The 57,671-nt window shown below is 41.9% G+C and carries 53 protein-coding genes and 2 pseudogenes; 30 read left to right on the top strand and 25 right to left on the bottom strand.

The genetic code is table 11. The features are described 5' to 3' along the window. The first annotated feature begins 30 nt into the window (after positions 1-30). From N179_RS14540 to N179_RS14490, 11 genes are all read left to right on the top strand, one after another. A complete protein-coding gene (locus N179_RS14540) occupies positions 31-1,122 on the top strand; it encodes a hypothetical protein (protein ID WP_053451925.1) in 1,092 nt (363 codons plus the stop codon). 181 nt (positions 1,123-1,303) lie between these two features. Then, the gene (locus tag N179_RS14535; RefSeq protein ID WP_075643096.1) at positions 1,304-3,517 is read left to right on the top strand and encodes a VirD4-like conjugal transfer protein, CD1115 family; all 2,214 of its coding nucleotides are present in this window, start codon (positions 1,304-1,306) and stop codon (positions 3,515-3,517) included. 12 nt (positions 3,518-3,529) lie between these two features. After that, on the top strand, positions 3,530-3,778 hold the full coding sequence (locus N179_RS14530; RefSeq protein WP_075643095.1) for a hypothetical protein: 249 nt from the start codon (positions 3,530-3,532) through the stop codon (positions 3,776-3,778). Positions 3,779-3,797: 19 nt separating this feature from the next. Then, positions 3,798-4,070 (top strand): hypothetical protein, encoded by a 273-nt coding sequence (locus tag N179_RS14525; protein ID WP_075643094.1) that lies wholly within the window; start codon positions 3,798-3,800, stop codon positions 4,068-4,070. A gap of 179 nt (positions 4,071-4,249) precedes the next feature. Beyond that, positions 4,250-6,157: a pLS20_p028 family conjugation system transmembrane protein gene (locus tag N179_RS14520; protein WP_423752127.1), complete on the top strand. Its 1,908-nt coding sequence runs from the start codon at positions 4,250-4,252 to the stop codon at positions 6,155-6,157. A gap of 4 nt (positions 6,158-6,161) precedes the next feature. After that, entirely contained in the window at positions 6,162-6,473 is a 312-nt protein-coding gene (locus N179_RS14515) for a DUF5592 family protein (protein ID WP_075643092.1), read from the top strand. 4 nt (positions 6,474-6,477) lie between these two features. Next, a complete protein-coding gene (locus N179_RS14510) occupies positions 6,478-7,113 on the top strand; it encodes a hypothetical protein (RefSeq protein ID WP_075643091.1) in 636 nt (211 codons plus the stop codon). Between the two features lie 7 nt (positions 7,114-7,120). Continuing rightward, positions 7,121-9,064, top strand: a complete 1,944-nt coding sequence (locus tag N179_RS14505) for a VirB4 family type IV secretion system protein (RefSeq protein WP_075643090.1) — start codon at positions 7,121-7,123, stop codon at positions 9,062-9,064. 62 nt (positions 9,065-9,126) lie between these two features. Further along, entirely contained in the window at positions 9,127-10,170 is a 1,044-nt protein-coding gene (locus N179_RS14500) for a lysozyme family protein (protein ID WP_158024770.1), read from the top strand. Positions 10,171-10,183: 13 nt separating this feature from the next. Next, a complete protein-coding gene (locus tag N179_RS14495) occupies positions 10,184-10,741 on the top strand; it encodes a hypothetical protein (protein WP_075643088.1) in 558 nt (185 codons plus the stop codon). After that, positions 10,742-11,581, top strand: coding sequence for a hypothetical protein (locus N179_RS14490; RefSeq protein WP_075643087.1), 840 nt, complete (start codon positions 10,742-10,744; stop codon positions 11,579-11,581). Between the two features lie 422 nt (positions 11,582-12,003). Here the strand turns inward: N179_RS14490 and N179_RS16980 are convergent, their stop codons facing one another. Then, positions 12,004-12,171: a hypothetical protein gene (locus N179_RS16980; RefSeq protein ID WP_158024769.1), complete on the bottom strand. Its 168-nt coding sequence runs from the start codon at positions 12,169-12,171 to the stop codon at positions 12,004-12,006. A 136-nt stretch (positions 12,172-12,307) separates the two neighbouring features. On the opposite strand from N179_RS16980, the gene N179_RS14485 reads away from it, so the two are divergent. From N179_RS14485 to N179_RS16975, 6 genes are all read left to right on the top strand, one after another. Next, on the top strand, positions 12,308-12,559 hold the full coding sequence (locus N179_RS14485; RefSeq protein ID WP_075643086.1) for a hypothetical protein: 252 nt from the start codon (positions 12,308-12,310) through the stop codon (positions 12,557-12,559). Next, a complete protein-coding gene (gene mobP2, locus N179_RS14480) occupies positions 12,552-13,712 on the top strand; it encodes a MobP2 family relaxase (protein WP_075643085.1) in 1,161 nt (386 codons plus the stop codon). Before N179_RS14485 ends, mobP2 begins: the two co-directional genes overlap by 8 nt. Positions 13,713-13,723: 11 nt before the next feature. Further along, complete coding sequence (locus N179_RS14475; RefSeq protein ID WP_075643084.1) at positions 13,724-14,179, top strand: hypothetical protein; 456 nt, start codon at positions 13,724-13,726, stop codon at positions 14,177-14,179. Continuing rightward, entirely contained in the window at positions 14,176-14,454 is a 279-nt protein-coding gene (locus N179_RS14470; protein ID WP_075643083.1) for a hypothetical protein, read from the top strand. Before N179_RS14475 ends, N179_RS14470 begins: the two co-directional genes overlap by 4 nt. Before the next feature lie 5 nt (positions 14,455-14,459). After that, entirely contained in the window at positions 14,460-15,920 is a 1,461-nt protein-coding gene (locus tag N179_RS14465; RefSeq protein ID WP_075643082.1) for an ArdC-like ssDNA-binding domain-containing protein, read from the top strand. 84 nt (positions 15,921-16,004) lie between these two features. Then, positions 16,005-16,166: a hypothetical protein gene (locus tag N179_RS16975; RefSeq protein WP_156357171.1), complete on the top strand. Its 162-nt coding sequence runs from the start codon at positions 16,005-16,007 to the stop codon at positions 16,164-16,166. Between the two features lie 100 nt (positions 16,167-16,266). On the opposite strand, the gene N179_RS14460 is transcribed toward N179_RS16975, so the two are convergent. The 7 genes from N179_RS14460 to N179_RS14430 form a co-directional block, all read right to left on the bottom strand. Next, positions 16,267-17,142 carry a hypothetical protein gene (locus tag N179_RS14460; protein ID WP_055966475.1) on the bottom strand — a complete coding sequence of 292 codons (876 nt, stop codon included), beginning with the start codon at positions 17,140-17,142 and terminating at the stop codon, positions 16,267-16,269. Positions 17,143-17,268: 126 nt separating this feature from the next. Further along, positions 17,269-17,721 (bottom strand): hypothetical protein, encoded by a 453-nt coding sequence (locus tag N179_RS14455; RefSeq protein WP_055966477.1) that lies wholly within the window; start codon positions 17,719-17,721, stop codon positions 17,269-17,271. A gap of 60 nt (positions 17,722-17,781) precedes the next feature. Then, positions 17,782-18,342 carry a DUF5067 domain-containing protein gene (locus tag N179_RS14450; protein ID WP_055966479.1) on the bottom strand — a complete coding sequence of 187 codons (561 nt, stop codon included), beginning with the start codon at positions 18,340-18,342 and terminating at the stop codon, positions 17,782-17,784. 21 nt (positions 18,343-18,363) lie between these two features. After that, positions 18,364-18,588 (bottom strand): DUF3006 domain-containing protein, encoded by a 225-nt coding sequence (locus N179_RS14445; protein ID WP_075643081.1) that lies wholly within the window; start codon positions 18,586-18,588, stop codon positions 18,364-18,366. Beyond that, positions 18,585-19,418: a ComEC/Rec2 family competence protein gene (locus N179_RS14440; RefSeq protein WP_143404487.1), complete on the bottom strand. Its 834-nt coding sequence runs from the start codon at positions 19,416-19,418 to the stop codon at positions 18,585-18,587. Before N179_RS14440 ends, N179_RS14445 begins: the two co-directional genes overlap by 4 nt. Positions 19,419-19,570: 152 nt before the next feature. After that, on the bottom strand, positions 19,571-19,765 hold the full coding sequence (locus tag N179_RS14435; protein WP_055966488.1) for a hypothetical protein: 195 nt from the start codon (positions 19,763-19,765) through the stop codon (positions 19,571-19,573). A 212-nt stretch (positions 19,766-19,977) separates the two neighbouring features. Continuing rightward, positions 19,978-20,181, bottom strand: coding sequence for a hypothetical protein (locus tag N179_RS14430; RefSeq protein WP_055966490.1), 204 nt, complete (start codon positions 20,179-20,181; stop codon positions 19,978-19,980). A 515-nt stretch (positions 20,182-20,696) separates the two neighbouring features. Here N179_RS14430 and N179_RS14425 point away from each other — a divergent pair. From N179_RS14425 to N179_RS14395, 7 genes are all read left to right on the top strand, one after another. Next, positions 20,697-20,903, top strand: coding sequence for a hypothetical protein (locus tag N179_RS14425; protein ID WP_053451903.1), 207 nt, complete (start codon positions 20,697-20,699; stop codon positions 20,901-20,903). A 76-nt stretch (positions 20,904-20,979) separates the two neighbouring features. Continuing rightward, entirely contained in the window at positions 20,980-21,417 is a 438-nt protein-coding gene (locus tag N179_RS14420) for a hypothetical protein (protein WP_055966492.1), read from the top strand. A gap of 789 nt (positions 21,418-22,206) precedes the next feature. Further along, positions 22,207-23,199 (top strand): DNA/RNA non-specific endonuclease, encoded by a 993-nt coding sequence (locus N179_RS14415; RefSeq protein WP_055966498.1) that lies wholly within the window; start codon positions 22,207-22,209, stop codon positions 23,197-23,199. A gap of 399 nt (positions 23,200-23,598) precedes the next feature. Continuing rightward, positions 23,599-25,449 carry a type I restriction-modification system subunit M/S gene (locus N179_RS14410; RefSeq protein WP_244150246.1) on the top strand — a complete coding sequence of 617 codons (1,851 nt, stop codon included), beginning with the start codon at positions 23,599-23,601 and terminating at the stop codon, positions 25,447-25,449. 279 nt (positions 25,450-25,728) lie between these two features. After that, on the top strand, positions 25,729-28,293 hold the full coding sequence (locus N179_RS14405) for a type I restriction-modification system subunit M (protein ID WP_055966504.1): 2,565 nt from the start codon (positions 25,729-25,731) through the stop codon (positions 28,291-28,293). Next, the gene (locus N179_RS14400; RefSeq protein WP_055966506.1) at positions 28,290-29,531 is read left to right on the top strand and encodes a restriction endonuclease subunit S; all 1,242 of its coding nucleotides are present in this window, start codon (positions 28,290-28,292) and stop codon (positions 29,529-29,531) included. Before N179_RS14405 ends, N179_RS14400 begins: the two co-directional genes overlap by 4 nt. Positions 29,532-29,546: 15 nt before the next feature. Beyond that, a complete protein-coding gene (locus N179_RS14395; RefSeq protein ID WP_055966509.1) occupies positions 29,547-32,630 on the top strand; it encodes a type I restriction endonuclease subunit R in 3,084 nt (1,027 codons plus the stop codon). An 889-nt stretch (positions 32,631-33,519) separates the two neighbouring features. On the opposite strand, the gene N179_RS14390 is transcribed toward N179_RS14395, so the two are convergent. The 5 genes from N179_RS14390 to N179_RS16820 form a co-directional block, all read right to left on the bottom strand. Beyond that, on the bottom strand, positions 33,520-33,813 hold the full coding sequence (locus N179_RS14390; RefSeq protein ID WP_053451888.1) for a type II toxin-antitoxin system RelE family toxin: 294 nt from the start codon (positions 33,811-33,813) through the stop codon (positions 33,520-33,522). A 3-nt stretch (positions 33,814-33,816) separates the two neighbouring features. Beyond that, complete coding sequence (locus N179_RS14385) at positions 33,817-34,140, bottom strand: hypothetical protein (RefSeq protein WP_235504808.1); 324 nt, start codon at positions 34,138-34,140, stop codon at positions 33,817-33,819. Positions 34,141-34,438: 298 nt separating this feature from the next. Next, positions 34,439-34,987, bottom strand: a complete 549-nt coding sequence (locus N179_RS16825; protein ID WP_053451886.1) for a hypothetical protein — start codon at positions 34,985-34,987, stop codon at positions 34,439-34,441. 677 nt (positions 34,988-35,664) lie between these two features. Further along, positions 35,665-36,117 (bottom strand): JAB domain-containing protein, encoded by a 453-nt coding sequence (locus N179_RS14375; RefSeq protein ID WP_075643079.1) that lies wholly within the window; start codon positions 36,115-36,117, stop codon positions 35,665-35,667. 495 nt (positions 36,118-36,612) lie between these two features. Continuing rightward, on the bottom strand, positions 36,613-37,215 hold the full coding sequence (locus N179_RS16820) for a phospholipase A2 family protein (RefSeq protein WP_053451885.1): 603 nt from the start codon (positions 37,213-37,215) through the stop codon (positions 36,613-36,615). A gap of 105 nt (positions 37,216-37,320) precedes the next feature. Between N179_RS16820 and N179_RS14365 the strand changes: the two genes are divergently transcribed. Together N179_RS14365 and N179_RS14360 are read left to right on the top strand one after the other, a co-directional pair. Next, complete coding sequence (locus N179_RS14365; RefSeq protein WP_053451884.1) at positions 37,321-37,536, top strand: hypothetical protein; 216 nt, start codon at positions 37,321-37,323, stop codon at positions 37,534-37,536. Between the two features lie 237 nt (positions 37,537-37,773). Then, entirely contained in the window at positions 37,774-38,754 is a 981-nt protein-coding gene (locus N179_RS14360; protein WP_055966511.1) for a DNA/RNA non-specific endonuclease, read from the top strand. Positions 38,755-38,972: 218 nt separating this feature from the next. Here the strand turns inward: N179_RS14360 and N179_RS14355 are convergent, their stop codons facing one another. The 3 genes from N179_RS14355 to N179_RS17180 are packed head-to-tail and all read right to left on the bottom strand — an operon-like array spanning position 38,973 to position 40,798. Then, positions 38,973-39,665: a S8 family peptidase gene (locus N179_RS14355; protein ID WP_053451882.1), complete on the bottom strand. Its 693-nt coding sequence runs from the start codon at positions 39,663-39,665 to the stop codon at positions 38,973-38,975. 2 nt (positions 39,666-39,667) lie between these two features. After that, positions 39,668-40,291, bottom strand: coding sequence for a DUF3885 domain-containing protein (locus tag N179_RS14350; protein WP_053451881.1), 624 nt, complete (start codon positions 40,289-40,291; stop codon positions 39,668-39,670). Between the two features lie 21 nt (positions 40,292-40,312). Next, entirely contained in the window at positions 40,313-40,798 is a 486-nt protein-coding gene (locus N179_RS17180; protein ID WP_268761033.1) for an SAR2788 family putative toxin, read from the bottom strand. A gap of 200 nt (positions 40,799-40,998) precedes the next feature. On the opposite strand from N179_RS17180, the gene N179_RS16815 reads away from it, so the two are divergent. Both N179_RS16815 and N179_RS14330 read left to right on the top strand, forming a co-directional pair. Then, positions 40,999-42,326, top strand: a protein-coding gene (locus N179_RS16815; RefSeq protein ID WP_423752126.1) for an IS3 family transposase whose coding sequence is annotated in 2 segments (ribosomal slippage) — positions 40,999-41,377 and positions 41,377-42,326 — 1,329 coding nt in all. Because the reading frame shifts where the segments join, the coding sequence is not laid out codon by codon here. Positions 42,327-42,869: 543 nt separating this feature from the next. Then, positions 42,870-43,316 carry a DUF2975 domain-containing protein gene (locus tag N179_RS14330; protein WP_055966524.1) on the top strand — a complete coding sequence of 149 codons (447 nt, stop codon included), beginning with the start codon at positions 42,870-42,872 and terminating at the stop codon, positions 43,314-43,316. 254 nt (positions 43,317-43,570) lie between these two features. On the opposite strand, the gene N179_RS14325 is transcribed toward N179_RS14330, so the two are convergent. The 3 genes and pseudogenes from N179_RS14325 to N179_RS16810 all read right to left on the bottom strand — a co-directional run. Next, positions 43,571-45,139 (bottom strand): sensor domain-containing diguanylate cyclase, encoded by a 1,569-nt coding sequence (locus tag N179_RS14325; RefSeq protein ID WP_055966528.1) that lies wholly within the window; start codon positions 45,137-45,139, stop codon positions 43,571-43,573. A 1,142-nt stretch (positions 45,140-46,281) separates the two neighbouring features. Continuing rightward, a complete protein-coding gene (locus tag N179_RS14320; RefSeq protein ID WP_075643078.1) occupies positions 46,282-46,599 on the bottom strand; it encodes a putative quinol monooxygenase in 318 nt (105 codons plus the stop codon). Positions 46,600-47,102: 503 nt separating this feature from the next. After that, a pseudogene (locus N179_RS16810) lies at positions 47,103-47,727 on the bottom strand (beta-ketoacyl-[acyl-carrier-protein] synthase family protein); the annotation flags it as partial. Positions 47,728-48,271: 544 nt separating this feature from the next. On the opposite strand from N179_RS16810, the gene N179_RS14305 reads away from it, so the two are divergent. Further along, complete coding sequence (locus N179_RS14305; protein WP_075643107.1) at positions 48,272-49,255, top strand: ketoacyl-ACP synthase III; 984 nt, start codon at positions 48,272-48,274, stop codon at positions 49,253-49,255. Between the two features lie 141 nt (positions 49,256-49,396). Further along, a pseudogene (locus tag N179_RS14300) lies at positions 49,397-50,551 on the top strand (IS3 family transposase). 59 nt (positions 50,552-50,610) lie between these two features. Here N179_RS14300 and N179_RS14295 read toward each other — a convergent pair. The 6 genes from N179_RS14295 to N179_RS14265 all read right to left on the bottom strand — a co-directional run bounded on the left by N179_RS14295 (position 50,611) and on the right by N179_RS14265 (position 57,575). After that, on the bottom strand, positions 50,611-51,903 hold the full coding sequence (locus N179_RS14295; protein ID WP_055966529.1) for a globin-coupled sensor protein: 1,293 nt from the start codon (positions 51,901-51,903) through the stop codon (positions 50,611-50,613). Positions 51,904-52,154: 251 nt separating this feature from the next. Next, a complete protein-coding gene (locus N179_RS14285; protein ID WP_075643077.1) occupies positions 52,155-53,390 on the bottom strand; it encodes an MDR family MFS transporter in 1,236 nt (411 codons plus the stop codon). Positions 53,391-53,839: 449 nt separating this feature from the next. Beyond that, positions 53,840-54,277: an RrF2 family transcriptional regulator gene (locus N179_RS14280; protein WP_055966533.1), complete on the bottom strand. Its 438-nt coding sequence runs from the start codon at positions 54,275-54,277 to the stop codon at positions 53,840-53,842. 272 nt (positions 54,278-54,549) lie between these two features. Beyond that, a complete protein-coding gene (locus tag N179_RS14275; RefSeq protein WP_053451870.1) occupies positions 54,550-54,927 on the bottom strand; it encodes a GtrA family protein in 378 nt (125 codons plus the stop codon). After that, the gene (locus N179_RS14270; protein WP_235504807.1) at positions 54,924-55,880 is read right to left on the bottom strand and encodes a glycosyltransferase family 2 protein; all 957 of its coding nucleotides are present in this window, start codon (positions 55,878-55,880) and stop codon (positions 54,924-54,926) included. The genes N179_RS14275 and N179_RS14270 overlap by 4 nt, the downstream gene beginning before the upstream one ends. Before the next feature lie 24 nt (positions 55,881-55,904). Next, the gene (locus N179_RS14265; protein ID WP_055966535.1) at positions 55,905-57,575 is read right to left on the bottom strand and encodes a DUF6044 family protein; all 1,671 of its coding nucleotides are present in this window, start codon (positions 57,573-57,575) and stop codon (positions 55,905-55,907) included. Positions 57,576-57,671: the final 96 nt, after the last annotated feature.

Below are 57,671 nucleotides of genomic sequence, written 5' to 3'. Positions count from 1 at the left end.
ACGATGTCTCGCTTCAAAGGAGGAGAATCTATGCTCTTCATCCGTTTCACGGATATACCGAAAGATACCTTTCCGAATTATGAGCGTCTACCATACGAGGAGGCGCTTTTATTATCGACACAAGTTCATCAGGAAGCCCAGCAAGCGAACGAACGCTTCTCGAGTGAGTTCCGGATTTTTGATGATGCTAACCAACTCGTCTACAAAGGAATTTTCCAGTTTGGTGATCCGACCTATCCGAATCTTTATTTACAACTGAAAGACCGGATCCCGCGTATTCGGATCCGAAAGGAGGATGCGACGAAGAAGATCCTATTACTCGAGAACCTAGAACGTTTGACGCCGGAATCCTACAAGGCGATGACGATGTCAGTGGTTCAGCAACAGCCGAATGCGACACACGTCTCCCGCTTACGTCGCGGTCAACGTCGTCTCGTCTACGGCGTAAGTGGTGTCAGCCTCTTGCTCCTTGGTGCGTTGTCCGTTGTCCAACTCGTTCAGCCGGATCCACCAAGCGGCGTCCAAGCGGAAACATCAGATTGGCAACCACTTTATGAAGCAGCGTTGACGGGAGAGACGGATCTACTCGTCGAACGACTCGAAAAACGAAAGTCGCTGAACGATGAACAACAGCAATTCCTGATTACACAGTATGTCGAAGAACAGGACTACGACCAAGCGGTTGCTGTGACGAACGATCCGATCGACGTTGAGACGATCATCATGCAGTCGAAGCAATTCGCGACGAACCGTCAAGAGATGTTACAAGCCTTCCAAGCCGTTTATCCGACGGACGAAGGAACGTTCGATCTTGCTATCTTGCAGAAAGACTATAAGCGTGCCGTCTCACTTCCGGATGTCGAGATGACGACTGCCCGTCAGGAAGCTAAAACACGGGCCTACATCGTATTGAGAGATGTGAAGAAGGCACAAGAGAGCATCAAGACGGTTCAAGACGAGAAATTGAAGGAGCAAGTGGCAAGACTCATCCAGCTCGATGATGAAATTCAAGCGCTCGAGGGTCAAAAGCGACAGTTATCGGAGAAGAAAGATAAAAAAGAGTTAAAGAAGCTAAATGAGTCGCTCGAAGCGAAGCTAAGACAAATCAATAAGATTATTTAATGAAAGTATGGTGATTGAAATAATGAATAAATCACAGTCATCACAATCTATTCTTTCATCTACCTGGTTTTGGCGCTGTTTTATCTTCTTGATTGCTTTACCTATTCTCTTGTTCCTAATACTCAATGTGGCATCTCAATTCCTACAAGCGATATTTCAAAATCTCTTCCAGGACGGGAAGATGACGACCGGCTCTCCGCTTCAGTACGAATCGAATTGGTGGACGACGCTTGCTTGGTCTTCTTCCTTCGCATTCACGATCTTTGGTGCCTGCTTCCTGCTTAGTAGCTTTCTCTTATTGAAGTATTGGCTCAACTTCCGCGACCTCAAGGCAGCACAAAAAGGAAGTGCCCGCTTCACAACGTTCCAAGAGCTGAAACAGCAGTATCGCGATGTGCCGGACCGTAAGCAGACCTATAGCGGATCCGGTGGTGTCCCAGTCGGCCGTTACCGCGATCGTCTCTACATCGATGATAGTGCCGTTAATAACCTTGTCATCGGGACGACCCGTTCCGGGAAGGGTGAGACGTTCGTCTTTTCGACGATTGATCTCTACAGTCGTGCCGAACGCCAAGCGAGCCTGATCATCAATGATCCGAAGGGTGAACTATTCGCCGCTTCCAAAGAGACACTCGAAGCACGCGGGTATCAGGTCGAAGTCCTGAACCTGATGAACCCGTCGCAATCAATGTCCTACAATCTGTTACAGCTAACAATCGACGCGTATTTGGACGAAAACTACTCTCTTGCCCAACAGTATGCCCGTTCAGTCGCCTACATGCTGTATCATGACCCGAAGGCGAAGGATCCATTCTGGAGCAACTCTTCGACGGACCTTTGCACCGCTCTGATTCTCGGGTTATGCGAACAAGCAAAACATGAACCGGAGAAGATCACGATGTATAACGTCGCTTTGATGTTATCCGATCTCGGATCACGGACGGTCACGGATGACATGGGACAGGAACAATCGGCACTCGACGCCTTCTTCGCATCGTTTCCGGAGAATCATCCGGCACGTATGCAGTACGCGACGCTTCATTTCTCCGGTGGGCAGACGCGCGCGAGCATCCTCGCTAATACCAACGCCAAGCTCGGGATCTTTACGCTTGATGCGACGGCACGTTTGACGGCGCAGAACTCCCTTGATATGAAACTGATCGGCTTCAACCGTTGGATTCGCGGACGTGCCCTTCCCTTGTCACGGTTGACGTTCTACTTTCCAAGCGGGAAACAACTCGCCTTGACGACGGACGACGACGGGAGTTTTGTACTCCATCACGAAGAAAACCTCGAAGTGGATACTGATATCACCGTAGAAAGTGAAGGACAGCAGTACACCGTGTCACTCTCGGGTCGGAAAGACGAGACGGACGGTCTCTTCGACTGGACGACGGATGCACCAATCGATATCCGGGAGATTCGTCAGCATCCGCGCCCAGTCGCCGTGTTCCTGATCGTTCCGGATTACGATCCGACACTGAATGTCATCGCCTCACTGTACGTCAAACAAGTCTATACCTCCCTCGCTCGCGTCGCCTCGCAAGCGACGAGCGGACGTTGTGAACGCCAGGTTATCTTCCTGCTCGACGAATTTGGGAATATGCCAGCGATTGAAGGGATGGCGAACATCATCACCGTCTGTCTCGGTCGGAACATCCGCTTCAACCTCGTCATCCAGTCCTACGCCCAACTCGAGAACCTCTACGGGGAGGATTGGAAGACGATCGACGGGAACTGTGGAAACACGCACTACCTACTGACAGCAGATGAGTCGACGGCAGAATTGATTTCGAAGAAGCTCGGGGAGCAGACAATCGTCACGAAGTCGCGTTCCGGACAGACGTTCTCTCTCTCGAAGTCGAAGACGGAGAGTGTCGATGGTCGGCGCTTGTTGACGGCAACCGAGGTGATGGGACTGAAGGAAGGCGAGATGTTGATCATCCGTGTCATCAAGCGGCAAGACAAACAACAGAAACGGATTCAGTCCTATCCCCTCTTCCTGACCGGACGGACGGCGCTGAAATATCGCTATGAATATTTGGCGGATGACTTTAACACGGACCGTTCCATCAACGATCTCGTCATTCCCTGCGCCCATGCCCATCTTGACTTGAATACGCTTCGTGTCCCGTTCCATCTCGGCGCCTCAGTTACAACCAAGATTAATGAGACAGGTGAGGAGACAACGGATGCAACAGAATGGCGTGTCTGTGATGTCCTGCAGCCTAAAATCCTACGCTCAATCTTCGAGACGACAGAATACGATACGTTACCGATTGATATGTTCGAACAAGGCATCCTAGATAAGACAATTCCTGTGACCGACAATCAGCGTCACTTTTTGAAGACGATCATCAGCAAACGACTCGAAAAACTCCGTCATGGCGTCTAAGGAGGGCATCATATGACAGAACTGACACGCACGGAACGCGTCCAGCGTGAACTCCGCGTCATCGCGACCATCAAGGAGAATAAGAAGCGTCTCCGCCGTGGTGAAGTATTGAATATCCAGACCCGGGACGGATTCCTCGTCGTATTTGAGGAAGAAGACCCAGACTCAGGCGACCGAAAAACTGTTACGCTTATAGACACATTCGATTTCCGGGTTCACGTCAGTAATGGCGATCTGACGGATCCGGAACAGGTGTCATAAACGGAAAAGGGGTGGAGGCATGCAAGCGAAACGAGTATTCTCCGGACTATTGATTTCCTCTGCGTTACTTTTGGTCGGTTGTAACGAAACTAAAGACTCTAGTCAGGCGAATCAAGTAAAGTTATCCAAGGTAGAAAATCTAATGGATGGAAAACAGGAAGGATTCCTACTAATTTTAAAAGAGGAAGACGGAGATATTGGCTCATATCAAAATAAACTCGATTCCATAGCAAAAAAAACGAAGTACCTATCAACATCTATAATATTTTTCAACCTGATGCTAAAAAAATAGTGGATAGAGCAAACTTTGAATACACATCTACGCTACAAGGTGAACGTTTATATTACGTGTCGAAAGGAAAAATCAAAGATAAATTAAATATTAATCGCCTTACTGATGAGACTTTTACTAATACAGTCAATGAGTTTGTAACTAATAATAAATAGAATGAAACGGAGGTCTGGATAGATATGTCTGATGCTCAGGTTATCCAGAAACTTACCGAATTCGAACGTCTTTTCAATTTAAGTAATCTAGTTAACGACGCTTTACGAACTGTAGGGTGGATTTTTGTCAGAGGGCTTTCTTTATTGATTGATTCTCTCGAAAGTCTTACAGATGATATTTTGATGATCAAAACATTCTTTAATAATCCTCAAGTGGTTGAATTCGTTCAGACGATTCAACCTTTTTTGTATGTACTATTAGCCAGCAGCTTTGTTTTTACAGGCTATCTCATCATTTTTCAAAAGAAATTCGATCGTGAAGGGCTTCTTATCAATATTTTCATTTCATTGATGATTTTAGGACTTCTCTCACCTACGATGAAACAACTAAATGAATTCACAGATCAGGCAGTCAATCAAGTCAAGAGTAGTAGTATATATGGTTCTGAAAAGGAAACTATATCTGAAACAATACTCAAAGAAAATTTAAATGATTTAGTAGCATATGATAAAAATGGTTTTGAAAACTATACAGAAAACGTCGTAAAAAATAATGTTCCGACCAAATTAATCAAAGGATTACAGATAAATGAGGTGTTCGATAGCAATAAACTAGACATCTCCACTACTGGATCAAAACTTTCAAAATCATTTATTCTTTGGGACGGTAGTGAGGAAGTACTAGGCGAACTCGATCAAAGCGGACTTGATTGGAATAACCAGTACTACTATCGGTATCATCCGAACTGGTTGACGATTCTTGTCACCCTTGGCGTGATGGGCTTCACCCTCTTCTCGATTGCCTACAAGCTGGCTCGACTTTCGTTCGAGTTGGCTTTTAATTATGTTCTAGCGATTTTAGTCGCTCCCGCCGATCTACACAGCGGACAAAAGACGAAGAAAGTCATTCAAAGCATCCTGAATACATTCCTCGTCATCATCTTGATTTTCGTCTCGATTAAGCTCTACACGATTGGGACGGCTTATCTGGCTGATACACTCGACGGTCTCGCCTACTTGATCGCGTTGATTGCTTTCTCCGCTGCCTTGATTGATGGACCGAACATGGTCGAACGCCTCTTCGGGATTGATGCAGGTCTGAAACGTGGGTGGGGTGTCGCGCTTGGGGCGTATGCTGTCGGGAAAGGTACTGCGAAAGTCGGAGCTCGCGTCGCTGGGCAGACGATAAAGAGGACATCGCGCCCTACTACTCCATCCGCCTCAGAAGCTGCCAGTACAAAGTTACCACCGAACCCACCACCTAATGGTGGCACACCGACGGGTCGTCCGGATCGTTCGTCTGACAGTGTGCCAGTTCGCTCACGAGCACAAGAGCGCACTTCACGATCAACCGGACAAGAGAACCAGCGCATTGAATCAACTGATTTATCGACGCACGACACGAATTCGGAGAGTCCGACTGCAACAACATCAAAAGAGTCCATGCCACGCCGTTCGGACTCCGTCTCACCACAATCACCTGCGACTACTCCGTCATCATCGCAAACATCTGTTTCACGACCGAAGATGCCCGATGAATCGATGAAGGAACGACCGATTACTTCACCTGATGCGTTCAATACCTCTGAAACAACTGTCGCATCGCAACCTACTTCACCGTCGGAACAATCCATTGGAACACGTGCACCTAATCCATCTTCTATTCACTCAGGATCAACACCTGACACGACACCTAAAGAGATAGCACATACTCTTCCCTCTTCAGGCGCGAGCAATTCTTCACCTTCTATCAATGAGTCGCAAGAGACGTCATCGGGAACACAACGGCAACGAAAGTCGATCTATCAGACACTTGAGACGACGACACAAAAAGAACTCAAGCATGTCGAACAAACGCAGACACGTGTGAAGTCAGAATCGTCACGGATGTACTCGACCGATGTACCGCGTCTAGACCCGAAAAAGGAGTGAGAACATGCAACAGCGCCAGTATCGGATTCCGAACGAAGTCACGACCGAGCTGAAAATCAATAAGATGCTCTATCTCTATGATTTACTCTTTCTCGTCGCTTTGATCATCGTCCGGTTGATTGCCCTGCCGTTCATACCGGACGCCTTGCATCTTCCGTTCACGTTCTTCCTTGTCGCGTTCGGACTTTTCCTCGTCATCCGACCGACGACGAATCCAGAGAAACGGATGATTCACGTGCTCTATTACGCGCTGATGAAGAAGAAAGACACTTATATCGCATTGACAGACAGTAAGGACGGATCGAAAGGAGCGTGATGGCATGAGTTTATCGGAAGAGAAACGATCTAAAACAATTCCGACGACAGACATTACTTGGCTCGATGAGATGCAATTGACGACACCTTCAACACGAAAGGAAAAACGCGTCCGGATCCCATCATCCGTCGCCTCGCTATTACCGATTGTCGATTCGACAGCATTCGACATGTTCGAGATGCAGGACGGGACGTTCTGTGACATCATCCAGCTGACTTCAAAGGATATCTACGGGTTGTCCGAAACGGAGAAAGATCATGACATCTTCTCCCTCGCCTATCTGTTACAGGCGTACATTCATCCTTTGAAGGTGATTCCGCTCAACACACCGCTTAATTTGGAGAAACAGAAACAACGGATTGAACGACAGCTACGGCAAAATCAAAACGCCGCCTATCATCCGTTCCTGCAAAAGAAGAAACAAGAACTGATTTATCTTGAGGAACATCGCACCAATCGCGATTATCTCCTCTTTTTTTATGCACTGGACGAGGCGATGCTGCGGGAACGGAAGCACCAATTGACAAAACTGCTTCGACGCAGCAATCCGATGATTGAACTGACGCTCGAGCAGAAAATCCATGTATTGTTCCAACTACACAACCCGAATACGAAACCGACTCAGGACGGAAAGGAGTGATGATGGCATGTGGCGTACGCGTTTTCTAAGGAAGCAGGACCCCGAAACAATCAAACGACAGAATGGCTACAATCCGACATTCGTCCAAACCATCCAACCACAAGGCGGACTCCGCTTCGAACCGAACTATGTCCGGACCGGTGACGGTTATCTTGCCTGCCTCCATGTCTACAAATATCAATCGACCGTCTACGACTTCTGGCTCGAACCGATTCTCAATCTCCCCGGCGTCCTGACGACGCTCGACATCGGGACGGCGGACAAACGGGAAATGATCCGAACGATTAACAAGTCGATGGCCGAGCAGAATACGCGCTTCGAGAATGCGAAGGATAACGTCGACCGGATTGATGCACGCGAGACCTACAAGGAACTGAATGAACTCTACGAACAGATCACGCAGGGCGAGACGATGAAGTATCTGCATCTCCGTCTCTACGTTAAAGCGAAGACACTAGACGTACTCGAACGCCAGGTACAGGACGTGATGGAAGAACTCGAAGCACGGAACTTCCGCGCAACCGTCTTCCTGAACGAACAGGAATGGGAATGGGAGAGCCTGTTCCTCAGCTACGAGCAACAGCAAAAACTACCGAACCGACGTCGCGGGAAAGAGATTCCGTCGCTCTCAATCGCAGGGGGTTATCCGTTCCATTTCACGTCGCTACAGGATCCGACCGGGACCTATTACGGGACGACCGATACGAACGGGAGCGTCATCTTCGACTTGTTCCATAAGGACAAGCAAAGGAAATTTTACAACGCCTTGATGATCGGCAAGATGGGCTCCGGGAAATCGACCTTGCTCAAGAAGACGGTCCTCGATCAAGCCATCAAAGGCAATCACGTCCGCATCTTAGACGTGACGGGTGAGTTCTCCGACCTCGTCCGACAACTGGGCGGGAAGGAGATTGCGCTCGATGGTTCCGCTGGTCGGATCAATCCGCTCCATGTCTATAAGACGGTGACGCATGCCGACGGCTCGGCGGACGAAGCCCTCTCGTTCATGCAACATCTATCGAAGATTGCGGTCTTCTATCACTACATCAATCCAGCAGCTACACAAGAAGAAGCGAACGAGTTCGAAATCCTGCTCCGGCAACTCTACCTCGAGAAAGGGCTCTGGAATGAGGACGGTGACGCGCCAATCACGACGCACCCTGCAAATACCTATCCCATCTTCTCCGACTTCTTAGCGCTCGTCCGCTCTGAATTGTATGCGGACGTTACGCGGACGACGATCCGCGAGACAATCAGTATGAACCGTATCCGTCGTCTTGAGAACATCGAGCTCGCGATCACGAACCTCGTCCACAACTACGGCAATATCTTCGACGGGCACTCTTCAATCGAACGATTCGATGAAGAAGCGATCGTCTCATTCCCGCTACGCAACCTGACCAATCTGAAAGATGAAATCTTTCAGGCACAGGTCTTCAACCTGATGAACATGCTGTGGGACGGGATGATTCTGAATGGTGCCGGACAACTCCGCAGCTACAACCAGGGCGAGTTATTAATCGAAGATGCCTTCAAATATCTGATTGTCATCGATGAGGCACATCACCTGATCAATACGCGCGATATCGCCCAACCTGCGATTCTATATCTGCAACAGTTCATGCGCGAAGCACGGAAATACTTCGGTGGTATCTTCTTCGCTTCCCATTTGATTACGGACTTTGTTCCGACCGGTTCGAAGTCGGAGAATGCGGAGAACGTCAAAACCTTGTTCCAGCTGACGCAATATAAGTTTATCGGTGAACAGGATGCCGAAAGCATCCCGACGATCCAGACCGTCTTCGACGGACAATTGACGGAGAGTGAGACACGGTTGATCCCGTCGCTCGAGACAGGACGGATCGTCCTCAGTATCTCCGGTGTGAAGACGCTGATCTTTGATGTTGATGTCTCACCCGAGGAGCTGACCTTATTCGGAGGTGGTGCCTGATGTGGAGTACGGTCCGGCAGTCGGCACGTGTCGCCGTCCGGATGAAATAGCGACTCCTGACCTTGAAGTATCGTCTGATTGCTCTCGGAATCGCGCTTCTGCTTCTCCTACTGATCATCATCGTCGCAGGGATTCTCGATACATTGACCGGGATCGAGAATGAACAGGCGACAGAGACCCCGATCGCTTACTCGGATGCGAGTCTACAAGTCAGTGATGATGTTCTACAATACCGGGAAGCAATTACGCGTGAATTGAAGAAAGAACAGCTCGAAGGACAGACGAACGTCGTCCTTGCGTTGATGATGCAGGAAAGTGGCGGACGCGGAAACGATCCGATGCAAGCGAGTGAATCGAAGTGTGGACGGATCGGTTGTATCACCTCACCCGATGAGAGCATTCGTTACGGCGTGAAACACTTCGCATCTGTCTTCCGACAAGCGAACAAGGACGTCAAGCTGACGCTCCAGAGTTACAACTTCGGGGGTGGCTTCATTGATTACGTCCAAAAAAACGGGGGACGCTATACGAAACAACTCGCGATCTCCTTTTCCCAGATGATGTACCAGCGCGTAAAGAAGAGTGGTATCTATCAATGCCATCGTCCGAGTGCGATCGAGCATCAAGCCTGTTATGGTGACATCGAATATGTCGATGCCGTCCTTCGTTATCTGACGCCGACGGTACTGGCAGAAGGCAAGACAGGACCAATCAAAGGGAAACTCCATGCTCCGCTCGACATCCCGCTGCAGATGACGTCGGGGTTCGGATCACGGATTGTTTTCGGAAAGACGGACGTCCATACGGGCATCGATTTTAGTTGTCACGATACGGATACCGTCCACGCCGTCCGCTCCGGTACCGTCACCTATAGCGGCTTACGCGGACCCTATGGACAGCTGATTCAGATCAAACAAGGCGACTGGATCACCGCTTACGCCCACCTTTCTGCACGCCAGGTTAAGGCGGGGCAAAAGATTGAAGCCGGACAAGCGATCGGAATGTGTGGATCGACCGGACGTTCGACCGGGAATCATCTACACATCGAATTTAAGACGAGTGATTGGTCCGGTCACATTGATCCGGCACCACTGTTTTCGCTATAAGGAGGGATGAACCATGGCATTGACGAGTCGTCATCTCCTGTGGCTCGTGTCGTTATGTTTGCTATTGTCGATCAGTGCCAATGTCTATCAATATCGCTCCATGGCAGCAGATGAATCGCATCGAATCGTCGAGAAAGACGAAAAGCATGTGTTACCACAAACGACGGTGTCGGATCCGCCTATCCCGACTAACGAACAAGAGCAAGAAAAAAATCCAATCATTTCGAAGAACGCGGAACGCTTTATCACGTTCGCCTTCACATGGGAGGACGAGACCTATCCGACACGCAAACGACAAGCCGATCAGTATATGTCAGAGTCACTCAAACGAACGTTGTTCGCGAATAGCGGAAGCGATGATAAGTTTTCCGCTACCGTCTCTGGGATTGAAGTCTTTCTTCGTCACGACGATCCAGAACATTGTCTCGTCCGCTTCCAACGGACGTTGACGATTGATGCCAATGGTTACGAGGAGACATCTGAAGAATTAGTTGAACTGACCTTTACGTATCAAGGTGGACGTTACATCGTTGATCAGATGAAGAGTCTTCAAACGTCAGGAGGTGTCTAAATGCAGAAAGGAAAACGAAAGACGCTGACCCATGACTGGTCGCGACTGTACCTCGGAACAGGTCTGTTCTTCTTGATTGGCTTTCTGTTTTTCGGTTTCTCCTCCCTCTTCTTTGCTGAGGAACAACCGATCAATGCGACACCCATCGGCGAAGAACAACGGTTGACGAATGGACAGACCGTCACGCTTCTCGATTGGTCCCATGATGTGCAGCGGAAACAAATGCGCGTCCGTCTCCAGTTCAATCAACCTCAAGACTACGCGTCAAAGCTTGTGGCACGAATCGCATATAAGGAACGACCAACAGGTGAACAGCGCGTCCGTGTCGTCTATCAGCAGGACGAGCACTACGTCTTCGAAATCGAAGATGTACCGCGCGACTTTGACCAACTAGCCCTCCGCTTGTATGTCATGAAGCCTGAACAGTCACTCGAGAAGCTGCGTGCTACGAAGCGAGAAGACGCGCTCGTCGAATCACTCTATATGGATCAGCGACGCGTCTTAAAGACATCACTTTCTGTTCAACAAGCGGACGATTATGCACAACTTTTTCTCGCTGACGAGCACCTGCAAAGTCAAAAACGGATCAAGAACATGAAGCGTGAACAGACAGAACACGCTTCCCTCATCCAACAAATCGAACAGGACATCGAGACGAAACAAGCCACTTTGCCCGACCTGACACTCGATGAACAAGTCGAACGTGAGGATGAAATCTTCAATCTGAAACAAGACAAAGAAGACGCACGATTAAGACAAATAGAATTGAAAAAACAACTCACGCAAGAAGAAAAAAGACAGGATCAGCTACTTGTTAAAGCACGTGAACTGAAATGGTAATGTGGCAAACACCGTGCCAAAATATCGTTTTTAGTGGCACGCAGTGTGACCTTTTGACGATTTTGATGATATCAGGGAAACACTAGGCTCCGCCTAGGCTAGCACGCTCCGTGATAGCAGTTTCCCCTTATGCTCTTTTTTCACGATTTTAGATCCATTTTGCTTTTTACGGCTTCTGATTTTTGGCCGGAAAACTTGGTCGTCCTTCTATCGAGTCCAATAAAAAAACGAGCATCTCGGCTCGTTGAATGTGTTCTAGGATTATCTTTTTAACGACTCAAATACTTTCAACATGACATAAAACGAACCAAAACTAAAAGCTAATCCGAACAACGCGAGCACCCAAACCGACATCTTCCATCCCCCCTCTCATCCTTATACAGCATTTGGAAGTGTGAGGTTTCAGCAAATGGAAAAATTTATTAATTGATACCGATTGATTCTTTCTTTGCACTAGAAGCGTCACTCATATCAACTGAGACAGATTCACGTGTGCGTGTCTTCGCATACAGGGCTTTTAAAAGTTCCACGATCAAGGAGACGCTCACGGCTTCTCCAAGTGCGTAACCGTGTTCGATGATGGATTGCATATGTTTCCTCCGTTCTTCGTCTAAGTAGGATTATCTCTCTCACTTCTAATGACAGGAGGAACGAGTGAATTGTTCGGAAAACTTTTCATTTTTTAAATCATTAAGACTCACTTTCCTGATGGAAGGAGGAATACGAATGGATCTCTTGATTCGTGACATCGATCCCGTCCTCGTCAAACAACTCGACGACCAGGCGGAGAAACAGATGTGCTCCCGGCAAGAGTTATTAAAAGGATTGTTGACGACCTGGTGCGCAGACGGCGTCCAGTCGACACAGATCGCACGCCTCGAACGACAGCTCGAAGCGAATACCTTACATCTGAAGCGGAGTGCAACCGAACTCGAACTCTTGACTACACTCTTCCGTGAGGTGATGCAGGATGAGTAACATTCCCGGCGTCATCATCAAGTCGAAGTTCAAGTTGCCGCAAGCAACTCGACGTGCGCGTCGTTATACGACGTACCTCAGCTACATCGATCGTCCGGAGACGAAAGCGCGGTCGCATCAATTCGAGAACTACCACGACTATATGGAAGATGAACTGAAATCAAGCGGTCTCTTCACGTCGACACAAGACCGATTGAATGCGAGGGAACGAGAACAGTTACGCGATATCTTCCGTCGGGCACAGGAGAACGGTAGCATCCTCTGGCAAGATGTCATCTCGTTCGATGAAGCCTGGTTACAGGAAGTCGGCGTTAAAGAAAATCGTTTTATCGATGAACAACGATTGATGCAAGCGACACGGAACGCGATCTCGTTGATGATTGAAAAGGAACAGATGCTGCATGCAACATGGACCGCTGCGATCCATTACAACACGGACAACATCCACGTCCATGTCGCGACCGTTGAGACGATGCATCCCCGCGAACGCGGTAAGCGTAAACCGAAAACAATTGAGAAGATGAAGGCTCAAGTCGTTCGTACGCTTGCCGACCGGGCACGGGAGCAAGAGAAATTGAATACCTTCATCCGTGATGAAGTCCTCGCGCACAAACGAAATCATGCAACACTGTCCGTTTCGAATCGCGTGCTACATCCAGCACTTGTACGCCAGTACAAAGCGATTCAAAAACAACTACCGGACGATAAACGACAGTGGTACTACAACATGAACGGCGTGCAAGAACTGCGTCCTTCACTCAATCAATTCACTGACACATACCTTGCGACACACTTCGAGAAAGAACACACCGCGTTCAAGCAACGACTTGATACGGAGGTCGCATTCTACGAACGAAGTTACGGATCGGCATCTCAAGCATCGACTTATCGGAAGACGAAAGAACAGGATCTCTACACGCGGATGGGAAACGCTATCCTGTCCGAGATGCGTGAATCAGATAAGTCGTCCCCGAAGCTTACGAAGGAGGATACATCCTCACCGAAACAAAAAATCCGATCAGCGTTTCGACGTGAACGGATCATGCAAGAGACACTCTATCGAATCGGACGACACATGAATGATGAATGGGAGCATATCAAGAATCAGCGTGCGTTTGAACAACTTGAACAGGAAGTCCAACACGAAAGGTAAGGTGACGGGCAGTGGAGGAAACAAAACAAGTCCGGATCAAGATGAGTGCCGTGACCGCTGAATTTTTAGAGGAATACCGGGAGAGAGAACGGTTGTCCGGGATCGGTCCAGCCATCGATCACATCATTCGCGACTATCAAGAGATGATCAAAAAGCAATGGGACTTGAACTATGTCAGTCGTTCCGTCTCGAAACAAATTGAGCAAGAGTTGACACCGTTTTGGGAAGAACAGATCACGAAAAGTCTTTCTCCGTTACGAAAGAGCGTCCAACAAACAGACCTTCAAACACAGGTATTGATCGAACTGGTACAAGCCTTGATGCAGACGGAGAGCATCGAGGACATCATCCCGACGACCGAATACCGTCCCTCGTTTCTTGAGACGGCAGAGACGGCTGTCAAACAGCGAATCGACCAGCGCAAGCAATATAAACATTCGGATGAAGAAAGGATGATCCACAAATGAAACGACTCGAAGCCTTCACACTCGCAACATTTCTCGAATTGCATCCGACCCACGTCACTGTCATGATTCATCAAACGCGCTATGACATTCCCCTTTCACAGGAGGAACACGTACTACTGCAACTCTTGCAGGAAGAACCCTTGGTATTACTTCCGGTATCACGTAATCACCGTCAGTTATTACTCAATCGACTGGCTACCGACCCGATGGTATTAGAAGAGTTGAACGATTTTGAAGGTGCTGCTGATTCATCCGTTTCGTCGGAAGGGGCGTGAGTGGTATGGCATACAAGAAGACGCGTGAGGATTACCAGAAGGAAGTCCAAGCGTTGACCGATAAGATGGAGACACAGCTCGCCTCCCATTTCGTCAGTCAGGAGAGCATCAAGGAACACCTCGACTTCATGAGCCGGTTCCATCGCTACTCGACGCGGAACATGCTGTTGATCGAGGAACAGTTCCAAGGTGCCCGTGCCGTTGGTTCCTATGCGTACTGGGAGAAGCAAGGTGTCCAGGTCCAAAAGGGTGAGAAAGGGATTAAGATCTTCGTTCCCTCCCCCGTTACGTTCATTAAACGAGAGACGGAGTGGGTGGCGTGGAAAGACGCCACGAAGACGGAGCAAAAACGTGCCAAGGAAGGTTCTCTTCCGACGCGGAAAGCGATGTACTACAAGATTGGTCATGTCTTCGAGTACACACAGACCGATGCTCGGGAGAAAGGACTCGAAGTTTCCGAACTCTTCGCTTCCTATCATCGAAATGGATCGCTTCGTGAGGCGGAATCGTTTCGCCGCGCGTTGAACGGGATTGCTGAGACACAAGACGTAAAAATACTCGATCAGCCACTCAGCGAGCTTGGTACGGCGAAAGGATGCTTCTATCCGGAACTGAACGCGATCGCCCTCAATCCGCGAAATTCGGATATTGAGAACGTAACCATCCTGATTCATGAACTCGCGCATGCCAATCTGCATAACATGGAGCGAAATGAAGAACGCGGAATTGAGTTGAATCCGCATGAGAAGGAATTCCAAGCGGAGATGGTCGCTTACACGGTCGCAGCACACTTTGGTTTTCCGACGGACGAGTTTTCATTGTCGTATCTCGCCAACTGGACGCAAGGCAGAGACTTGCGCGATAGGGAAGACTTGTTGCACGAAGTCCATCAGACATCCGGTCATTTCATCCGTGAGATCCATACTGCGCTCGAGCAGGAGCAAGTCTTGGAACGCGAAGCATCACCTATTAAAATAATTGAGTACATCGAACAGAAAGCACAGATCACCGAGCACGGATTACCGTTAACCGAACGATTGGAGCAAATCATGCAACATTCATCGGAGGACGTCGGTGCTTACCTGACGAGCATCGCTAAGCAGGACACGCAGCAAGATCTATCGTCTTTTGACGAACCGATGATGCTCGTCCATGGAGCGACAGATTTTTTCGAGCCGTTCGCAAAAGCCAACGATCGGGACTTCGACGAACATGAGACCGTCGCCTATACACTCGTCATCCCGGGCGAAGAACCGATCAGCCAACACTTCCGCGTCCTCGATGATGCGATGGGACCGTACCATCACATCCTGAACACAGAAGTCGTCAGTAAGGAGACCGAACAAGTACTTGAAAAGGCATGGTACGACGAGATGATTTCGACGGAAGATCGTGATTTAGAAAAGGTCCGACAAATCGTGACGCGTCAATTCAATGTACCAGAGCAAGATTTCCGTAGCCGTTAAAAACATGTCCTCTCCTCTTTTAAAATCAAGTACTATAAAAAAGTAGGATAAAACTGACAATACAGACAAGACGGAGGATTGACCATGACTAACAATCAAGCAATTGCTTATGCTGTTATCGCAATGGAGCAACTCGGCTATACACGTGAACAAATCGAAAAGGTCCAAGCGAGTATGTTGTCTGAGATGGACTGGACAGATGAAAAAACAGCAGAAAAGAAAGCAAACGCAATCTTAAACGGATAAAGTTGAAGATGAAGAGCCACAGTGCCTAAACTTAGGAGTACTGTGGCTTAGTTTTATAGAGTTGTTTTTTTAGATATAGAGATTTCTAAAATTCAGCTTATCACTTCATAAAAGGAAGACTGTAAACTAATTCTGAAATACCAGTAACGATTGTTATAAAATCTGCATAGCCAGTTAATGTACTTGAAGCCTTTAAGGAAACTAGATAAGAACGTATTCTACCTTTTTTAGGCTCTGATTTCATCATTTCTTCACGAATTCCCTCTACTAGCTCTGAAACCTCTTGTTTTTCATTCCTCTGATCTTCACCATAAAACAGTTCTGTTTTCTGAAGTAATTCAGTTAACAAACAATCTAGTTGAATTGCTGATTCTTTTTCAATCGTTTTATTTACATTCATAATAAACTCATTATTGCTACCAAAGGCAGCTTGAATATGGTTATCAGATCCGTAAACTGTTATGTTCTGGTTCTGCTGATGTCGATCACTCATATAATCTTTCAACCTTTCTGCTGCATTTGAAGCATCCATTAAACTTACGAATACATCTCTTCCTTCATGATACAATCTTTCAATCATTAGAAAATTTGAATCTTGAAAGTTTGCGCCACTCCATCGATCAACAATGTCATGATATACCGTGCCAAATTGATGATTACTTAATATTGATATTCTACCGATATTGTTCAAAAGATTTACATCTCTTATAAAAATTGAATCAGCATTTATACTTTTTATAATTACGTTCAAATCACTTATAAACGTATTTAGTTTCCTTGTTGCTCTTTCGTACATTGCTCTGAGGTTGAATGGCACTGTTTGATAGTAATTATTTTGTTTTAGCTCACATATTGTCTTATCAAATAGACTTAATGTTTCCTCAGAAAAAACAACCCATTTTTCTAAATCTTCAATAATATCTGCTAAAGTTTGGTCACTGTATTCAGAAGATCCTCCAAAAATACTTTGCGCCATAAATGTACCTCTTTTTCCCTTATCTTTTTCTTCGTGTCTTAAAATTAATTTATCTACACGATCACCACATATATATCTATCATCGTCCCAGCCTTCGTATCTAACTCCTTACTAATTCTTATACGATCAACCATATACAACATATTCATATCTTCTTTTCCCGCCTAATCTCTCACACTTTAAGCCATGATTATATTCATATCCATTTATTAATAGAACATCTAAGCTATACGCTTTAATCTCTCTATATCGTCTCTCTCTCTTATAGAATGGAATACATTCAAGATGCTCCAGGTATTTATATTTTGCATACTCAACATCAAGCCCACGGTTAACTAACAAGATATATCCAGCACGTTTGCCACCTGACATGGCAATGTTGTAAGCTGCTTTAATCATTACATGATTCGTTTTAAGCCTTAGTTCATCTAACTTCTTGCTAACTGGTGGATACAATAACCTTGCGATCTCGTTTAACTCTTTCAATTGCTGGTCAGTCATTTCCTCATCACTATACATCTTGTATAGTCTTAGATACTCTAATTCGTATTCAGATAACCACCCGATGCGATCCGGCATAATAACACCTCCGATTTAAGAATCTATATTTAAAAGAAATTATGAACATCTTCAGAATCCTCATTCAAGTTCAATCTTCTTCTCCCCTAGATCTTTTCCTGATAATCCTTGAGTTGCTTTCAAGGTGACGACTGCCTTCGGGTCCTCGATATCGTAAGCCATAATCCCTTTTGCAGTACCACCTGGTTTGATATCATCCAGCTGATGCTCTAAATAAGAAGCATACTTCTCTTCTTGTGGCGTCATCCCTACCTCTAACTTATTGATTGTATCCGTTCCTTCCTGTGTCGCTTCGAAGCAAGCAATCCAGACATTCATCCCATTCAGTGGCTTCTTGCTGTCGTTCGTCGTCTCATATGTGAAAACGATTTGTGGTTTTTCGCGGAAATACTCTTTACTTGGCTCAAGTACTTCTGTCGAAAGAATCTTGACGGTCGCCATGTCGATCTTTAACGTGTCGTCTTTGAAATAGACATCTTCTTTTTTCGGTTCTGCCACCTCGACCTTTTCAGTCGGATTCGCTGCTTTTTTCGGTGGATCTTCTATTGTCTCTTGTGTGCCGCATCCAACGAGTGATAACCCTAACCCAACGATGACGACCGCTTGTCCTAACTTATTCATCTGCTTCAGCTCATTTCTTTTTTAATCTTCCCATAGTTCTTCCATCAGCTCATCGATTTCATTCGAGAGTCGCTGCCGTTCACGGTCGTCCTTCTCGATATGACCATACTCATCCATCCAGATGACACCACCGGACTCCACCGTCATCGGAAAGCGGGAAATCAGAATGTCGCGCATCCCATCGTCGAACTCGACGACGACCCACTTCCCTTCAATTCGATCGATAATCCCTTTTCGCTTACTCATTTCGACTTCTTGATCGTGTAGGACGATCCGTTCCCTTCAAAGACGATCGTGCCACTCTTATCCGTCCGCAGCATCGTCGCCTTCGCGCGCTTCAGGTTTGTCACGACTTCCTTCGTCGGATGACCATAGGCATTCTTCCCGACACTGATGACGGCGTACTTCGGTTTAACGTACTTGAGGAACGTCGCACTCGTCGATGTCTTCGCCCCATGATGCCCAACCTTGAGGACGTCTGCACGTAGCGTCTTCTTCTTCGCGATCATGTCTTGCTCCGACTTCAGTTCCGCGTCTCCCGTGAACAGGAACGTGTTCTTCTTATAGGCGACATGTAGGACAGCACTCCAGTTGTTCAAATCACTCTTCGCATACTCTTTAACCGGTCCGACGAATTGCGCCTTTACGCCTCCTTTGACCGGAAGCGAGACGCCAGCCTTTGCTGTCTTAATCGTCAACTTCTCGCGCTTAACCGCCAACAAGAAGTCCTTGTAGGCTTGCGTCGTGTGCTTGACCTTCGGTGCATAGACGCTCTTGACCTTGAATGAGTCGAGGACTTCATCGAGTCCCCCGATGTGATCGGCATCTGGATGCGTCGAGATCAACACCTCGATGTCACCGACCTTCTGTTTCTTCAGATAAGTGACGAGTGCATCGCCTTTCCCTTTATTGCCGCCATCGATGACGATATCTTCACCGCTCGGCATCTTGATGTAGATCGCATCGCCCTGACCGACATCGATATAGTGGACCTTGATTTTCGGTGTCGCTGCCTCTGCGCCTTGCAGTGGTCCAACGAGCAATCCAATACTTGCGAGCGCTAAGCTAGCCCCCATCCATTTTCGCTTCACCTTTCATCGCTCCATTCTCGATTTGTAAGTTATCTTCAGTATACAGTGAATACCAGGATAAAGTTGGTTATATTTCCCACCCACTTATTTTTATTGATAGGTTAGTTTATATGTAAGTCTATACAAAAAAACAGACCTTAATGGGTCTGCTTGTTAAAGTGTGTCTGCATGAAGTCTGTCAGTCGATCAACATCAATGAACCATGTCACATGCTCAACCGAACCATCCACTTCTCGTACGAATCGAAGCTGGGCATCAATCAATGTTACCTTATCTGGTACCTGTTTCTCCTTTGCTTGATCCATGACCTCAAACATCTCAATTATACTCATGTACTCCACCCCTAATCGTTTTGTTAAGCACAGCATAGAATGATTTTAGAGTCTGTACGAATTACCTTAGATAAGATAAGCGAAATGATATGTAAGATAACTGGGTCATTACGAAACAATGTACGATTAATTTTTCACACATAAAAAAAGAAACGACCTTTTGAAGATCGTTACTGTCATAAAAATGATTAGTGTTTCCTACGCACATCGAATCAATAGAGATAAATAAGTACACCTACGATCAAAATGAACGGAACCAATAATATCTTACCGGTCCGGCTCAAAAAGCTCTTCTTTTCTTTTGTAAACAAGAAGTCGATCAATAAGAAAATTCCAAATGCAATCGGTACGAGGTAGAGTAGAGGGGCATTTGTAAGTGCTGCACCTAATACATCAGTCGATCCGTCAAATTTCATATGTAGTTTCTCCTTTTTAGATATCCTCGCATACGACACATCATTCACGACCGAAGCACTAACGACGATCTCATACGTGGACAAGAATCTTTCCTTTAGTATGCCATTCCTTCCACTAAACCCTAACCTTTTATTTTTCTTTTTATAATTCTATGTAACGCTCCGTGCCCTCCGTCGCAAGGAACAGGAACGTAGAAATCCCTCGCGCAGGCGAGTCGCAGCTCTCGTTATCGGTTCGAAGCAGTGCGATGAGGATGTTGCTGTGTGCAGCCTACAACCTCACGCATGAGCTCGAAAGTCTTTATGTCGTCCGCATTACTATGGAAACATCAATCCTCTATCCATAGAACTCCGTCCATTCACTCACTTCTTCGCTCATCCATGCATTGCAAAACTTCTTCAATTCTGTCACAAAATAATTTTTCCAAAATATAACTTTGTATACAATTGTAAATTACATAAAATCGTTATATTATAAAAGGTAATAAAGTATTGTGAACGTATGAAGAGTAGAAATGCTTGTATCTGGAAAAGTATATTTATTTGCAACAATCCATGATGAGAAAATGGATTGGCACAACCCAGTTCCTGCTTATGGAGAAGTTCTTATTGAAGATGGCGAATATATTCAAACTGTAGTTGATACGTATGAAACTGCATTTGAGAATCAAACGATCTCACCTATCATGGGGAGACACGATGAACTCGAGTTAAAAGAATGATTTGTTGAGGAACAAGCCACTCAATAAGAACACTTAAACTTTTTTAAAAATAATCTTTATCAAAGGAGAGCGTTTTATGGGTAAATTTAAATGGATGGGTGTTTTAGTAGTATTGGTTGTTCTATTTTTTGTGTTTGACCCTTTTCGTGGGGAACCACCAAACCCCAAAGTAGAAGCACAAGGAAAAGATATTCCAACGGTTCAAGGATCATTTTGTTGGGATGGTCTATTGCGCAACCAATGTGTCGATAAAGTATATGTCGACGGACTCGATATGACGAAAAAAAGCAAACCAACTGTAGTATCCTCAAATAAAAAAATCAATATTTCGTTTGAAGACGAACCGGAATCTATTGAGATCGTTCGTTGGAAAGATAAGCAAGATGCTGAAAAAGTTACTTTAACTGGCGATGCCGTTACTGTCCCGAAAGAAACAGGAACGTATGCCTATGAAATCAAAGCAAAGTGGTCCAATGGTGACGGACAATTCGCTTTTTTGGTTAAAGTAGACTAACCCCCTCCCCTTTCCCCATACTTCCTCTTCTACCAACAGTCAATTGGCTGTTGGTTTTTTTATTAATAACCAAGTATTTGTGATAAGACCTATATTTTAAATTAATTATTTCTATTTTTAAAACGCTCCGTGCCTTCCGTCGCAAGGAACAGGAACATAGAGATGCCTCGCGCAGGCGAGTCGCAGCTCTCGTTATCGGTCCGGCAGGAGGGCAGCGGTGCGATGAGGATGTTGCTGCGTGCAGCCTACAGCCTCACGCATGAGCCCGAAAGCTCTTCTTGAGTTATACAATCAGTAGAAAGAAGATCACTACCTATCTACAGGAGGATTGATTCACTTCAATCAACTATCTCTCCTCGAACCTTCATCCACTCCACTACTTGTCTCACTACTGCATCCTCTATCACACCCTTCTACATAGAAGAGACCAGATGTACTTTCTCACCCGCAGTGGATCCATCCACTGCGGGTCTCTCATTGCCCTTGGATTCGGGACGAAGGCTTCCGGAGCCCGCGAGCGAAAAGCTTTGCTTTGAGCCAAAACGCGGAGGAAGACGAGGAACGGCAGCGGCTTTTTTTGATGGCCCTTGCGCCGGCGAGGAGCGAGCTAGAGTACGGAAACAGGACGGCTTGCGGTCCCTTTCCATCAGACAGAGCGGTACCGCTCTGTTCCATGCCTTTGAAAGGATCATTTATCGCCTTACGAATACCGAATAAGACAGCAAGAACTAGTAAGTAGCGTTATAATGAAGGACGCAATGACAGACTGAACAGTAAAGGAGTACACTCATGAAGATTTCTTACATAGCGATTCCCCTTGCCGTCCTATTGATGGCAGGATGTACAGATACGGAGACGACCTCACCTCCACCCGATCAAACGGAGCAGGTAGCGCAACAGGACGACACGACTACACAAAAGACCGAAGCGAAGAAGAACTCCGATCAACATCCAGAAAAAAAGGCTGATACTCGTACAACCAAGCAACCAAAGGAGACGAATGCGTCAACGGAATCAAAAACGACGACTCCGCAGGATTCTTCCACAGGATATAAGAAAATTACGGTCGATGGCGGAGACATGTCCGGTAGTCGTCAGGCGAACGTTGTCGTCGACATTGGGTTCGGTGACCGGAAATACTGGGCGTTCACGAATGAGCATGGACAGCTGGTCCGCGTCATCGCGAAGAAGATCGTCCTCCAGAATGATGCGACGGAAGACGTCACGCGTGATGGACGCTACTACTCGGACGAGGCGAAAGTGCCTGGCGTCGAACGTGCGGATCTCGATGAAGGACATATCATCGCCGATTCGCTCGGTGGTGTCTCAAACGCCTACAACATCACACCACAGAACAGCACCTTGAACCGTCATGGTGATCAGGCGTACATGGAAGACGTCATCCGCAAGGCAGGTGGCGCGACGAACTTCGAGGCGCAAATCACTTATCCGGATACGTCGACGATGATTCCATCCGCGTATCAGTATACCTACACGGTCCGTGGGAACACCGTCGTCGACCGGTTCAAGAACGGTAACCCGGACGAGACGAATGCGGCACTCGGCCTGACGAAGAAAAAGGATAAAAAAACAGAATCGTCAGCGAAGCCCTCTGCCGATACCACAGCGACCGAGGATGTCTCGCGCGTCGATACTGACGGCAATGGTCAAGTGACGATCCAGGAAGCGAAGGACGCAGGCTTTGCGATGCCAATCACGGAGAAGCACTGGCTGTATCAATATATGCGGGACAACGATCATGACGGCATGGTCGGAGAATGAATCCTCCATCCAATCGAATAGTCGAAACATATTAGGGCAGTGACGAGATACTCGTCGCGCCTTTTTTCGTCTCCAGAAACGGAGGCATTGATGAGACGTCGAAAAAGCAGATTGAAAACAAGAGAAACGAGGAACATAATAAGAACAAATGTTCTTATTATGAAAAGGAGTGATTTTGATGATTTATGAAGACCGTGGCAACAAGAAGATATCAAACTTGCTGAGCACGATCCTCACTGTCTACAAGCTTCAAGACCAAAAAAATAAAAACTAATATTTATAAAAATTATACATAACTTTTTAAAAAGTATTGAATTCATAAATAAGAATTGGTATATTTAATTTATCAACAAAACATATTTTATATCATGAATAATAAAAGAGAGGTATGTGAAGCAAATGGAAACGAAGAGGTTACATGAACTCATTGGATCTTTACGTGACGTTACGCAACGCGATCCTGAAATCTTACCGTTTATCTTTGGTGTCTTGTTTAAGCAATTAGAAAGAACTGAAGGAAATGACTATTTTGGTCGTCTTACACGCGAAGAAGAAAATATCGAATTAGAACTCCATAAAGTTCTTACCGAAATAGAACATGGACATTCTGAACTATCAGAAATCAACTATCTTCAAATCAAATCAGTAAAGAAATTGAGACGTTTTTGGCTAGAATTAGATAGATATTTAAATGAAGTGACTGACTTATCATTATTTATTGATCACCTGATTGATGAACTATCTAGTATGGGAGGTAAAACTTCGAATCTTTCACCTACCCCACCATCTATTAACAATTTAGCGATTCAACTAATAAATCCGAATAATGGTAATTTCCATGACAGTATGTGCGGTCTCGGAGGAAGTTTACTTTCCGCCTATAAACATGCATCTATGAAAGAAGAGACACTTCAATTAACAGGGCAAGACAATAATTTGGTTAATGTTTCAATTACAAAAATCAGACTTTTTATTGAAGGAGTAAAAGATGCCGACATCAAGTTTGGTGACATCATCAGTTCTCCACAATTCGTAGAAAATAAGCGTCTAGAAAAGTTTGACTACGTCTTTATCGATCCGCCATTCGGGCTTTCATGGCGACCGGAAGGCGACCAATATAATCGCTTTGTATTTGGCACCCCACCCTCTAGTAAGATGGAGCTTGCTGTTCTGACCCATGCACTCGTCAGTTTAAAAGATAAAGGGCGAGCTGCAGTAATCATGAGTGGAGGAGTTCTGTATGCAGGGGGAGCGAGCGCGAAAATTCGTCAAAACATCATCGACCTTGATTATCTCGAGGCTGTCATCACCCTCCCTTCCAATCTTTATCAAAATACAGCCTTGCAAACGCACCTCATTATGCTGAATAAAGATAAACATTCAGAAAGACGAAACGAGATTTTGTTCATTAATGGAGAAGAACTATATCAGGAAATCGGTAAACGAAAACGAGCTATTAGTGAAAAGGGTATGCAAAAAATTATCGATACGTATCGGTCTTGGAAAGTCGAGGACGGTTTCAGTAAAATTGTTCGAAATACTGAATTAAACGAAAGCAATCTATTGCCTTCTCAATATATCTACTCAAATCGACTCACAATTGAACCATTCGGTGATATTGAAGTATCAATGGATAAAATTGAAGAGATCAATACGGCACCACTAGGTGATTTTGTAAAGCTATTTAGAGGATACAATGTCTCTCCGAGTGATGAGGATACGGAAGGTCAATATAAAGTGGTCAAAGCATCGGATGTACAAGAGGGTCAATTGCATTACGAAAACGTTACTCGATATAACATTTCGAAGAACTTCAATATAGAAGATTATAATCTGAAAAAAGGCGACCTCCTCATCACGGTGCGTGGACGATCAATCAAGGTTGCTCACGTCGATGTAGAAGACGAGCATCTACTATTTTCACAGAATTTCTTGGGTATCCGTTGCGGGGAATTGATAGATCCACAATACCTCAAGCTCTATCTAGAAAGCCCGGTGGCGCAGTTCATTCTCACGAGTAAATTAAGCGGGACAACCATCCCAGTTCTTAACCGTAAAGACCTAGAACAATTACCACTCCTAAACATTCCTCTAGAAGAACAGAAAAAGATTGCGCAGCGAACTGAAGAACGACATGCAAAATTGCGTTCTGAGCTTCAACGTATTCGGAATGAAATGATGCTAAATAAGAAGCAGTCTTACGAAGATATGGGATTAGCCGACCTGTTCTCAATAGAGAACGAATCATAACGTGTTTTGAATAGCTTGTTTGATTTCGTCTATTAGTGTGGTCACATGAGAGGATAAAATTGTGTCACTTACAAAACCATAATGGATAGCGGTGTAAATTCTCAGAGACCAACTATAGGAAATTTACAGCAGCTACCATACTTTCATACAGCATTCGATTAACAAGATAGATTTCAGTTGTTCGACACTCATAAAATTATATTGATATGATATAAGCATTAGTGAGTGGTACCGCTTCATCGATTTATACATCATAAGAAAATTATTGGGGGATATACAGTGATTACATCAGAAGAAATTAAACGTAGATTATGGGACGGCGCAAACGAATTGCGCGGCTCGATGGACGCCAGTCGATATAAAGATTATATGCTCGGATTAATGTTCTATAAGTTCTTGAGTGACAAAACGCTTGAAACGTTCAACGAAACAAGTGGACTAAATAGCATGATTCAAACTGAAGTGGTAGAAGAATACTCAAAAGCGCATACCGAATTTGGAGAACAGCTAGATGTAATGATTCAAAATGTTCTCGGTTATTATGTTGCGCCAGAATATCTCTATCAAACTTGGATTAGAGACATCAATTCTGGGGACTTTGAAGTTCAAAAAGTAACGGATAGTTTAAATAACTTTGAACGCACCATTGCTGTATCTGATGATGCGAGCGACTTCAAAGGATTATTCTCAAATTCTACATTAGATTTAACAAATACCGCGTTAGGAAGCAATCTAAACGAGCGCAGTAAAAATATTAAAGCGTTAATTTTGTTATTTGCAGACTTGAATATGGTCGCATTACAAAAAGGTGATGTATTGGGTGATGCATACGAATATCTTATCGGTCAGTTTGCCATGGAGTCAGGAAAAAAAGCGGGGGAATTCTACACTCCACGACAAGTGAGTGAAGTCATGGCTCAAATCATCGCGAAAAAAACTGATATAAAATCAATTTATGACCCTACTGTCGGTTCAGGCTCACTCCTCTTGACGGTCAAGAAACATTTGAGTGAAGAAGTTCAAAAAGATCTCGCTTATTACGGGCAGGAAAAAAATACAGCAACCTACAATTTGACTCGTATGAATCTATTACTCCACGGGGTTCGTCCAGAAAAAATGGTAATCAATAATGGTGACACTCTTTCTCGAGACTGGCCAGAAGATCCTGAGCGTCCAAATGAAGGTGTACAGTTTGATGCTGTCGTCATGAACCCCCCCTATTCTGTGAAGAACTGGAATGCAGCAGGACTTAAAGTCAGTGATCCGCGCTTTGAGGTCGCCGGTGCACTTCCACCAGACTCAAAAGGAGACTTTGCTTTCCTATTACACGGTCTGTTCCACTTGGGTCAAAATGGGACGATGGCGATTGTATTGCCTCACGGTGTTCTCTTCCGTGGTGGCGCAGAAGGCGAGATTCGAGAACGTTTACTCGAGAAAAACTACATCGATACCGTTATCGGGTTACCCAGTCACTTATTTACCAATACAGGAATTCCTGTAGCCATTTTAATCTTGAAAAAGAATCGAGAAACCGGGGAACCAGTACTCGTGATAAACGCTTCTCGCGGTTTCACGAAAGTCGGAAAACAGCACGTTCTATTCGAGAAAGATATCGCGAAAATCGTCGATACGTACGTGGAACGTAGAGAAGAAACAGGCTATAGCCGATTAGTGAATCGCGAAGAAATCTTAAAAAATCAATACAATATGAACATCCCACGTTATGTCGAAGCGATTGACGAGGAAATCCCACAAGATGTAGACGCTCACTTATTTGGTGGAATTCCTCAACAGAACATTGATGACTTGAAAGTACTGCAGTCCACAGTACCAGATGTATTGAATGCGTCTTTACAAGAAGTTCGTAAGGGTTACGTGGAGTTGGTGAAACCCGTTAAGAAGATCTCTACTCTTGTCTTCGATGATCCGCGTGTCCTTGAAAAATCAAAAGAACTTAAAGCTGAAATAACGAATTATATCCATAAATATTTCGATACAATTCGAAGTGTAGAGAGTATCAGTACGTTGCCGCAGTTGATGGAAAACATGTTGATCGAAATCAAAGAAATCCTTTCAGCATTTGACAATATTAATGTCTATGACGGCTATCAAATCATCGCAGAAATCTGGAAGGAGTCCTTGTCTCACGACACAGAAGTCATTGCTTTAAGTGATTTTTATAAAGCCGGTCGTACACGTGAACCGAATATGGTGACGAAGGGCTCTGGTAAAACAAAACGAGTCGAACAAGACGGTTGGATTGGCAGTATTGTATCGAACACATTGATTGAAAAACAGCTTTACAGCGATGAGTTAGAAGAAATTGAAACAAAGACATCACGCATTCAAGAAATCGAAACAGAATTAGCTGATTTAGTCGAGGCTGCAAAGGTTGAAGATAGCGAAGAAGCCAATGTATTAGGTGATACATTGAATGAAGCCGGTGAAGCATTTGTCAGTAAGGCGCTCAAAGCCGAATTGAAACAAGTGGTCAAAGATTCAGTTGAATATAAACATCTAAAACATGTTGAACAATTACTATCTGAAAAATCTGCGCTAAATAAAAAAGTAAATGCAGATAAAGACGCACTAAAAAAATCGGTACAAGAACGAATCTTGACTTTGACAGACGACGAAATCGATAACTTGATGTACGAAAAGTGGTTCGGTAGTACAGTCAATGCTTTAGTTCGCCTAATAGAAAAACCGTTACAAAAAGAGTTGGATATGCTACAAATGTTGCACGATCGCTATGCTGATACACTGTCAGCCATTGATGAAGAAAGTCGTAACTTAGAATCAGCGTTTGAAGCATTAATGAGCGAACTGGTGGTGGTTTCATGACTGAACAAATTAGTCTAGTGCCGAAAAGGCGGTTTAAAGAATTTCAAAGCTCTCATCCTTGGAAAACTATAAACTTGAAAGAAATCGTTAATTTGTTGAAGGATGGTACACATGGTACGCATCAAGACGGAAACTATGCATTTTTACTAAGTGCTAAAAATATCAAGAATGGTCAGATAATCATTGATGAAGTAAATGACAGAAAAATTTTGTCGAAGGATTACAATTTAATTTTCAAAAATTATAAATTGATCGATCAGGATTTACTAGTAACAATTGTTGGAACTATCGGTCAAACTGCATTATATAAAGAATCTACTTTAAGGGTCGCTTTTCAGCGTTCAGTTGCAATTATTCGTGGAGACAAACATGTAAACCAAAATTTCTTAAAATATACTATCGATTCTAGCTATACCCAAAAACAACTGAAGCAGTCAGCATCAATGTCAGCACAAGCTGGAGTGTATCTTGGAGATTTAGAAAAACTAAAATTATATATTCCTGAGTTTACTGAGCAAATTAAAATCGGACTTTTTCTGAGACAACTTGATGATCTAATCACAATTCAACAACGTAAGCTAGATAAAACAAAATCACTAAAGGTTGCATATCTCTCAGAAATGTTCCCTGCTGAAGGTGAGCTTTCTCCTAAACGAAGATGTACAGGATTTACTCAAGATTGGGTTCAGTGTAAATGGATAAACTCGGTTAATATTTCGACTGATATGGTGGACCCTAAATCAGGAAAATATGATGGTTTATTACACATTGGTCCTGGTAATATCGAATCATTTAGCGGACAACTATACAACAATGTAAGAACTGTTAAAGAGGATAACTTAATTAGCGGAAAGTTTCATTTTCACAAAGGCGATATCATTTACGGGAAGATCAATCCACAACTTGGAAAGTACATTTATGCGCCATTTGAAGGGCTTTCAAGTGCGGATGCTTATGTACTAAACGCAAAAGATGGATTTGACCAAACATTTTTGTTCGCATTGATTCAAACGCAACATTTTTTCAAATATTCGGTATCAGTATCAATGCGTTCAGGTATGCCGAAAATTAATCGCGATGAATTAAATGAATTTGAATTTAAAGTTCCGAATTTACATGAGCAAAAGCGTATAGGTGAATTATTCTTACAACTAGATGCCTTGATTTCTCTTCAACAACGCAAGCTCGAAAAATTACAGAATCTAAAAAAAGCATATCTACATGAGATGTTTGTTTAAAAAGGAGCGGATGTCATGAGCAAAGCACCGAAAAGTGCAGCAGAAAAAACATTTCAAGAGAACTTTGTGAAAGAACTAAAGAAATATAAGTGGGAAGCCCCCGATTTCTTAGATGGGAATCAGCAACAAGTTACAGTTGCTGACCTCATTCAACATTGGCGTAAGGAACTGAATCGTATCAATGCCGACCAACTGGAAGGTGTCGAGTTGACGGATAACGAGTTTAAGCAGGTCATGGCAAAAGTGAGTCAAATCAGTAATAGCTACGAAGCTGCCAAACTGTTGGCCATTGAAGAATCAAAAGGCAAGATCGACGGTATTTATCGTGACGACAATCCTAATATCACACGAACACAAATTACCTTGACCATCTTCAAAAAAGTCGAAGTACGCGGTGGCGATTCAAGCTACCGCATCGCAAGAGAAGTACAGACACCGAATAACAATCGTTTTGATCTGGTTTTACTGATTAACGGTCTGCCTCTCATCAATATCGAGCAAAAACGCACTGACAAAACGCTAGATGAAGCATATGGTCAGTTCATGCGCTATTATCGGGACGGCGAGTACACTTATAATTTCATGGCGTTTTCGCAGATGATGGTGATCACTTCAGAAATCGCTACTCGCTATTTCGCCACACCGAAGTCAATTGATGACTTTAACCTGAGTTTTGTCTTCCATTGGGCTGATAAAGAAAACCATGTCGTGAACGCATGGGAACAGGTCGTCGCACAGTTTCTGATGATTCCGATGGCGCATCAAATGGTCGGCGATTACTTGGTCATTGACGAAGCGCGTCTTGAAGAAAACAGACGGCATATGCTCATGCGTCCGTATCAAGTCCATGCGTTGCAGGCTGTGGAAGGTGCAGCTTTTGGCTGGGACAACAAAGAAAAAATCCCTCACGGAGGATTTGTGTGGCACACGACAGGATCTGGTAAAACAATTACAAGTTTTAAAACTGCTCTATTCTTGTCTACACGAGCCGGGTTCGATAAAGTCGTCTTTCTCGTTGATCGGCGTGAGCTTGATAATCGTACCAGTGAAAACTTTAAAGCGTATGCAGCTTATGAATCAGTGTCTGTCGATGATACCAAGCATACCTATCAACTTAGAAAGATATTGAAGTCTCCTAAAAATGGCATTGTCGTGACGACAACGTTCAAGCTGAACGCTCTGGTGAAAGAATTAGAAGAGGCACAAGATGCGAGCTTGACCGATAAAAAAGTCATCTTTATTATCGATGAAGCCCATCGAACGACAATGGGTCAGATGATGGGGACGATTCAACGACACTTCAAGAAAAATGGACTCTTCTTTGGATTTACCGGGACGCCACTATTTGATGAAAACAAAATCAAAGGTAAGGTAAATGAAAAAAGTGAAGTGATCAATACGACGGAGAAGTTGTTCGGTCCTAATTTGCACCAGTATACGATTGATGAAGCCATCGCAGATAAAAACGTGTTGGGGTTCCATGTGGACTATATCAACACCGGTGAATTTAAAAGCTATGATGATTTGAGAGAGCAACTGGTCGAAAAAATAAAAGAAGAAAAACCTGACTTAGCGGACAGAGATATCGAACGCGAAGTTCAAGAGTTGTCCGAGGTCGACGTGGAAAAACAGGCGAAAAAGTTAGGACTTCTCACTTACCATGACGAGACACATATCCCACGCGTTGTCGAAGAAATTCTAAAAAATTGGGACTTACAGTCACAAGGAAGAGAATTTAACGCGATTTTAACTGTCGCCTATAAAAATCGTGTCATTGCCTATTATGAAGAATTCCAAAAACAGATGGCAATGCGTGGTGAACATTTGAACATCGCCATGACATTTAGTTTTGGCAATGAAAATGACCCTACTCCCCTCGATCCCGAAATTGTGAAAGGGATGTTTAAGGACTACGCTTCATTCACCGGAATTTCGTTTGTAGCCGGTGATAAGAAGCATGGGGAAGAAGCTTATTTTGAAGATCTTGTAGAACGTGCCACTCGAGGCGGAAGCGGGCGAAACCCTAAGAACATAGATCTTGTGATTGTCGCAGATCAGCTCTTGACTGGTTACGATTCCAAGCGACTGAACACGCTCTACATTGATCGCCCGCTTGAACTCCAAGGCTTGATTCAAGCTTACTCGAGAACCAATCGAGTGTTTGGTCCAGCCAAAGAATTCGGGACAATCGTTAACTTTCAGTACCCTCGTATTACTCAAGAATTAGTTAATGACGCGTTACGGTTGTATGGTAGTGGCGGCAAGAGTAGTAAAGCCATTGTCGAACCTTACGAGACGTCTGTTCAGAAGTTCGCGATAAAAATTGCCGAAATGACTCCGACCTTGCCTGATCCTACAGACTGGCAAACGATTGAACATGACCTAGTGAGAAAAGAAGCCTTCTTACCCGCCTTTAAAGACGCTGCAGAGCAGTTGAATTTAGTCGAGCAATACTATGAATTCCAGTGGGATGATCATGCTTTTGGTATCGATGAACATACGTGGTTACAATATGTCGGGGCATATAAAAACTTAACGTGGAAGCCTGGCGGTCCTCCTCCGCCGTCAGCTGTAAATGTGTTAGTTGGCAAAACCAAACTAGCAGGTACCCAAGTGATTGATGCCGCTCACATTCTTAGTTTGATTGATTCAAAGATCACCACGTCAAATGGTGTCCAAACGGTAGATAGCGAAACCCTCCGTATCATTTATCAACAGATTCAGGAATTGAGTAACATGGGAGATAACGAGCAAGCCGAACTGTTAAGAGAGTTTGTCGATACCGAGTTGGTACCTGAGAAATTGTCTAGTAGTATGAACTTTGATGAGTCATTTGAACTTTGGAAAGTAAACCAAATGCAAATGGCCGTGAATGAGTTAGCTATGGAGTGGGGCTTAGATAGCGATCTGCTTGAAAAATCAGTTCGTTCTTATTCCCATTCGCAACCAGACGTTGTTCCCTATATCGATGAAATCATCAAAAGTGTTGATTTTGAAGCAGCCAACAATCAAGCGGGTAACAATCGATTAATACATGTCATGAAATTAACTGGTAAGCTCCCAGAGCTAATTGCTGAAATTAAGCTACGTTATAATTAAATTATAGAGATGATTCGAAGAATATCTATCTTCATAATGAACGAATAATAGAGAAGTATTCTTAATAGCTACGGTTAACTTTATTTCTACTAATTATTCGATTGATAAAGAGACTGCTGAGAAAATGGTTGAAGAGTATATTAATCAAATTGATGTTGATAGTCCGACTATTCAACATCTAGGTCCCGATTATTTCGCGCTTCAAATACTAATGATTAAAGGTGTAATACCTTATAAACCTATGTAATAAAAAAAGATTGACTCTAAATTGAGGACGTTCTAAATAAGAGGGTGACTTTTCGGCATTAAGTCGGAGAAGTCACTCTCTTATTTTGCTCTTCATACTTATTAATCCTCAACTACTAATTAAAAAATATTTATCTCGATTTTTCTAAGTCATGTAATGATCAAGTAGAACAATAGTTCATTATCACAATGAAAAGATAAGCTAAGATAACAAAAACACTAAATATATATATTACTAATCGATATAAGGAATCAATAATGTTTGCAATGAAACAACTAATTAAATTATCATTAAAAATCACCATTTATTTAGTTAATAAGAATATAAATTCTACTTTAGAGATATTGACTTGGAATTGATTAATAAGTTAGAAATATTTTTTTAGAAGCTTTCTCTTATAAAAAATGTTGTATGGAAAACGACCGTTATGTATACAAAAATGATTATTCTTTCACATAGTTGAATCGAATGGATCGATTTCAATATCAAAGTCTATAAACGCATCTTTTTATCAATGTATTTTTAAATAGTCCTTTTATGCATAAAAAAGATAAATAACTTCGGTCATACTTTTCAAAAAGTGCGACAAAAAGGATCAACGTATAGATACCATCGAGTATCTGAACGTTGATCCTTTTTCAATTATCCATCTAATCGTTGTTCAGCCATTTTATAAATTTCATCTTTATCCCGTTTACCGATCGCTACAATTTGAATGATCTGGAGTTTACCCTCTACTTCTCTAAAAACAACGCGTAATCCCATTTTTCTATTTTTTAACTTATTGCAATGCGACAAATTTCCACTGAGTGGCTGTCCTGCCGCCATTCCTATAGAAATGATACGGTTCAATGCTTTGTCTACGAATATCTTTTGACTACCATCAAGGTTATCGTAATCTTCTTTCGAATACTGCGTCCACTCAAGTTGATACAATGATCACTCCCACCCATCCATTTCATCAATAGTCGTAGGGTGAGTTACCTGTTCTCCACGGACTTCGGAATCAGTATAAGTGCGGACATTTTTATTAGATAGTCGCATCTCAACAGTCAAATCATCTAATCGACTGTACAATTCTTCAATTTCTTTATTGAGTGATTCGTATTGCTGTTGTGTCAACATGACGCCCGCAACTTTTTCACGGTTAAAAACATATACGCCGGCCGCTTCACGATCTGCTTTTTGGAAAGCTTCCATCGGAGACCGTTTCACGTCAGATATAGAAGTGGTTGGAATATCAAGTATTCGCATTCCCATCATTATGCCCTCCTCTTATTTTTCTTTAGTATACACCTTTTAAAAGTCTTTTAAAAGACTTTTAAACACTCATTTTGATTTTTATACTACCTATAGCTAACCCATCTTTTTAGAACAAAACCCCAAAAAACAATAGGGTTCTCATTTACCGAGTTCCCTATTGCTTGTTAGACGCTATTTTATTTAAATACAACAATCTGAATTACGTTGAATATACGTTTACAATACAAACACCAGTTGATTGTTTCTACTATAAATTCAATTGCTACTTTTGAGTATTTGTTAATTCGTAATCAAAAGATTATTCAATGATCTTTAATTTTACATCTGCTTGCGTCTCTAATACATCGCCATCTTCACCAAAGAATGTATAAGAGTTTACTCCATCCACACCGAGAATCGTGTTCACTTTCAAGTCTCCATCTATCGAATTAACTGTAAAATTCGACCCTTCTCCAATACTTTCAACACGGTATCGATTGACTGGCACATCATCACCGATGATATATTGACCAGGGCTCAGTGTAATGGGCTTACGCTTTGCATAGATGACTTCAAAAGTTAAGTCACTAAGAACCTCTTCTTTTTTACTTATTTTTTCTTCGAGTGACTTATTCTTGTCTTTAGTTTTTTCATAATCTTCTTTAATGGCATCACGTTGTTTCACTAAATCTAATATGTCTGTATTCTCTTTTTTAAGTGCGTTATTTTTCTCACGCAACTCATCACTATAGAGAGCACCATCCTCGATTTCAGTCTGTGCACTATACGTTCCAAAGAGTGATCCGATAAAGAAAATAAAGACAACAATGATCGGAAGTATGACATACTTCTTAAATTTTTGTTCCACTTACTAATCTCCCATCCTACCTAATTAATGTTAAGAAAAGAAATTCAAATAAAAATCCCAATTTCTAGACTGAAATAATTTAACAATACTTTTTTAAAATAGTCAATAACTATCATTTAAATCCAATTTACGTTATTAGAGTCTTTATATATATGATTATGGTAATTTATTTTAATCATGCTTCTAACGCTCCGTGTCCTTCGTCGCAAGGAACAGGAACGTAGAGATGCCTCGCGCAAGCGAGTCGCAGCTCTCGTTATCGATTCGGCAGGAGGGCAGCGGTGCGATGCGGATGTTGCTGCGTGCAGCCTACAGCCTCACGAATGAGCCCGAAGATTCTCCTCATGCTGTACATCCAGTAGAAAGAAGATCGCTACTTATTTATAGGAGGATCGATTCACTTCAATCATCTATCTTTCCTCGAACCTTCGTACACTTCAATACTGTCTCACTACTGCATCCTTCATCACACCCTTCTATATAGAAAAGACCAGATGTACTTTCTTACCCGCAGTGGATCCGTCCACTGCGGGTCTTTCAATGCACTTGGATTCGGGACGAATCCATTCCTTACTCGCTTGCGCTCTCTCAAAAGAAAAACGACGTCGTTTTTCGTCCATGCCCTCGCGCATGGACAGGACGGGATTGTCCCGTCCTGTCTACGCTCTATCGTCCCTTTACAAAACACCTTGTGCCTTCAAACTGACGTATTCTTCTCCGGCACCGACGATGATGTGGTCGAGGAGCTGGATGCCGACGATGCGTCCGACCTCGACGAGCCGTTCGGTCACCTCGATGTCTTCCCGTGATGGATGCTGGTCACCGCTCGGATGCTGGTGGCTGACGATGAGCGATGTCGCATTGTTGAGGATGGCGGACTTGAAAATTTCTCTAGGGTGGACGACGCTCGAGTTGATGCTACCAACGTGTGCCCGATGGACGGCAATGACGCGGTTCTTCGTATTGAGCAGGATGACAAGGAACACTTCACGGTCATCGTCCTGGATAAAACGTCTCGCGACACAGAACGCGTCCTCGGGTGACGTGATGTGCGTTGTCTCGAGTGCGACGTCTGGCTCCCGGACCTCTTGGCGGATACGAGTGATTTCAACGAGTGTAGTCAGTTTCATAGAAAAGCTCCTTTCGCGAGTGGGATGCAGTCCGACACGATGCCGTCCTGTTGACGGGAACGCAGCGAGCGAAAAGCGTGCTTTGAGCCAAAACGCGGAGGAAGACAAGGAACGGCAGCGGCTTTTTTTGATTACCCTTGCGCCAACGAGGAGCGAGCTAGAGTACGGAAACAGGACGGCTTGCGGTCCCTTTCCATCAGACAGAGCGGTAACGCTCTGTTCCATACCTTTGAAATGATGGCTATAGTGATAAATAAATTGTTACAAACCAGATATGTAAGAAAAGAGTATACATAAAAATAGTTATTTCAATAAGATTTCTGAATTATTTCATTATAGTTAAATCCTTTACATAAAAGGATTTAAATGAGAGAGTAAGGATATTCCTGCGTTTACCTTTTTATAAAAAACATATTGATGTTTTTTGAACTTGTATGATTAATTTAGGAATAAAAAAAGAAGAAACGATTAAATCGTTTCTTCAAAATATCTGTATTAGGTATTTTTCGAGAAAATCTTAAGTGCTCCTCGTGCATAAATACCTTTATATGAAGTAATCGATGTTTTTTGGACAATTGGAAGTAATTTCGAGACAAAAGCAATGTTACATTTTTTATTCTTTTCAGAAACATTGAACATACCAAGGAAGCATGCATCATGCGCCTTACAAGCTCTGTCTAGGTCATCAATAGCAGTGCCGCCTTTGTTTCCTTTACCACAGTATTTACCGTAGTTACCGATTGGTAAATCAAAAGCATATGTAGTAATTGTTCCTGGGGAAACTGTTTTGTTTTCCGAGGCGCTAATTTCATTAGTCATACGCATAACAGCTAGAAATTCTTCCGAAACACCGTTTGCTTCAGCAGCTGCTACATCGATAGTTGAATATCCTTTCTCATCTGTCACCGTATACTTATCCATTTCTTTAAACAAATCAAGCGTTTCTTGATCTAAGTCTTTTAACAATTCAGATGAATCCGTACTTTCTTCTGGTTCATCAAAAATCAATGGACTAGATGCTCCAACACTTTGTGTTGTAATAGTGAAGATGAACAGGACAGCAAATAACAAAAAACCTTTTTTGAAAAAATTAAACATTTTATTCCTCCTTTAGTAATAAAAACCATTTTACAATTAGTACTATATAACAAAAAAGGAGAAAAAACAATTTTTCAGAAAAGATAAAAAAAGGAGTTTTTTCATATGGATTTTTTATATTTACTTAAAGAACGTTTTCTTCCTCTCTCATTGATGGCGATAATACCGATTATTAGCGTTATATTACTTATTGCTATTTGGAAGAAAAAAGATCAAGTTTCTAAAATGATGTTAACTTTTGTTACTGTAATTTCATTAATATTGCTTATTTCTTCTCTAGTTCTTATGCTTTTCACTTTAGTAATCGGATACAATTCTTAATATTAATCTTAAAAATTCTCATTATGAGAACTTATTTAAGAGCATTTCTAACATTAGATTTTAAGACTCCGAATTTCTTTACCGGAGTCTTTTTTACTGTAATACGAATTTTCTATTTTTATTTCTACATTCCTAAAATTTTATACAAATCTTTTCTAGTCATATTTTTCTAGATATCCCTATAAAAATATGGATTTATTTTCATTAATTAGATTTTTTCGAAGGAGCAAATATACCATGCATTTTTCATATATAACGATTCCACTCGCCGTCCTATTGATGACAGGATGCACGGATACGGAAACGACCTCGCCTACAGAGCAAGCGACGCAGCAGGAAGACACGACTACACAAAAGACCGATGCGACGAAGGACGCCGATCAACATCCTGAAAAAAAGGCGGATACTCGTACAGTCAAGCAGTCAAAGGATACGAAGGCATCAACGGAATCAAAAACACCAACTGCAAAAGATTCTTTCACAGGATATAAGAAAATTACGGTCGACGGAGGAGATCTTTCCGGTAGTCGTCAGGCGAACGTTGTCGTCGACATTGGATTCGGTGACCGGAAGTACTGGGCGTTCACGAATGAGCACGGACAGCTGGTCCGCGTCATCGCGAAGAAGATTACACTCCAGAATGATGAGACGGAAGACGTCACGCGTGACGGACGCTACTACTCGGACGAGGCGAAAGTGCCTGGAGTCGAACGTCCGGATCTTGATGAAGGACATATCATTGCCGATTCGCTCGGTGGCGTCTCGAACGCCTACAACATCACTCCGCAGGACAGTACACTGAATCGTCATGGGGACCAGGCGTACATGGAGGACGTCATCCGCAAGGCGGGTGGCGCGACGAACTTCGAAGCGCAGATCACCTATCCGGATACATCGACGATGATTCCGTCCGCATATCAGTATACCTATACGGTCCGTGGAAACACTGTCGTCGACCGGTTCAAGAACGGCAATCCGGACGAGACGAATGCTGCACTCGGTCTGACGAAGAAAAAGAAGACGAAAACAGAAGCGACAGCGAAGTCGACTCCAGATACCGCAAAGACCGAAGACGTCTCGCGCGTCGATACCGACGGCAATGGTCAGGTGACAATCCAGGAAGCGAAAGATGCCGGCTACGCGATGCCAATCACGGAGAAGCACTGGCTGTATCAATATATGCGGGACAACGACCATGACGGCATGGTCGGAGAATAAATCTCCCATCCAATCGAATAGCAAAATATACTGAAGCAGTGACGAGATACTCGTCGCTGCCTTTTTCCGTTCTCATAAACGATGGAATTGATGCGATGTCGAAAAATCATATTGAAAACACCAGTATTAATAATCGTCACTGATGGACAAATACAGCACATAAAAAAAGAAGGTAGCTAAAATACCTACCTCCTTCATTCATGCCACAAAGCTATTCATCATTTATCTTTTCTTTTTACAGCATCCAGATAGACACGCTCCCGTGTCCGCTCTCCAATTGCTAAGATATTGACGACACCTTCAACCTCCTGCTCGACTTCGCGTCCGTCTGAGATTTTTATATTTCCTGCTGAAGCAATAACGATTTTATGCTCAGACAACAGTATATTAATCATTTCCTTTAATTCCGGATAATCTTTTATGAAGCCAAAACTGATATTGACGATGTCTACGTTATTGCTTAATGCCCATCGAAGTCCTTCAATTACATCTTTAACCTCGCCCACACCTTGTGAATCCAAAACTTTGACGTCATATATCTCAACATTTTGAGAAATTCCAACTATACCGACATCATTATCATTTGCTGTAATGATTCCGGCGACGTTTGTTCCATGACCAAAATCATCTTGAGTTGGTTTAGTCTTATTGACAGCGTTAAATGACTTAACCACTTTATTTTGAAGATCTTCGTGTTCTCTATTAATTCCGCTATCTAATATAGCAACTTTAATTTTTTTCTTTCTTACTGCAGTGTCGTACCCAATATAATTCGAACCCCAGCCTATGATTTGCTTTTCCGTCAAAGGATTTTCATCAATAGTTTTGTCTTTACTGATGGTATTTATCATCAAAATAATGACTAGAGCAATTAAAATTGAACCACACAAGATAATGCCTATTTTTTGCATTTTCAATAAGTATCATCAAAGATATTATCTTTGTAGACATTTCTAAAACCATTCAATTCATCTTCATCACTAAAAAGAACGAAGCAACCTCGATCATCGAAAATATTCAATATAATGTTTCGATCTACGTTCACAAAAAATACTTCGGGATAGTACGTATATTTATGACGGAGCCTAGGTTGTAGGTCTTTAAAATCTTGATTACAAATAGCTTTGATTAACATCCTGTAATCTAGAGCATCTTTGCTTGGTAAGAGAACCGCATATTGGATAATTTTTTCTTCTTCGTTAATCACCTTTTTTTTATATTCCATCTTATATTTATCATTTTTATGCTTCAAATGATGAAATACTTTTGTAGCCGTCTTTTGAGCAAAATTTAACTCACTCCTGACATGTGTCACTAAATAAAATTGCTCTTCTTCTCGAAAAATATCTTCAAATAAGGCAATTGATTTTTCATAGACGCTATGAAAGTAATCAAAATTGATGTCATCCGAACCGTCTTTCAGTTGGTAGAGATTTTTTTCTAACTCAAGGCGTATTGATAATTCTTTTCCGACAAAAGAATCTTCAAATAAAGTTACATTCTGAAACTCTGTTTGTAAATATCGTTCTAGTTTCATTTAAATTCTCCTTTATCACTTTTATTTTCTTAATACTTTCCCGCTCTTATCTAATGTGGCGATACGCTTACCTGCCTTGTTCATCAACTTCCAGTAGCTTCCACCATGAGCATTATCTTTACCGACATCTCTAGAAATACTCCAACCTGATTTAGGATCTTTTTTTGTTTGCGATCCTTTTATCTTCTGCGTAAACAATTTGATTATAACTCCATCATCATCCAATAATGATTTTTTAATATTTTTAGCTGCCTCATGTGCGGAAGACTTAAGCACAGCTTTTACGACATCGTCACCATATTTCTTTATGGCCCACGTGACACCATACCTAGCAATTTGTACTGCTACTACTATCAAAGGTACTGCAGAAGAATTTGCAACCTTCGTATCAAATGAATATTCTTCATTTGTCTTTCGATTGACGAATTTTCCACCGAAATCCTCATCCTCAATGTAAGTCAGAAATACTTCAAAATCTACGTCAATGCTCTCGTTTTCTTCTTGTATTTCACTATTTTTTTACATACTTGTTTCGCTCACTATTATAAAAAAACATGTCAAATAAGATTATACGAAATACTTCTCAGATCGTCTTTTTGAACTGAACCCTGAATGGTGGACACTTGATAAAAGACCCCATTCGGGGTTTTTTGTGTTTAAAGATATCGATATACTGTACCTATTCAATTTAGACGGGAGAACTATTCATGAACAGACGCACCTTCAATCCAGATCAAATCAGACAACTTGAAGCGAATCTTCACGTAGCCTCTATATCAGATCGTACGATTCAATACAAAGGAGAATTTAAGATTCACGTTGTACGTGAGAATTTAGCTGGTAAGCGACCAATACAAATCTTTGAGGAAAGCGGCTTTGACCTGGACATGATCGGTAAGCAAACGCCGAACGAAGCGCTGAAACGGTGGCGGAAGACATATCGCATTTATGGAGAAAAAGGACTCTTGAATGAGAGACATGGAAAATCTAATCTTGGAGGTCGACCGAAAAAAGATGATTCCGTCGAACGACGACTTGCGAGAGCTGAAGCACGAATCAAGTACCTCACAGCGGAGAATGAATTACTAAAAAAGCTAGAAGCTCTCGAAAGAGAGGCGAAGTACCGAAACTAACGGCATCTGAACGCTATCAGGCAATCAATATTGTCTTACGAAAACAATCGTCGAGTCGGTTCGTGACGGATCTATGTATGCTCGCTGAAGTGAGCCGCAGCGTTTATTACGCCTGGCTCGCACGTACAGATAGTGTTTCCCTTCGGGAAGAACGCAACTATGCGGACTACCTCCTTCTGAAATATGTTCATGATCGTCATAAGGGAAAAATCGGCTATCGTGGTCTTTACATGGAGATGCTTGATCTTATCGGGGGGCCGATGAATCATAAACGTATTTTGCGTATCATGAGGAAGTTTGGAATCGTGACGAAAATCCGTAGGCAGAACGCCTACCGTAAAATCGCTAAAGCGACATATGAACATAAGACTGTACCAAATCACTTGAACCGTCGGTTCAATCAGCAAGAGCCTGGTAAAGTATTCGTCACAGACATCACTTATCTCCGTATTGGATCTGGCCAAACTGTTTATCTTTCTTGTGTGAAGGATATCGCTACACGTGAAATTATGGCACATCATGTATCTAAAAGCCTCCATATGGAACTCGTCCTTCATACAACGAATAAACTCGCAGAACGACTTCAAGGGAATGTACACCCGGAAGCCATGATACATTCCGATCAAGGATTCCATTATACGCATCCTGCTTATCTAACACGCATCCGTGAGATGGGAATGCTTCAATCCATGTCTCGTAGAGGAAACTGCCTGGATAATGCCCCGATGGAATCGTTCTTTGGGCACTTGAAAGATTATGTCGATTATAAATTAGCATCTGACCTCGATGAGGTCTGTGCCATGGTCGATGCTTACATTGATTATTACAATAGCGAACGAAGACAATGGAAACTACAAAAGATGACTCCGGTACAATACCGAAGCCATCTCATAGCAGCTTAAAACGTTAAGGGTACTTTTATTAAACTGTCCAAACTGTAGGGTTCAGTTCAGCAGTAAGAAAGCAGCTATGAAAATCAGGGATCCTTGAAATACTAGATAATGCCAAATAGCAGTTCCTTTAAATTTAAACGAAAACCAATGCATGAACGCATATAGGATAAAAATAGATGTAAACAATACACTTTCTAAGAATTTAATTTGATTAATAAACTGTAGAAATAAAGCTACTATATAAACTAGAAGGATCCAAAATATTATGGGTGAAATACAAAGTAAAAAAGAAACTAGGAATTTAGTATTCGTGGTCATTTTTGATAATCAACTTTCGTGAGTGATTTTTCGATCACCGCTACGTAATATAGAAATCAAAATCATCTTGTTATTGCTGGTTTAACCTATTTTAAATAGAATTTTATCTGATATTATTTATCACTATTTTATTATTACTTATGTGAAATCAGTCTGAAGTCTAAAGTAATATTTTCTATTTAATCGTACACTTTGCTTTTATTGAAGAATCATATGGAAAGTAGGAATGCTAAAATGAATCCTCCAAAAATAAGTATTTTGTTACTACGAACATGTCTTTTTGCATTTTTTCTTGGTCTTCTAGGTTTAGCAATTTATGGATCATTTACACTGTTTAAAGGTTTATCAAATGGAGTTATTTTTGAGAAACCAGGATACGTAGTGTTAATGGTTGCTTATATTGCTCTCATACCTTTGTTAACTTCTATCTTTCATGGTTTCCGCATTTTGAACGCATTTGCAAAGGACTTTGACTCAGCGTCTTCTATTTCTTCATCGTTAAATATTATTAAAAATTCGTTCCTCGTTATTGCTGTTTTAGCCGCCTGTATTCTACCAGTCTTCTTTTATATTGGTCAGGCAGACGATGCTCCTGGAGTAGTCCTTTTAGGGATTACTATCGTCATCATCCCATTAGCAATCAGTGCTGTTTTTCGATGCCTTCAATACGTTTTAAAATAATGCACTCCTTTGTAAGCTAAACAAGTAGATAATTAATTTAGAAAAGATTATGAATTATGAATTACGTAGTGAAAAGCATTCTTTTTTAGAGATAATTAGGCTGACAACAAATTAAGGAATAAGAGTTTTTGTAAATAGGTGTATGCATTTCGATATTGAAATGCATACACCTATTTTAGACAATAATCTGTTAACTTTTTAATTAATAAGTGAGGCTGGAGACATCTTTTATTCTTTCATAAAATTTCTAGTTTTTATGAAATGTATTTTTTACCTTCAATAATAAAGACGGTTTCTACACGGTTACGTCCTTTTCTCTTTGCTTTATATAATTGTTGATCCACATCATTATAGAAATGGGAAACATCATAAGAGTCAGAACCTAAATAACCAGCTCCAATGGAGACCGTTATTCGTTGCGGTAATGAGAAGTCTGTCTGTTCTACGGAATGACGCAGATGTTCAGAAAAAGCAATAATGTCATCAGGTGATGTTTCTTGAAGAATTATCGCGAACTCTTCTCCACCAATTCGAATAGGTAAACCTGAATGGGGAGTGACAGAAGAAATCAGTTTAGCGAGTTTTATCAACACTTGATCTCCCTTCACGTGTCCATACGTATCGTTGATGCTTTTAAACCGATCAATATCAAGCAATACATAACCAAAAGACTCTTCGTTATCTCGTATCATTTGAATCAATTGATTCAATCGTCGTCGATTTGCAAGACCCGTCATTGGATCTGTTACTGCCATTTCTTCAAAATCTCGTAACATGACCTGTTGGTTTTCTGCAAACGAGAGAATCATAGCTCGAATATTTTCAGCTTCCCGATAGGGGGAGTTTAAACCTCTCGTTTCTTGTATGACTTCACCTATCGGTTTTTTATAATCGAGTAATGAAAGGCGATTCAACGGTTTTGTAATAAAGATAATCAATCCAATCAAGACAAGAAATGAAATCAAAATCAATGGAAACCCAATAGTGGCTGCTTTGATTGCTGTCAGTTGAGCAGGAGCCAATGCTTTTGATACAGGTGTCATCGAAATGATTCTCCAATCATTTTGAGGAACTGTTGTATATCCAGCAAATATTTGTTCCCCTGTCTGATCCACTATCGTTCCTTTATCAGGTCTTCCTTTATCAAGATTAATGGTAGCTTGGTTTTTATGTGCCTTTGTCCCGATCCAACCGCGTTTCTTATGATAGATGTAGGTACCGGTCGAGTCATAGACGCCTACATCGTATTTATCATTGCCGTAAGTTTCCTCGAGAAGATGAGTCAAAAAATTTTTTTCACGCAACCAGACTAATCCATTGAGCATACCGTAATATTTCCCATCCTTATAGAGTGCTGTCGAAACTATTAACATCAGTTTCTGATTTTTCCCGATATAAGGGCTCGAAGTAAAGTTTCGCTTCAATCGCAATCCTAGTCGTACACCTTCCGTATCCACCTTAGTTCCCATAAGCTTTAAGTCAGGAGTATTTGCTTTTCCAATACCATTTTTATCGATGATCGCAATCGAGTTGAAATTAGAATTAGATTTTTTCAAAGTTTGTGTAAGTTCGTTCAATTTTTGGGGATTATCCCAATTGGATAGGATAGTTTCATGATGTGCAAGTAATGTTTGCTCCATTAGTAGAAATGTATCATTAGTTAGAGCACTTAACTTCTTAGCATTTGAATAGTTTTCGTTTATCGTATTTTCCTTCAGCGTTTGTCGGTTAACATAGTAACTCGTAGCAAAAATAGAGATTAATACTACAATCATAGTTACCATTGTTACGGTAATGACCCAAAACTTAAGCGGTAGCTTCATTCAGTGTAGATCCTTCCTTTTTTATAACCATAATGTTACATAAATTATACCAAAAGAAAGAATGGTAACTTCATCTAGAAGATGTTTTAATATTTTTATTTATAATAAATGTGAAAGCGTAGACAAAAAATATTTTAAGTAGAAATGCCCTACAATTTACTCTTTTTACATATTTTCCTGATAAAATAAAAATACACGGTGGACATTCTTTTGAACACCAGGTATTCCGTCATATACGTCGGTCCATAAAGCCTTTAAACGATGCTCTCATTTCTTATCACAGCTGACTTAGATCACCTACTCCGTTTCCTAGTTTTTCCTTTACTATAGTGACCTCTAGTATTATTGCTGTGACTTTCTTTCGATGTCATTTTTGTAAATTATTTTTTTCAATTGTTAAAGTATGTATTCATATTAAAAGTAGGTCTCTTTTTACTTATTAGAGATATCTTTTTTGATTATCTCTTTAGAATGGAGGAACTATGAAACACTTACGATGGGGCTTATATCTTCTAACTATTTTTTTATTTTTATTTATTTATAATTCGTTTTTTAATTATGAATTCGTCCTGTTCATTTCGACTTTTTTGTCTATCCACGTCATGCATTTTTGTGTATTCTTCAGTTTTCTGCTCACTTTTTGTTCTATCCTATTAATGATGAAAATTAGCTCATCGAATGATAGTAAAGCCGTTATCGGTATATTAATTACTCTCGTTTTGAATTTATCGTTTCTACTTATTACAGGAATCATCGATTTTATCGGATCGTGGCTGACTTAACAATATTGCTATACATGTTAAAGATAAACATGGGAACTATAAAAGATGACTCCGATACAAAACGGAAGTCATCTTCATGCAAGCTTTAGCCAATTAAGGTGGTTGTATTAAACTGTTCAAATACTAGGACTTAGAAAAAAATCGAGATGTTATTGGTTTGCATTTAATTTAATACGTTTATTCTAGCATTCATTTATTTAATACAAAGTTGATATCCACTCCCCTTTTATATTTTTAGTCAACCATCACATTAAATTTCTTAAAGTAGTATGTATCTTTAAGCTTTCCTTTGCTTATAAAAATTCATCATATAATTGTAAGGAATTATCTCGCACCTTTTAATAGTTATCTATTGAAAGATCATTTGTTTATTAAAAGACCTTTCCCACCTTTTGTTTGCAGCGTGTTTACTCTCTCTACGTTTTCAAGAAGAGGCTTTGCCTTTTGAATCAAAGTTTGAGTGACTGCTAGATTTAAAGATGCTTTATGGGATGTTTCATTCGACCATACTTCGTATACATAAACTACATTTGCTTCCTCATCAGAAACACTTACAACATAAATTTCACATTCCTCTAATTTTTCCATTGATCGAGAGGCATTTAAAAGGGTATCAACCATTTCTTCTCTTTTATTTTCTGATACAAAGAACTTAGTAAATAAACAGTACTTAGACATATATATCCTCCTTTTAGATTCGAGATATTATTATACTTTTAAAACCCTACATACTTGTATTAGTCTTTAGGTCTTTAAGTCTTTACCTCTTTCTCCACATCATGGTTTATTATTTGTAAAAAAAATGATTAATTAAATCAAAATTTTAGTTAAGCTCCTTATTCTCAAATTATGTTCAAAATCCTTCTATACTTATAGAAAAAATAATTTCCGTTACTTTTTTCGTCTACTACTGAAATTTATGAAAAACACCTAAATCTTATTACACAAGATAAGACCGTTCCGAAGAAAAACACGTATCCTAAAAAAGGTCTTTCATGATAACTGCATGTTTCTGAATTCTTTTTTATCAACACATATTTCCTCTAACTTTTTATATAAAAACAAAGAGTGTAGACATTTCGATGTCGAAATGTCTACACTCTTTGTTCAGTGAGTATTCGATTACTGATTTGATTACTGACTTCTTTGTCTAAATCTGATGTCTTATTTTTATTCCATATATTTTTCACACCGATTGCTGCGTTATGACCACCGAATCCAAAAGAATTGGATAATCCGTACTCTAATTCCACCGAACGAGCCCCTTCTGCCACATAATCCAGGTCACACATAGGATCTTTGACTTCAAGATTAATCGTCGGTAGAATGATTCCTTCCTGTAAACATTTCGCAAGTGCGATCGCTTCCGATCCACCGGGAGTGCGTTCGCATGTTCCTCAAACAATTTTTTAATCGTACGTATCTCGGACTGATCACCGACGATCGTACTCGTCGCATGCGGACTGATTACATCGATGTCATTCGTCTCGATTCCTTACATGTTGCACGGCACGTTTCATGGCGAGGTATGCTCCTCGCCACTATATGATAAGCATCTGAACTTACCCCGTAACCGACGAGTTCTGCATAGATGGACGCACCTCATTGCTTCGCGCGTGATAACGATTCTAGTATCAAGATGCCTGCATCCTCCGACATCACGAAGCCATCACGTGTCGCGTCAAAAGGGCGACTCGCTTTTGCAAGTGATTTGTTTTTTGTAGACAATGCTGTCCTTGCTATAGGCAATTCCGCGATGCCCGCTTCCATCCCATCAGCGAATGCAGCATCAGCTGAAAGTGCTCGAGGATCTACAAGTATGAGTCTTGACCTATCCTTACAGCGATGTTAGTAGCTATATAGACTAATTAGGGTAAAAACGTTATAAAAGTAAGCGGTGACCCATAAAGTTCCGGACTACTTCATGAAGAGGGTTGTTTCCCCTCTTTTTTTACATGTAGTGCTGATGTTTTCGAGTATAGATAAGAAATGTTATCTTCATTAAAACTACTGAAATTAATTGGATTATCGGTAAAATTAATAATAAACGAATGATTTCGACGTCGAACCGTATACACTCATTATTAATTTATTCGTTTCATCAAAATAATGTCAGGGTTACAATCAATAATAAAATGTGTGAGAGTATTTTATACAAATATTTTTGTTTACAATCTTTCTATTTACTATAATTCAGGTTTTTTACGTAAACAGCTTTTTTCCTTCTAACTACATTTTTTACAATAATAAAGAAGTCTTAAGGTCTAAAAGTTCTGTTTAGTATCTAATACTAGGAACTAGTGATAATATGGCAATCGAGAGTACATTATCGTATCGAGAAGTGAAGAAAATGGTTGTTTCTAAAGCTCAGATCACTGCAATTGGTTCCTACGTCCCTAAAAACAAATTAACCAATATGGATTTAGAAAGTATGGTAGAAACAAATGATGAATGGATTGTACAACGCACCGGTATTAAAGAGAGAAGAATAGCGAATAAAGATGAGTATACAAGTGATATTGCTTATCAAGCTGTACTAAATCTGAAAGAGCGCTACAAGAAGTCGATAGAAGATGTAGATATGATTATCGTCTGCACCCTGACACCTGATTTTAAAACGCCAAGTGTCGCTTCCCTTGTTCAAGCAAAATTAGGTATATTACATGCGGGTGCCATTGACTTAAATGCTGCATGCGCTGGTTTTGCGTATGGATTACATATGGCAAATGCTTTAATCAGCTCTGGATTGCATAAGAAGGTACTCGTTATTGGTGCTGAAACGCTTTCTAAAGTCACTGATTATACTGATCGTAATACCTGTATTTTATTTGGTGATGGTGGTGGAGCAGCACTGGTCGAATTCGACGAAAACCATTCAAGTTTTATTTCTTCACATCTCATTTCTGAAGGAGAAAAAGCAAAGAGCTTATATTGTTCTAATCTATCCGATCAAATATTTAAAGACGAAATATTAGACAGTAAAAAGATTGTTCAAAACGGTAGAGAAGTTTACAAGTGGGCAGTCAGTACCGTGCCTAAAGGAATGAAACATGTTGTCGAAAAAGGGGCGACTTCCTTAGAGCAAGTCGATTGGTTTATACCGCATAGTGCTAATCTCAGAATGATTGATTCGATCTGTGAAAAAAGCGGATTTCCTTTGGAGCAAACTCTGTATAGCTTGGTCGACTACGGAAATACTTCTTCTGCAACCATTCCTTTATCATTAGACAAAGGAATTAAAGAAGGAAAGATCAAGTCGGGTGACCGTATCCTCTTATATGGATTTGGGGGCGGACTGACTCAAGCTGGTTTACTGTTAGAATGGACTCTGTAAAATCGTAAATTAACACTAAAGCACCCACATTTCAATAATGAACTGCCCCATAAAAGTTGGACATAAAAATCCAACTTTTATGGGGTGTTTTTTATGGTCAAATATACAAAGGCGTTTAAAGTCTAGGTCGCTGAGTGTTATCTGACAGGACGAGAAGGATACCGAGGTGTAGCGATAGAATTCGGGATAGCACGTGAACTGATCCGTGAGTGGTCGCGTCTCTATGAGCGTTGGGGGGAAGCGATCTTCGATCCTTCCTATACAAGCCACTCGCTGGCATTTAAACTGGAGGTATTAAACGACATGGTGACCAACGGACTGTCCTACATAGAGGCGGCCGTAAAGTACCGAATTTCCTCCCCAGGGACGATTTCGAGATGGAGAACGCTGCGTTAAAAAAATTGAAAGCCTTGGTTCAAGAAGAGAATGCGCGACGAACCGGATCAAGCCACAAGTAATCGACGAATTGCGGTCAGTCTATCCCGTTCCGGGACTCCTTCGCGTGCTCGGTATGGCACGAAGCGTCTATTACTATTGGCGGACGCGCCTGACGGGTGAGGGCAAGTATTCGAAGGTGAAGACAGCTATCCATACCCTCTTCCACGAACACAAGGGACGATGTGGCTATCGTCGCATCCACGCACTTCTCGAACGCCAAGGCTTCCGGCAAGACCGAAGACCGTACGCCGTCTAATGAATGAGCTCGGTCTAAAATGTCTCGTCCGTATGAAGCGATACCGCTCCTATAAAGGACGGGTCGGAAAGGTCGCACCGAATCTTCTCCAACGTGACTTCAAGGCCACCGGCCTGAACCAGAAATGGGTGACTGACGTCACTGAGTTTCACCTGTTCGGGGAGAAGCTCTACCTCTCGCCGATGATGGACTTGGGAAACCGTGAGATCATTGCTTATACCCTATCGGACCGCCCTACCTATCAATTCGTTGGTGAAATGTTGGATCAGGCAATCGGGAAGCTCGACGGGAAAGCTCGACCGATTCTGCATTCCGACCAAGGGTGGCATTATCAATATCGAGCGTTCGTCGGTACGCTTCACGAGCACGGCATTACGCAAAGCATGTCCCGTAAGGGCAACTGCCTCGACAACGCAGCCATCGAAAGCTTCTTCGCTGTGCTCAAGTCAGAGCTCCTGTATCTCAAGGAGTTCGATGACATGGACCACTTCAAATGTGAGCTCGAGCGTTACATCGAGTACTATAACCATCGTCGTATCAAGGGACGACTAAAAAACCTGAGCCCAGTGGAATACCGGACTCAGGTCCTCAAGGTCGCCTGACAAATTATTTATTGTCTAACCTTTTTGGTTCAGTTCATAAATACTAGGAGATGTTGATCTTATATCGAAGCTGCGACTTCTTGTAAATTGTCTGCTGTTTCGGCAATTGAATCGGCGATGCGGCGCATCCCTTCGATTGTTCCGGCGACATCACTTGTATCTGACGATAACTCGCGTACTTGTCGTGAGACAACTTCTGTCTGTTCGGAGATTCTAGAGAATACGTGGACGATTTCTTGCATTTCAGTCGTCGTCTGAACCACTGCGCTTTCTGTCTCCCCCATTCGTTTCGACACAACCAGCATTTTTTGTGTGATTTCCTGTGCGATACGTGATGTCTCTGCTGCTGATTGTTTACTTTCTTCTGCCAACTTTCGTACCTCCTGAGCAACGACCGTGAATCCTCTTCCCATCTCACCTGCGCGCGCAGCTTCAATTGAAGCGTTCAAGCTCAGTAAATTTGTTTGGTCCGAAATCGTCGTTACCATCCCAGCAATTCGTTCGATTTCTTCGGATAGCCGAGATAGCTCTGCGACCTGTTCGGTTGTCTGTGTCAGGTCATGAACAACATCTTGAAAATGATGCGTTTTTTCTTCGACCAATGTCACTCCATCTTCTGCCTCCACAACTGCTTTTGTTAAACGATCTGAAATTGTGTCGGTTGTCAGTGAGACGCGTTTCGCATGCTGCTCGATTTCTTGAAAATTCGCTGATGATTCTTCACTCATCGCCGCTAATCCCTCAATTGATCGTTGAACACCCTCACCAACTTGACGCTTTGCTAATTCAATTGCTTGTCGCTCTTCTTCAACTTGCCCTTCATACATCGTCATGACGATTTGCTGTTCTAGATTGAACAGTTTACTCGCAGAACGCATAATACGAATACGCTCAGCTTCTGGCCAGTCACTATTTTCAATTTTATCGCTTAGCACATTCCATACTTTTTGGAAAGCAGCAACATACCATTTAGTCTGTAGACCTATCTGTACATGGCGATCTGCGATCCGACGACGAGCTTCTATGTAGTCCATCGTCACTTTTCCTTCAAACATTTGAAGAATGTGTCGAGAGAGCGTTCCTTTTAATCGTTCGAGAGTCGAATGATGCTCAATCAAACGACGTAAAGAAGGAATCCGAATTAGCTCTTCATAGAACGCATCGACCATACTAGGCATCCAATGAGCTACATCCGTATAAATAACACGTACCATTTGTAAATCGAGGATGGTTAGATCAATTAAGTGAAGCTGTTCTTCCAAAGAACTCGGTACTTTCAGGATGGCATGCGTAGCTTCAGCTTCAATTAACGCATCAAAGGTTACTACTTTTGCTGTTTTAAACCATTTCATTTATTTCTCCCCTTCATTTCCAGTTAAACCTCGCCTCTTATATCGTCGTATTTTATTGGAATTTGAATGGGAGTTCAAAGAACGGTGTCTTTTTCTTTTTAAGATAAATTATTTCATTGTCGTTATAAGGATACTGCGATAATTGTATATTTCCCTTATCAAACCGATAACTATTGAAGTATTTTAAATTCCAAATCCTATTCTCGCTATTAATTGTAGTAACGTTTTTAATCATACTATCACCCTGATCTTCAGGCGGAAGAATACAGTCTAAATAATTGCAGATATAGACATGCACCAATGATAGCGAAAAGGAGAATGATAGTGAAGATACCGAGAGGTGCAATCCATCCTGATGCGTAGATGGCGAGAGGCGCCAGCGACTTACCAAGTGTGTTTTGAAGACTATCAGCAGCTAGATACTGACCTCTTGCCTCTTCAGGAGCATAATGACCGATGAAACTTTGTGTGACAGGTGTACGCATGATCTCACCTAACGTGAAGATGAGCGTACAGCCAAACAGAAACCAGATGTTGTTATTCCATCCGACTAAAAACGTACCTCCTCCTGCAAGTAGCGTCGACATGACAAAGAGACGTTTTTCTGACCAATGTTTGAGTCGATTCGTTACGGGAAGAATCAAGATGACAAACAAAAGACCATTAAAGCCTACCAACCACCCAAAAATGGATTGGCTCGTGAGCTGAAATGAATCCATCAGGTATGGTACAAGAGGTTGTGTAGGTACATTCTCTATCACATAGACTGGTAAGTAGAGATCGAGTTGCATCACTGGGAAGAGCGAACAAATTCCCGCAATCACGTATATCAGAAAAATACGATCTTTGAGAATAAATCGATAACCAGACCATTTAGATTGAAAGGCAGATTTAAGTGGGATTGTGACATCTTTTGGCTTGGAACGATCAGGTAAGGTTTCACTGACGATAAAATAGATCGTGATGAAGTAAAGGAACAGAACCGTTGCACAGGTCCATAATAACAGTTGACGATATTGAAAAAAAAAGACTGCCCCGATAATAGGTCCTAAAACGGCACCTATATTGTTCACAGTCATAAATGTCGCGTACACCTGTCGCAATTCATCCTTTGGTACCGTGTCCGCTACCATCGCTGAACTTGCGGGTCGATAAAATGCTGCCCCTATCCCGATTCCAATGAATGCAACATAATCGATCCAAGGAGAGGAGGAGACGGCAAATAGAATAAACATACTCATTTGCAAAAATGTTCCGATCAGCATGACAGGACGCCTCCCTAACGTATCCGCAACGCTTCCTCCTATTAAACTTCCGATGATACTTAGTAAGGGCGGTAGTGCCATTATTAATCCAGCAGTCTGTAAGCCAAGTTTTTGACCAAAGTAGACCGTCAGAAAAGGAAAGTACATCCAAAATAATAAATTAAATAATCCTTCTCCTACTAGTCTGACTTTCACATTCGAATTCCAATAAATTTTGTTCATAATAACTCCTCTCAAATAAATAAGGAATAGCGTCTTCCTTTTGTAGCTTTACTATAGATAAGATGATTAATAAGATATAGACTTATCTTTTAATGTGGATTATACTAATATTATGAAAATTGAGTAGACAAACCTTTGTTTAAATTGTACCTTAAAACGAACGTATGTTTGTTTTAAGGTACTTTATTTTTAACTATCGCTTTTTTGTTTCTTCCTATTTTTTAAGAATTTTAGAGTTTCTTTGCTATATAACTGACCAATAAAAAGCAGTCCCTGTCTTTATATGACGAGGACTGCTTTTTATTATTTTAAACACGGCGACTTTTTACTTTATCGATCAGAAACAACTACAGACTAACTCGACTAAATAAAAATCACTTATCTTTTCTTAGCCGTAATTAACTCCTACAAGTAGAAGCAGAGATTCGTTTATATGGCTTATATGGAAGTTAAGTCCGTGACCTAGATTTCTCATACACATCATTTTTATTGTTCTTTTGCGACTCAATTATCAATAAATCATTCAATGTAGTGGAATGGAGGGAGTCAATGAATAAGGAATAGGCTTTATCCATTACGTAAGGGATGGCATATCCACCTATATAGCTACGTTCTACATCTGTGTAATGCGTCATCTTTTCAAATTGTAAAACGACTTCGCTCACTTTAATTTGAGTAGCTGGTTTTGCTAACTTAAATCCACCTCCCCTTCCACGAATAGTGTGAAGAAGGTCTAGCTTACTCAGGATCCAAACAATTTTCATTAGATGATTTTCCGAGATGCGTTGAGCCTCTGCTACTTCTTTCACTGTCACTAATCGTGAAGGGTGTGTCCCAGCAAACAACAGTGTACGGATGGCATAATCGGTCGATACGTTTATTCTCATAAATATAAGAGTCCTCCTTGCGCTCTACAATGAACCATATCTGTCGGCATATAACAAATCATTCTTTTCGATATAATACAGTTTTACAACTTTTTTTATTATAGAATATGTAGGATGTCCAGACAAAATAAATATCTTAATTTTAAGAAGAAAATTGAATGAATGTAACAATATTACAAATTGATTTATCAGCCTTTTAATCTGCTACTATTCTTTCGCAAGAGCAATTTAGATATAAAAAAACAAGCCACCTATTTAGATAGCTTGTTTTTTTACGATTTGCGAAATACCCAATAAGACTGACCAAGATAATTTAATCCCGTATAGATGACCATCCCGATTAGAATTGCGCCAGTCTCTTGTAGATTTGGTAAAAGGTAATGGACTCCCCATAGACTAAAACGATAGGCAATGAGGTAGCTGATGGAAACGACGATTAAAAAACGGATCCAATAGGACAACCCTCCTGCCTCTTGGCGAAAGGTAAAACGGCGATTGAGCATGTAGCTGATCCAAACACCACATGCATTCCCAATAGCCGTCGCTCCCCAATAACCAGTATGCAAGACATGAAAACAAAACAATGTCAACGTCAGACCAACCAACGTATTGAGGATTCCTACTAATAAGAAACGAAGGAAGGTCATCATTCTCGTTTTTTCTCGACGACATAACGAGGACGCCGCTTGACTTCCTGATAGATTTTACCGATATATTCACCTATCAGTCCGATCCCGAGTAACTGAAGTCCCCCGATGAACCAGATGGACATCATTAATGACGTCCATCCATCCATTGCCTCTCCTTCATATCTGCGATAAAGGGCATACCCGACAAATCCGACCGAGACGAAGAGCATAAACAGTGAGACTAAAAATAACAGCTTAATCGGGCGGACACTAAATGAGGTTACCCCGTCCCATGCAAGAGCCATCATCTTCCGTAATGGGTATTTCGATTCCCCTGCTTGACGTGCTTGACGTGTGTAGGTCACTTCTGTTGTTTGGAAACCAAGGGAAGGCACCATTCCTCGCAAAAAGAGATTACGTTCCGGATGTGCACAAAGCGTTTCGACGGCTCGTTTGCTCATGAGACGATAGTCTGCATGATTGAAAATGGTTTCTACACCTAGCCAGTCAATGAAGCGATAAAAACCTTGAGCAGTGGACCGTTTAAACCAACTATCGGTCTGACGATCTTCTCGTACGCCATAGACAATATCATTCCCTTTCGCAAATTCACCCAAGAACTGCTCGATTACTTTTACGTCATCTTGAAGGTCTGCATCCATCGACACAACACAATCTGCATGTGTGTGTCCTTCGACAAGACCCGCGAACAAAGCATTTTGATGTCCAACGTTGTGAGCTAATTTTAATCCTCTAAACCGACCATCCTGTGCATGGACATCTTCGATTTGAGACCAGGTATCATCTTTACTTCCATCATCTACGAATAAGACAAAGGAGTCCTCAGAAATGAGGTGTCTTTCTCGCCACTCTGTTAAAAAACGGTGCATCGTACGGACCGTCAAGCGTAATACTTCCGTCTCGTTATAGCATGGAATTATTACACCTAGCGTAGGTGTCTTCGTCATTGTCATATCATTACTCCTCCATGAACGAAATTACTTCGTGCTCTCTGTAGTAGCTTGAATACGGTACAACCGAATCTTCCAAGCGGAATGCTGATCTTCGAACGTTCTTTCGTACTGCAATCCAATCGCTGCAGCATTTTTGATTGGTACAGCAGATAAGAGATATGTTGCACCTATCTGCTTCAACTGTGCTGTATTGATGGACAAATGTTGAATTGGAACTTGGTGTTTCTTCGTGTATTCGTATTCTTTACCGAGCTCGGAAGAAAACAAATAAACTCGATTTCCCCACGTATCAAAATAACGTTGCAATAGATCACTTTTATTTAGTTCTTCAGCAATCACCTTTCGGAAGGAAGCTTTATACCATAGCGGATAAAAGTTCACATAGCCATCCACAGTCTGCATCCCATTGTACTGAGCGATCGCAGGGTGCATTCCAATAGAGGCAACCTGGTAATCTTTTGTAGGTTTGTCAATAAACCGTTTGATATCAGAGAACTGAGAAGTCGCATAAAATGCCTCATAGGATGGATGATGACGATAAAGGAACTCGGGATTCCATGCGAGCAAGACAAAGGTTTGGGCTATTAGCAGGCAAATCACCCATTTTCGTTTAGATGTTCTCCATAACCAATCGAGCATCAAGTAAAACAATGCATACCACAACATGGGTTGAAGAAAGTGGAATCGGGAGAAATTGAAAGTTCTGATGAGAGAGACCTGTTGCTTTAACGGGTTCCATCCCTCATAGAACCAAAATGCATACCAAAGTGATAAACCAAAAACAAACCACATTAAAGTTCGAATTCGCTTTGCTGCATGATCTTTTTGACGGAATACTAAAAATCCGATAATCAAGAGTGTTAGTAGGATAATGGGCGACTGAACCGCCCGATCATGTGTATGACCGAACATCAAATTTTTAAAAAACAAACGGATACTGGACCAAAAGCCGTTGTTTCCCGTCTCGAAGTCATTTCGACTGGTAGGTTCTTCCTCCCACAACATCGAGAAGACCAATCGATATTCAATTAGTAAATATAATAAGACTTGTAAACAATATACGATCCAAAAGCGACTATGAAAACTACGTTCGCGGATTTCCTTCATCACATGGTAGAGGGCAAGCGTTGCTAAAAAGAAAATGATTCCTAACACAAAGCTAGAATAGAATGGAACCAAAATTAGTATTAACGCACTCAACTTTATCTTTCGGCCACGCCAGATATTCCAGTACGCCCACAATAAGAGCGGCATCCCAAGCGTACTGAGCATGCCTGATGGCCAGAATGGAGTCCAAGAAAATAAAACCGCCACCCATAAAGTATATGATTTAGGAATAACACCTTTCGCATAATCACGTAACAATAGGTACATTCCTAAAAAAGCAAAGATTCGGACCAGTGTTTGACTGATTACATATGCCGTAAACGGCGAGAACCATTGATACAGCCAAATGATAGCCGTAAATTCGCTGACAAAGGCATTTCTTGAGACAACCCCACTTAATAAGTCAGGAACAGTCGCTTGAAGGCTTGCATAAATACTATTCGTATCGACCAATGTTTTGTACCAAACGATATTCGAATCTAAATTATCATGAATACGAACATGAGCATGTTCCCCAAGTAAGACCATTGGGGAAATGTAGAGACATGCTAGCAACATCCCTATTAAAATGCGAGTTCTTTCTCTCATCGTCTCCCTCCTTCTTTTTGATTTAAGATTAAATCTATTAATTTATAACCCTATTAAATACAAGGTATATCCTTTTTCCGTTCCATTTTTAGATAC

The sequence above is a fragment of the Exiguobacterium indicum HHS 31 genome (assembly GCF_001939065.1).
Lineage (GTDB): Bacteria > Bacillota > Bacilli > Exiguobacteriales > Exiguobacteriaceae > Exiguobacterium_A > Exiguobacterium_A indicum.
This window is presented reverse-complemented; position numbering and strand designations above follow the sequence as displayed.

Coding starts and splice junctions, on each gene's coding strand:
- N179_RS14540 (WP_053451925.1), top strand. CDS start 31: ATGCTCTTCATCCGTTTCACGGATATACCGAAAGATACCTTTCCGAAT.
- N179_RS14535 (WP_075643096.1), top strand. CDS start 1,304: ATGACGACCGGCTCTCCGCTTCAGTACGAATCGAATTGGTGGACGACG.
- N179_RS14530 (WP_075643095.1), top strand. CDS start 3,530: ATGACAGAACTGACACGCACGGAACGCGTCCAGCGTGAACTCCGCGTC.
- N179_RS14525 (WP_075643094.1), top strand. CDS start 3,798: ATGCAAGCGAAACGAGTATTCTCCGGACTATTGATTTCCTCTGCGTTA.
- N179_RS14520 (WP_423752127.1), top strand. CDS start 4,250: ATGTCTGATGCTCAGGTTATCCAGAAACTTACCGAATTCGAACGTCTT.
- N179_RS14515 (WP_075643092.1), top strand. CDS start 6,162: ATGCAACAGCGCCAGTATCGGATTCCGAACGAAGTCACGACCGAGCTG.
- N179_RS14510 (WP_075643091.1), top strand. CDS start 6,478: ATGAGTTTATCGGAAGAGAAACGATCTAAAACAATTCCGACGACAGAC.
- N179_RS14505 (WP_075643090.1), top strand. CDS start 7,121: ATGTGGCGTACGCGTTTTCTAAGGAAGCAGGACCCCGAAACAATCAAA.
- N179_RS14495 (WP_075643088.1), top strand. CDS start 10,184: ATGGCATTGACGAGTCGTCATCTCCTGTGGCTCGTGTCGTTATGTTTG.
- N179_RS14490 (WP_075643087.1), top strand. CDS start 10,742: ATGCAGAAAGGAAAACGAAAGACGCTGACCCATGACTGGTCGCGACTG.
- N179_RS16980 (WP_158024769.1), bottom strand. CDS start 12,171: ATGCAATCCATCATCGAACACGGTTACGCACTTGGAGAAGCCGTGAGC.
- N179_RS14485 (WP_075643086.1), top strand. CDS start 12,308: ATGGATCTCTTGATTCGTGACATCGATCCCGTCCTCGTCAAACAACTC.
- mobP2 (WP_075643085.1), top strand. CDS start 12,552: ATGAGTAACATTCCCGGCGTCATCATCAAGTCGAAGTTCAAGTTGCCG.
- N179_RS14470 (WP_075643083.1), top strand. CDS start 14,176: ATGAAACGACTCGAAGCCTTCACACTCGCAACATTTCTCGAATTGCAT.
- N179_RS14465 (WP_075643082.1), top strand. CDS start 14,460: ATGGCATACAAGAAGACGCGTGAGGATTACCAGAAGGAAGTCCAAGCG.
- N179_RS16975 (WP_156357171.1), top strand. CDS start 16,005: ATGACTAACAATCAAGCAATTGCTTATGCTGTTATCGCAATGGAGCAA.
- N179_RS14460 (WP_055966475.1), bottom strand. CDS start 17,142: ATGGCGCAAAGTATTTTTGGAGGATCTTCTGAATACAGTGACCAAACT.
- N179_RS14455 (WP_055966477.1), bottom strand. CDS start 17,721: ATGCCGGATCGCATCGGGTGGTTATCTGAATACGAATTAGAGTATCTA.
- N179_RS14450 (WP_055966479.1), bottom strand. CDS start 18,342: ATGAATAAGTTAGGACAAGCGGTCGTCATCGTTGGGTTAGGGTTATCA.
- N179_RS14445 (WP_075643081.1), bottom strand. CDS start 18,588: ATGAGTAAGCGAAAAGGGATTATCGATCGAATTGAAGGGAAGTGGGTC.
- N179_RS14440 (WP_143404487.1), bottom strand. CDS start 19,418: ATGGGGGCTAGCTTAGCGCTCGCAAGTATTGGATTGCTCGTTGGACCA.
- N179_RS14435 (WP_055966488.1), bottom strand. CDS start 19,765: ATGAGTATAATTGAGATGTTTGAGGTCATGGATCAAGCAAAGGAGAAA.
- N179_RS14430 (WP_055966490.1), bottom strand. CDS start 20,181: ATGAAATTTGACGGATCGACTGATGTATTAGGTGCAGCACTTACAAAT.
- N179_RS14425 (WP_053451903.1), top strand. CDS start 20,697: ATGCTTGTATCTGGAAAAGTATATTTATTTGCAACAATCCATGATGAG.
- N179_RS14420 (WP_055966492.1), top strand. CDS start 20,980: ATGGGTAAATTTAAATGGATGGGTGTTTTAGTAGTATTGGTTGTTCTA.
- N179_RS14415 (WP_055966498.1), top strand. CDS start 22,207: ATGAAGATTTCTTACATAGCGATTCCCCTTGCCGTCCTATTGATGGCA.
- N179_RS14410 (WP_244150246.1), top strand. CDS start 23,599: ATGGAAACGAAGAGGTTACATGAACTCATTGGATCTTTACGTGACGTT.
- N179_RS14400 (WP_055966506.1), top strand. CDS start 28,290: ATGACTGAACAAATTAGTCTAGTGCCGAAAAGGCGGTTTAAAGAATTT.
- N179_RS14395 (WP_055966509.1), top strand. CDS start 29,547: ATGAGCAAAGCACCGAAAAGTGCAGCAGAAAAAACATTTCAAGAGAAC.
- N179_RS14385 (WP_235504808.1), bottom strand. CDS start 34,140: ATGATGGGAATGCGAATACTTGATATTCCAACCACTTCTATATCTGAC.
- N179_RS14375 (WP_075643079.1), bottom strand. CDS start 36,117: ATGAAACTGACTACACTCGTTGAAATCACTCGTATCCGCCAAGAGGTC.
- N179_RS16820 (WP_053451885.1), bottom strand. CDS start 37,215: ATGTTTAATTTTTTCAAAAAAGGTTTTTTGTTATTTGCTGTCCTGTTC.
- N179_RS14365 (WP_053451884.1), top strand. CDS start 37,321: ATGGATTTTTTATATTTACTTAAAGAACGTTTTCTTCCTCTCTCATTG.
- N179_RS14360 (WP_055966511.1), top strand. CDS start 37,774: ATGCATTTTTCATATATAACGATTCCACTCGCCGTCCTATTGATGACA.
- N179_RS14355 (WP_053451882.1), bottom strand. CDS start 39,665: ATGCAAAAAATAGGCATTATCTTGTGTGGTTCAATTTTAATTGCTCTA.
- N179_RS14350 (WP_053451881.1), bottom strand. CDS start 40,291: ATGAAACTAGAACGATATTTACAAACAGAGTTTCAGAATGTAACTTTA.
- N179_RS14330 (WP_055966524.1), top strand. CDS start 42,870: ATGAATCCTCCAAAAATAAGTATTTTGTTACTACGAACATGTCTTTTT.
- N179_RS14325 (WP_055966528.1), bottom strand. CDS start 45,139: ATGAAGCTACCGCTTAAGTTTTGGGTCATTACCGTAACAATGGTAACT.
- N179_RS14320 (WP_075643078.1), bottom strand. CDS start 46,599: ATGTCTAAGTACTGTTTATTTACTAAGTTCTTTGTATCAGAAAATAAA.
- N179_RS14305 (WP_075643107.1), top strand. CDS start 48,272: ATGGTTGTTTCTAAAGCTCAGATCACTGCAATTGGTTCCTACGTCCCT.
- N179_RS14295 (WP_055966529.1), bottom strand. CDS start 51,903: ATGAAATGGTTTAAAACAGCAAAAGTAGTAACCTTTGATGCGTTAATT.
- N179_RS14285 (WP_075643077.1), bottom strand. CDS start 53,390: ATGAACAAAATTTATTGGAATTCGAATGTGAAAGTCAGACTAGTAGGA.
- N179_RS14280 (WP_055966533.1), bottom strand. CDS start 54,277: ATGAGAATAAACGTATCGACCGATTATGCCATCCGTACACTGTTGTTT.
- N179_RS14275 (WP_053451870.1), bottom strand. CDS start 54,927: ATGATGACCTTCCTTCGTTTCTTATTAGTAGGAATCCTCAATACGTTG.
- N179_RS14270 (WP_235504807.1), bottom strand. CDS start 55,880: ATGACAATGACGAAGACACCTACGCTAGGTGTAATAATTCCATGCTAT.
- N179_RS14265 (WP_055966535.1), bottom strand. CDS start 57,575: ATGAGAGAAAGAACTCGCATTTTAATAGGGATGTTGCTAGCATGTCTC.